Raw genomic sequence first — 57,671 nt, 5'->3', positions numbered from 1 at the left:
CACCAGCACGTTTATCAAGGGGACTTCCAGATTGTAGTACAGGTGGTGCATCTGCAGGCCGTCCAGTTCCGGCGCCAGAATACCGCGCAGGCGGTAAGTATAGTCGGCATCCTCGGCGGCATAGTAGGCAGCTTGATCGACCGGAACGGTGTCAAAGGTGGTTTGTTTTTTCCCGCTACCGATCAGTTCACTGATCGGTTGCATGTTGTGGTCACAGTGCTTCAGGGCCAGAAAGTTCAGCGAATGCTCGCGTCCAGACGGATTCAACAGATACGATGCCAACATACTGTCGAACGAAACCGGATCGACTGAGACGTCATAACGATTCAAAACTTCGATATCGTACTTGAGGTTTTGGCCGAATTTTTGGACCTTGGGGTTCTCAAGCAGCTTTTTCAGAATAGCCAATCCCTCATCGAACGGCAGATTGTGCTCAGCATCGGCCGTATGCCCCAGGGGTACGTAGTATGCTGTGCCCGCCCTGGCACAAAGCGACACACCCACCAGTTCGGCCTCCAGGGCATTAAGCGAGGTCGTTTCGGTATCTACCGCGACCTCTTTCTGACCCGACAGGTCCTCCACGAGAGCCTCAAGCTCAGAGACAGACTTAATGGTCTGATAGTCGATGCTCACCTTCGGACCGGGTGCGTCGGGAGTTTCCTCGGCCATACCGTTCGGCATTATCTGTTTCAACAGGCCGGTGAATTCCATTTCGAGAAATAGCTCTCTGGCTGCGTCATGATTGACCGGCGCCCGCTTGATACGGCTGAGTTCAAACTCCACCGGAACATCGGTGTCAATGGTAACCAGCTTGCGAGAGAGCAAGGCAGACTCGGTGCCGGCGGCGATTTTCTCTCGCACCCCCTTGGCTTTGATTTCGGCGTGACCTTTGAGAGCGGCATCGAGCGAACCGAATTGTTCAAGCAGTTTGTCGGCCGTCTTGGGACCGATGCCGGGGACACCGGGGACGTTGTCGGAAGAATCACCCATTAGAGCCAGTTTGTCGATGACCATTTCCGGGTACACTCCGAACTTCGCCTTCACTTCCTCGCGACCAAGCCTGTCCGGCGGCTCCGATGCCTTGCGAGGGTAGTAGATTCGGATGCGTTCGTCGACAAGTTGAAAATAATCCTTGTCTCCGGTTACACACCATACGTCGTGCCCGGCCTTGGCTGCTTTGTGGGCAAAGGTTCCGATCAAGTCGTCGGCCTCATACCCGGCCAGTTCGAACGATGGGATATTGAGCGCCTCGACCGCCTGTCGAATGCGCGGGATCTGTTCGGCCAGTTCGTCGGGCATCTTGGCGCGGGTTGACTTGTAATCGTCATACATGCGATGTCGGAAGGTCGGTTCGGCAGTGTCGAAAACAATAGCCAGGTAGTCGGGGTCTTCATCCCTGATCAGTTTCAATATAGAGTTGACAAATCCGTAGGTGGCCGAAGTGTCTTCACCTTTGGAGTTTATCAGAGGATTGCGGATGAAGGCAAAGTAGGCTCGATAAAAAACCGCCGAGCCATCGATGAGGTAGACTGAGCCTTTGGACCCTTTCATTGGTACAGTCCATGTTCGACAATGTGCTCGATCACCGCCCCCGGCATCAACGTGACAAGTGATTTATCCGATGCGTCGGCGGCCAAACGGGCGCGAATATCGGTTGAGGAGACATCCACCATGTTGATCGAGACCATCTCGATCCGGTCAGACGGAAACTGTCCGATAAGATCGCAGGCAACATGGGGTGGTCGCTCACCAACCAGTATGCGGACCTGGCTCAGAATCAGATCGGGGCTTCGCCAGTGTTGCAAGTCGGCAACGTTGTCCTCGCCGATGATGAACGACCAGTCGGCTTGGGGGTATCTTAGCTTGATGGCTTGGATACTATCCACAGTAAAGCCCGAAAGGTCCATCTCTTTTTCCATATCACTCACCATGAGACCAGCATGTCCCACCGTCGCCAGTTGTAGCATTTTGATCCTGTGCTCGAATGTTGCGCAGCAGTCATCCTTAAAAGGGTGACGATATGACGGTATTAATAATACGCCGTTGAGCGCCCGGTTGCGGGCGACTTGCTCGGCCAGATTGAGATGTCCGTTGTGTACGGGATCAAAGGTCCCGCCCAGTATTCCCCAGCGTCCGCCGTCGTCAGGACTCATCACCGTCGACCTTGGGGCCGGCCGCCATGCGCTCTGCGATCTTTCGGAGATACTTGTCGGCTTTCCCGGTCAGTTTGTGATTGGGGTAGGCAACTTTGAACGCTTCCAACTTCTCTCGGGCGGTGGTGAATTCACCTTTCTTGAAAGCGGCCTGGCCGGGTTTGAAGGCCGCCTCGATTTCATGCTGGTGGGCGCGTTCCGCTTTCTCATGATCGGCAAACACCGTTTGAAAATCTTTGAACCCGGATTGAGCCTCGGTGAATTTATCCTGTTTGAGATCCATGACTGCGAACTCATACGTAGCCAGGGGAGCGTATTCGGTGTCGGTGAAATCGTCGATCACTTTCTGAAAGTAAATCTGAGCTGCCTGATAGGCTGCAATTCGGCTGTAGACAATACCGGCATCGTAGTATTTCCGAGCCAGTCGCGAGCGTGCCACCAGCAGATACGCTCTGGCATCGTTCACCGACTCAGACTCCGGGAAATCTATAATGAAATCCTCAAACTGTCGGATGGCCGTCTCCAATTCGGACTGGTCGAGGCCATGATGTCGTGGGGTGGCCTCAAAAAAACAAGCCGCCCGCATGAAAACCGATTGCTCAAGATAGACGCTGGAGGGGTAGTTCAGAACCAGACGGTTGAACTCCACTTGCGCCACCTCGTGCTCATCGTTCTCGAAATAGGAAAGGGCAAGGTAATACTGGGCCGAGTCGACAATTTCGTCTCCCGGGAAATTGTAGACACAGGCCTGAAATATCTCAATGGCGCGAAGGTATTTTCTCTTCTGGAATTTCTTGCTACCCTCTTCAAACAATTCGCGGGCTGTCATTTTCGACAACGGACGAGGTCCGCCGCAACCGGGGCCGATTATAGTTGCGATGGAAAGCAAGGCAAGTAGTATGGCAAGTGTTGTGCGTGGTTTCAAACCGCGTAAGTCTCCTTGAGCATTTTGTATTTTTCCATTACCTTCTTCAGATACCGCTTCGGCATTTCATGGTTCTGCCGAATCAAACCGCGCAGCCGCGTCTCCCCCACGTTGTATGCCGTGATCCCCTGCTCCACGTCACCGAACTTCAGAATCTGCTCGAACAGGTGCAGCGTGCCAAGTTTGATATTGGTCTCCGGCTCGAACAGTGAATGCATACCATCGTAGTTGACACCTGAACGTTTGGCCACATCGGCGCCGACAAAGGGAATCATCTGCATCAAACCGCGCGCCCCCACAGACGACACCTGTCCCCTGCGAAAGGATGACTCGGTTAGAATGATGGCCAGGACAAACATCGGATCGTAGTGATAACGTTCGCTCTCTGAAATCACGACATCGGTGAGGCGGCCAACCTCCTCTTTGTCGAATCCGATCTGGAAATCCTCGATGGCCTTAAAAATCTGCAAACGTTCTTCCAGCTCTGAGATTCTCTTTTGTTGGAAGGCCAACTGTCGCTCCAGATCGAACTTATCCTTGATAAGAAAGATCAACAGGCCGGACTGGATCAGGTAGATTAGAACAGCAAGAAAACTGACCCATTTCGACAGAAAGATTCCGACTTTTTCAACCTGAATCATGTCTCAGTCCTCAATCACGGTTCCACACAGATCGTAGCCGTCGGCTGTCTCCACCAGCACCTTGCGGATATCGCCGATGGCCAGTTCGGCGCCGGTGACAAATATCTTCTGGTCCACTTCGGGGCAATCGCCTCTAGTGCGCGCCTCGGCCGGACCGCCGTCAATGACGGCATCTATGATAACCTCTTTGACACCTCCGATCAAAGCAGTATTTTTCGCAAAGGCAATTCCCTGCTGGAGAGTCATTAGCTCATCCAGCCGCCTATTTTTCTCCTCTTCAGCAACTTGGTCGGCCAGCGAGGCAGCCCCGGAGCCTTCCTCAGGCGAGTAAACAAATCCAGCTACTCGGTCGAGGCACTGGTGATCGATCCATGTCAGTAATTCGTCAAACTGCGCTTCGGTCTCACCAGGGAATCCGACAATGAAAGTAGCGCGTATCACCGCATGGTTGGAGGCCGACCGGATAGTGTCCAGCAGCCGTTCGATTTGCCCGCGATCGGTTTGACGTCGCATGGCCTTAAGGAGCTCGCTGTTTATGTGTTGCAGCGGCAGATCGAAATACTCAAGCGTCTTGTTCTCTGATGTCATGTACTTGATCAACTCGCCTGAAACCTGGGCCGGATGCAAGTACATGGGCCTGATCCAACGGACGTCTTCAATAGCCTCCAGTTTGCGCAGGAGACCGATCAGGTCCTGAGGCGGTTTCAGGTCGGCCCCGTACAGAGTAGCTTCCTGCGAAACAAGAATCAATTCACGCTTGCCTTGCAAGGCCAGCTGGTCGGCCTCAGCCACCAGATCATCCGTACTGCGGCTCCGGAATGAACCCCTAATCTGCGGGATAACGCAGTAAGTACAACCACGATTGCAGCCATCGGAAATCTTTAGATATGCATACGGAAACTGGTCGGTGACCATGCGTTCACCACCGGCCAAATAGCTGAGATGGCGTGATTCGGTCTTTATGGTGTGATTCAGTTTGGTGGCACTGCCGACCGCCTCCGATATGGCATCCAACTCGCCCAGGCCGAAAGCGCCGTCAATCTCAGGCATCCCGGTGAGCATCTCGTCCCCGTGGTGTTGGGCCATACACCCGGCCAGGTACAGACGTTTCAAACAGCCGTTCTGTTTCAGCGTGGAGAGCGAGAGCACTTCTTCAATCGACTCCTCCCGAGCGGGCAGGATGAAACAGCAGGTGTTGACTACAATCGTCTCAGCCTCTTCGGGATTCGAAGTCAACGTATGACCGTCGCGGTTTAGCCTGGCCGCGATATAGTCGGCATCTACGTCGTTTTTGGGGCAACCAAGCTTGTGAATGTAAACCTTCATCTCAGGGCATTTTCACAGTCTCGACCGAGTCCGGGAAGTTGGGAATGAAATCGACTTCGGTACAAACGGAATCAAGCTGTTGATGAAGTAACTCGATAGTGTTGAACTCATCATTTATATCAAAAAACTCCAGCCGATCTATCTGTAGTTTTTCCGAATGGATTATCACTGTCATGGAATCTGGCAGGTCTCCCACCGAGTCCCTACGCCGCAGCAATCGATAGGAATTCGCCGATGATTGTGGTTGGGTCTCAAAAAACTCTTCCAGGTGAGTCAAAAACCTGACTTCACTGAAGGCCTCGGAGTCGGCGTTGACCGCCTCGATAACTACCTGGTTGTTCTCTCTGGAGTAGCTATGAAGATCAGTTCCGTCGTACAGGTAAGTATCATCTCCCAGCCTGACTCTATAGCGCCCGTCCGAAGCCAGACAGGCAGACCCAAAGGTCGAGTCGACAACATCAAAAATATCCGAGTGAATGACGTTGACGAAGTCCAGACGCACACACTCGGCCGAGGCCAAGCGGGTTTTGACGGCTTCGAACCGATCGGCCTCCGAAGTCGCTGCATGTCCTATAGCAACGAAGCCCAAGGCAGGCCAAAGCAGTCGTAGAGTCTTCATGGTTGTTATACGTCCCGCCCCTGGCTCAGTTCTGTCCTGAACCTATAGTTGAGCTGGGTTCGGCACGGGCGAAGAGGGCGTCCAGAAAAGCCTTGTCGACAAGTACATCGCGCGCCTTGCTGCCATCGAAAGGCGAAACGATGCCACCCTGCTCCAGCTTGTCGATCAACCTGGCCGCCCGCTGGTAGCCGATACCGAGTCGGCGCTGAAGCAGCGAGACCGATCCCTGTTTGTGCCGCACGACCACTTCGCAAGCCTCGCGAAAGAGCGGATCGCCGAAATCGACCTCGGCCTGGGTCGGCTCACCGGACGCTTGCGACATGCTCTCCAGGGTGAAAGTCTCAAGCCCCTGGTCCTTGATAAACTTGACAATGGCGTCGGATTCTTCACTTGACAGATAGGCGCCGTGGATACGAATGGGTTCCGGCTGGCCTGTCTGCAAAAACAGCATGTCACCCCGACCCAGCAGTTTCTCGGCGCCGTTGGCGTCGATGATTGTCCGGGAGTCGACTTTGGATGATACCTGAAAGGCGATCCGGGCCGGGAAATTGGCCTTAATCAATCCGGTGATGACATCGACCGACGGTCGCTGGGTGGCCAGAATCAAATGGATTCCGACCGCCCGCGACATCTGGGCCAGTCGAGTGATCAGCAGTTCGGTTTTGGATGAGGTGGCAGACATCATCATGTCGGCCAGCTCGTCGACAAAAATGACGATATACGGCAGTCGTTGTTCCTCATCCTTTTGCTTTCTATTGAACTCCTGAATGTTTCGCACCGAGGCTTCGGCCAGCTTTCGATACCGTTTCTCCATCTCGGTTACGGCGTCGGTCAGTACTTTCTCAGCCCGCTTCGGCTTTGTCACCACCGGTCGACCAAGGTGGGGGATGCCTGAATAAACCGACAGTTCCAACATCTTAGGATCGATCAGGACAAAGCGAACCTGATGTGGATGCAACCGATAGAGCAAGGACGTTATCAGAACATTCATACAGACCGACTTTCCCGCTCCGGTCGCACCGGCGATCAATAGGTGCGGCATCTTGGTCAGATCAGCCACATACGGTTTACCGGAAGTGCTTTTGCCCAGAGCGACGGGCAGAATGTTGTCGGCATCGCTGAAGTTAGGCGAGGCAAGAACCTCTCGCAAGTACACCATCTGGGGTGAACGATTGGGAATCTCCACACCAACGGCCGCCTTGCCCGGAATGGGTGCAATGATTCGAATACGCTGCGCTTTCAGGGCCAGGGCCAGATCGTCGGACAGATTCACGATTTGGTTGACCTTGACGCCGGCGGCCGGCTTGAATTCGTAGCGCGTGATGACCGGCCCGGGGAAACGTTCGATTGTGCCCTCGATCCCGACACCAAACGTCTCAAGGGTGTCTTTGAGCATTCGCGCCGTCATCTGAAGTTCATCGTCGTTGACTGCAGCCGATGTCTGCGGGTTCACATTCAGCAAGTCAACGGAGGGATAGTTGTACTCGACCGATTTCAGCTGAACTTGTTCGGGTGGCTTGGTGGCGCCGGTTCCTCGGCTGGCTTTGGCCGGTTTCTCGTTTGCCTCGACGGGTGACTCAACCGGCAGTTGATCGGACGATTGCTCATGATCAACATGTACAGCATCGCGGGACCGACTCTCTTCATGGTGAGCTTCAGGTTTATCGTACTCGTCGGGCTGATCTGCTCCGTGCGGCAGAAGCTTCGTCAACCATCCAAAGCTCAACACCGTTGCTACCGGACCTCTGATTGCACCGTACACGCGCTTGAGTAACGTACTACCCGGCAAAGATAAATGGACAGCAAGTAAAGGAGTGATTGAAGTGTAGAGGACCAACAAAATCAGTCCGAACCCACCTAACATCACATACGATCCCATGGGACCAACCAGTCGCACAAATAGTTGGGTGAGCCTCTCGGCCATATAGCCACCAATCGTGTCGTCAGGTATCATCAGGCTGCGTTCGATCACCAGATGGATATTGTAGATCATCGAGCCCAGCAGTGAGATCACGAATAGTAAAAAGCTGTTTAGCTCATATCGTTCGGCTATTCTGGTGGTCAGCAAGCGTAGCGACAAGAAAACCAGGCCCAGGGGCAGGAAAAAGGCGAGCCAACCGACCAGCGTAGTGGTGATATAAGCCAAATACGCCCCCATCATGCCGCCCTGATTGCGGAACTCAAGCTCAAAGGGGCTGAGATGCCGATCAACTTGGCCGGTGATACGAAGATCGTCCAAACGCTCGTGCGTTACCAGTGAAATGGTCAGTAGGGCGGCCAAAAGCAGCAACAAGACACCCAGCGCTGTCTTCCTGCGGTCAGTCGATTTTTTCTTTTTTCTTCGTGCCATAGTCGTTGTGCAAGGTCGTCAGTGCGGCGATTTCGGGCAATAATAAAAACGGCAGAGAAATGCATCCCTGCCGTTTGCGATCCACGAACGTATCTTTACTTTTTGACGGCCAGTTTCAGATGTTTCCCCGCTCTGAACACGGGAACCTTGGTGGCCGGAATGTTGATCGCGGCGCCGGTTTGCGGATTACGACCAGTGCGAGCCTTGCGTTTGGAGATCGTGAAGGTTCCAAAACCAGCAAAGCTGACCTTCTGGCCCTTCTTGAGTTGGCCGGTAACACCCGACATGAACGCCTGCAGGGCCTGCCCGGCCTGGCGTTTGTTGATCCCTGATTCGGTCGCCATTAAGGCGATCATTTCATCTTTCGTCATCTCTCTACCCCTCCATGGGTCGGTAAAGGGTTTATCGGTTACTAATTGTTGCTTCATCAGAAAACACCGCTCCATATAGCCTGTCAACATAAAACAACGCTGAAAACCCCCTTTTTCCGGGTTTTTTTGCGTTTTTGGGGTCTACCGGAAAGACTGAAGGCCGGAGGTGAAGCTGTCGTGACCGTTGTCGATCTTGATCTCGGGCATCTCGGTGACAAACAGCTTGAAGCCAAAACCGCGATTTGGGCCGACCGGCACCCAGTACAATGACCCACTCCAGCAGTGCAACTTCTTCACGATATTGACCCGGTTGCTGATTGTCTTGCTCCTGAGAAAGTCGTATCGTTGAGTGTAAGTAACACGTGTTGTTGGGGTTAAGTTGAAATTAATGGTCGTTTGGACAAAGAACGAACTCGTTTTGCTCCACCCTGCACCGCGCCCGGACTCTGAATAGCTGTAGTCCAGCTTGCAGGCCCAACTACCCTTGCCGCCGCCGCCGGCTGAACCGACCGACTGATCGCCCAACTGCGAAGCTGAATCCGCCCCTTGCGGAACAGTGCTTACATCGTCAAAGAACGGGAAAACGCCCTTCAGGTTCAGACTGGTTCTGACATTGAAGCTTTGGCGAAAAGGGGACCAAAACTCCAGTTCATCAGTGTCCGGGTCATAAAAAGAGTGCGTTATTCCGCCACTCACAGATAAATTGGGCACAGCGGTCGACTGGAAACTGGTGATCAGATTACTCAGCGGTTTCTCATCGGCCTCGAAATTGTAGCCAAAGCCGGTTTTCAGATTTAGTAGATTCAGGCTGCGCTCGGCGTCGCCGGATTTGACCTTGGCCTGAAAGTCCTGACTGAGAGATACGGCCAGCGACGAACTCTTGGTACTTGAAACACCGGCTGCGTACCTGCGGATTTCCGGATGGCGGTCCACTTCCGGCCGGTAGCCATAAGTGATGCTGGGGGTTATTACATGGCGCAGTCCGAGAAGGCCGCCGATGTTGGGATGGATAGTCCCGTATAGCTTGGTCGAAGCAGAGACGCCGGCGTTCCAGGTGTAGGTTCGGTAGGTCCCCGGCTCCACCCCGGCTGAGTCTGACTGATCGGTACGAATGATCCTGACCCAGGTCTCACTATATCCAAAGCCGGGCACGATGTTCACATACGGCCCCAGCTTGATGCGCGGAAGTGTAAGCGACGGCTTGTGCGTCACGCTGACATACTTTTTGCGGCTGCGAAAGGCACGCTTGGTCTCGGTGGTGACGACGGTGTCGTTATCCAGATAGTAGCTCTCATAGACGGTGGTATCGGTCTTGCGGCTGGAGAAATTCAGCAAACTGGGCGAATACCGGAAGGCAAAACTGTGATACCACTTTTGCTGAAGCTGGCCGTCGGCATCGCGACTACCGTTTCCGAACACAAATATAGTCGGCAAAGAAACCGACGCCGCCGGAAGCTGGTCGCGACGGGTGGCAAAGTCCAGATTTTCAGTGTGCGAAACAGTGGCGGTGGCCGAGACTCCATTGTCGAATTTCTTGGACAGTGTGGCCTGAGACTTCAGCGACCGGTTCAGTTGTTCATCGAGGTTGGGCGAATAGTCGGTGAAGTATGTATTGTCGGACTGATACTCGCCGAAAGCCTTAAGAGCCAGAGATGGCAGAATGTTGTGATTGTAGGCACCCTTGATCGCCCATCGATCCCGCCTGCCCTCAGTCGTTGTGAGGCTGTTATACTGGTTCTCGCGAGTGAACGAGCCGGTGATGTGAGTGTTCTCGATGACGTACCGCTTGGCAAACCGCAGGCGTGAGTTTATTGTCCAGGTGTCGCGATTGTCGTAATAGTCCACCGAGCCGCGCCAGTCCCAGTACTCCGAGGCCGCACAGTAGTATCCGATATCCCTCACATAGCGCACGCCGCGCTCGAAGTTACCGAAAGTAAACGGCAGGAAGCCGGAGTGTCGACCCCGTTCAAGGGGAAAAACATAGTACGGTATGGCCAGCAAGGGCACCTGCCCCAGATAGAATACCACCGGCCGGGCGATCAGTTTATCCCCTTCGATCAGTTTGAGATCGCTGGACCGAAAATGAAAATGCGGGTCCTCCAGGTCACAAGTTGTGTAGATGCCCTCTTCGATGTAGAAGATATCCTCCTGTTCTCGAAAGAGCTTGTCGCCGTAATAGAAACCCTTGTCGTAGGCTGATTTTGATTTTACGATTCGTCCCTTCTTGGTTTGAAGAGAATACTCAAGATAGTTGCCGTGCATCACCTGGTCACCATCTTTTAATTCGACCGGGAGCTCGTTGGGCTGTAACCGCGGTTTATCTTCGGAACTTTCACTGCTGTCCTCGACTTCAGGCTCAAGGGCGGCTGAGAACGCTTCGATAATACTGCCCCGCGTGTCGAACAGAATTCGCTGAGCGGCCAGCGCGACCGGGCCGGAAGTTACATGGCTGCCATCATGGAGGCTGATGGTCGAGTCCACCAGATTGTACTCAATGTATCGGGCATCATAGTCGACCGTGTCGGCTGAGGTGATGACCACCGTGTCGCCCGGCACCAGGCGACCGTTCACAAAGGTTCCGATAGCGCCACCCTTGACGTCGACAGCCAACAGACGCTCGTTGTCGACCCGAAAGCGGATAGTGTCGCCCGACACCGAATTCTCGTTGAACTCGGTGCCGCCGCGCGATGATGGGTAATACCAGGAGTAAGCCTGTTCGGTGCAGGTGATCCGGCTGAGCATGCCTTTTGCAAAGTCCATTTCTATCCGTCCACCGGAAAGAACGGAGCGATCCGTGAACAGACCGCCCGAATCGACCGCTTCGGTAAAGTCACCATGGGCCGAGTCCACGACGACAATCTTGCGGATCAGATCGTCTTCATAGCCAACGGTGATCAGGCCGCCCGATAGTTTCGATCCTCCCCGTTCGGCTGTGGGAAATTCGCGCAAGGTGAGGCTGTCGCCCTCGCCGTGCATGCGGGCAAATCCAGAGGTGGAAGAGAACTCCGAAGAGGAAATAACAACGTCCCCCACCGCCGTGGCCAAAGAAGAGTCGCCCAGGTAGACAACGGAGTCGGCCAGCACTTCCACCATGGTTGAACTGTCCGGATACTTGAGATACAAAAGGGGTCGCTGGTTCATAAAGAAATCGTCGGACCGCCGATCAACCACGGCATACGGACCGACCGCATAGACCGAATCATCAAACGACCAAAGTTCCACCCTCTCCCCCCATGCAAAGGCCAGCGAGTCCACCAGATCATAAAGGACCGAGTCGGCGATCAGACTGTAACCTGAGTCGACCACACGGACGTTGCCGTTAAGCCTGACAAACTCCTCCTGCGACCAAACTGCTGAATCACAATAGATCTTTCCCGTCTGAGTTTCAAAAACGACGTTGCCGGTGATGTATGAAAGATACTTGCCGTCCCTGAGCAGGACCTCCAACTCGTCCATATCTGTCAGCGTGATATCGGAAGGTGCATCGTCGGTCGCAATGGCAACCGCTGCAATCATGAACACCAGTCCGAGCACACGCAAGAACATCAGTTACTCCTCAATAAGTCCTTTGACAAACATCTCATATTCCCGAAGCATTGTAGATTCAGCACCACCCACCTGGGCCAGAAGACGATTACCGCCTCCTTTGACACCGAATCTCTCACTAAGCTGGGCCGCCAGTTTCCGGGCATCAAAGGGACTCTCCTCGGCCACGGCCAGTACCAGGCGGTTCTCGCGGCTCAGCAGCGCCACCCCGTGGATTCTCTCGGCGATCAACTGGGCCAACTGAGACATCAGACGGGCACCGGGCAGATCAGATTCGGCGCCCAGTAAACGGCCCTCTTTGGCGATTACCGGTGCGGCAAGTTTGTCGGCTCGGATGGGCAGTATCTCTTTGTAGAGACCGACCAGTTCCTGCTTGAGTTCCTTTTGTTGGCCGGTGAGAGATTCAATCTTCTCCGGCAGGTCTTTGTAATGGCAGGTGAACTTCCGGGCCAACTCCGAAGTAACCTCGAAGCGTGCGCAATAGTCATCGAATGCTTGCACACCAACCAGAAACTTTATGAGAACATGTCCACGAATCTTTTCCACGCCGATTATCTTCACGACGCCTATCTCAGACGAGTTGGCGCAGTGCGTCCCACCGCAGGCGGAGTATTCGAAGTCACCGATGTTGATGACTCGTATCCTGCCGCTACGCTTGGGCGGTTTCCTTAACGGCAGCGCGGCCAGCTCGTCCCCCTCGGCAAAAATGATCTCTACCGGGTGCGCCCGACCAACGATTTCATTGGCCCGCAGCTCCAGCCTGATGATATCCTCAGGCGACAGACTGCCGCCGTCCAGCTCAACGGCACCATACTCGTCGCCGAGGTGCACCGAAACGGTCTTCAATTCATACAACTGCATAGAGACATGGCTGAGTATATGTTGACCGGTGTGCAGACAGCAATGCCGGCGGCGGCGATCACGATCAACCAGGCCTGCCACTTCATCTCCAACCTCACCGACTCTTTGCACCGAGTAATGTCGTACCTGGCCGTCTTCGGTTTCGCTTACGTCGATTATGTCACAGTCGTTCAAACGACCGGTGTCGAACTGTTGACCGCCCGAGGTTGGATAAAAAGCGGACCGGTCCAGAACGGTAACACTCCGGCCGTCCTCGTCCCGGCTACCGACGATTGTTGCCTGGAACGTAAGCAAGCCGCTGTCGTGATAGTAGAGTCTTTCGGTCATACCTTCCTTATTACCCGCTCAGAGAATCCATCCCGCGACATATCGAGCCGCTCCACCTGTCATACACCTGTTGGCAGACGAGGTTCATTATCAGACTGCTCCCGGGGCCGCTATCGGATTGGTCAGCGAGCCTACGTTTTCGATCCGCACCTCGATCTCATCGCCGGGTTTCATCGGTGCTATCCCGGCCGGTGTTCCGGTGGAGATCAGGTCACCGGGATAAAGAGTCATGATTGACGAAACGTAGCTGATCAGGTACGGTATGTCGAAAATCATCAACGAGGTGCGACCCGATTGCATCACCTCTCCGTTCAGAATCCCTTCGACCAGGACATCACTGTAGTCAACGCCGGTGATGATCCAGGGACCCACTGGACAAAAAGTGTCAAAACCTTTGGCTCGACTCCATTGACCGTCTTTCTTCTGCAGATCGCGAGCGGTAACATCGTTGACACAGGTCAGGCCGAGAATGAACTTGTCAGCATCCCGGCGTGACACATTTTTGGCTGTGCGACCGACGACCACGCCAAGTTCCGCCTCATAGTCGACTCGTTCCGATTGTGCCGTGTGCACGATTGCATCCCCCGGTCCGATAACCGACGATGGCGGTTTTAGAAAAATCAACGGCTGTTTGGGTGCGTTGTCAGCCGACTGCGAGGCCGCCACGTGAGCGTGGTAGTTTAGACCGATGCAAACGATCTTCGACGGTTCAACCGGCGCCAGTAGTTTGACATCGGTCAGCGCAAAGCCTTGATCGGCATCTCCGGCAGGTTCTCCGGAAGCAGGATCGAGAGCAAATACACGGTCGTTTTCGATCTTTCCGTACTCAGCCGATTTGCTCTCAGGGTTGTCAAAACGCACAAATCTTTTTGGCATGTTCATCCTTGTGTTAAACCGCTACTTGGTGTTAGTATAGGCTGGCTGCCCTGGCAGAATCAACAAGTTGTTCGGAGTCCATGTGTCTCATACCTCTTTCAGTTTCCACTTCCCGCGTTTGAACCAGAGCGATAGCAGCAAAGCCTTAAAGCCGGAAGTAATCGTCAACGTCCACCAGACACCGTTGATTCCCCAGTCAAGATTGAAACATAGGTAGTAGGCCAAGGGTACTCGGATGGCCGATCCGGGGATCATCACAACCATCGGCGGCACCGTGTCGCCCGCGCCGCCGAAAGCGCCTTCAAGGACAATTTCCAAGGCCATGGTCATCTGCGAAAGACCGAGGATTATCAGGTAGTCGATGGCGATTTCCAGCACTACCGGATCGTCGGTGAATATCGACGCTATCCCTTTCGGTAGGAAGATAAACAATAGCGAAATGATAAAAGTGATCCCGACCGCCGTGCCGGTGGCGCCCCAGGCACAGCGCGCCGCACGATCCGGTTGTTTGGCTCCCAGATTCTGACCAACCATGGTCGAAGCCGCTACCGAAAAACCGTAACAGGTCAGATAGGAGAACGACTCCATCCGATTACCTATACCCATGGCCGCCGCCGCTGTTTCGCCGAACTGGTGGACGATCTTGATCAAAAACCAATAGACGAAGATAAACACAAACTGTTGCGTGCTGACCGGCAGACCGATCTTGGCAATCTTCAGCAGATGCCCAAACTGAGGCAGCCGTGAAACCAGGCCCGTCACTTTGTACCCCAAGCCACCGCGCAACATTCGCACGATTATGGTAGTACTACCCACACCCAGGGCGATAGCCGAGGCAAGACTGGCCCCGGCCACGCCTAAGGCCGGCACCGGACCCCATCCAAAAATCAAAAGTGGGTCCAGCGCCATATTCAACAGCACGACCATCACGCTGACCTTAGTCGGGGTCCGCGTATCACCGGAGGCGCGAAAGACAGCATAAGCAGTATCGGTCAGGAAGAAAAACACCGATGACAGAAAGAAGATGCGCAGATAGGGCACGGCGTGCAGCATGGTCGCATCACCGGTGTCCATGAATCTGAGCATTGAGGGTGTGAGAAAATAACCAGCGACTGAAAACAGCAAGGCCATACCGATCGCCATGGCCACACCCTGTCGAATGTAGAAGACGACCCGGTCCAGCTCTTTGGCTCCGACATATCGCGCCACCAAAGCCGTGACACCGACACTCACCAGACTGATCGTAGCGAAAATTGTCCAGATGACAACCATCGATGAGGTGATGGCATCCTGCGCCGTAGCGCCCAGTTTGCCGACCCAGAAATAGTCGGTGCTGGCCAGCGCGAATTCCATCAACATGCCCAACACCACCGGCACGGCCAAAGAAAACACCGTGCGCGTGATGGGACCACTGGTAATGTTGTCGGTTTTGTTCATAGTCGGTTCCTTGTCATCGTCCGGTAAAGATCGTCGGCAATCGACAACCGGCACAAACTAAGGCGGCAGATCAAGGGCTACAAGCAATTTCGTGCCGCAACGGTAGTCTAATCTATTGGCCTTGCCTTCCCACCGGCCTGTAATTATCATATAGCAGTGAGTGCATGAATTGAAGTGGAGGTAATAACTTTGAAACATCAACTGACGACTTCCGTTCTCCTTACAGCATTGACGCTCTGCCTCGCAGGCAGCATCAATGCCGAACGTCCGCGGCTCTCCAAACCGGCAGGGAAAGTGTTCAATATCCGTCACACTAGTTACATGTTCGTTCCGAAACTGACAAGTGGAATGCTCGTTGGACCGGTTGCCGATCTCTTGGGTGGCTACAATGACGCCCGAGCTGAACTGATTCTATTTGGTGGTGGAGTCTCGCTTGAAAGATACTTCTCACCTCGTCTGGGAATCGGGCTCAGTTTGGAAGCTGTGTGGCGCGTCGGCAGGGGGACCGGTCTTTCTCCGGCCAGAATCGAGTCGATCGGTGGTTATGGGCTTTATCGATTCGCACCTGACAGTCGTTCATCGCTCTTCACCAAACTTGAAGTCGGTTCGGTATCAGGCCATTACCGTTGGATGAGTGGAAACCGTAGTCTGGGCAGGCACCCGTTCATTCGAGTTGGCATTGGACAGTTCTACTTTACAGGTGCCACCACGAATGCTCGCTTTGAGCTCTTTTACAAGTATGCTTTCACCGAAGGGAATAGTCTACCCAATAGGCGAACCGAGATTGGGTTCAACGCTGCTTGTGTGGGATTTGAAGCGGCCTTCGGACTTGGCTTTTAGATTGCAGTCTGCAACTGCGGTGGTGCTCACAAACCCAAGCGCGCAATGAAATGCTGCGGATTCAGAGGTTCACCGGTACCACGCTCCAGTAATTCCTCCCATGGATAGCGACTACCGAAGCGCATGTAATTCTGGACGAGAAACGAGTAGGCTTCATTGCTTCCCGTCAGAGAACCATATTGCTTTTCAATGTAAGCACTGGTTTGAGCCGCGATCAAGTCACCGTACAATGCCGCCTGAAGCTTGACCGGATGGTGGGTGAACACCTCGACCAGCGGCCAGATGACCAGCTCTTCGTGCCGTGGAATCATCAAAAACTGTTCGATGGTACTCCAATAAAGTTGATTCAGGTCGCGGTCGGAATCGGTGTACATCTCATGCTCGAATTTCAGATGAGCAAGCAGTATTCGCAACCAGACAATTCGCGCCTTTTGTTCTGAGGACCGAAACCGCTCTGCCACCGACGGAGGGACGTTGGCGTATCGCTCCAGCCAGGGAGACTCCGAGATCAGCGATGCAAACAGACGGCTGATTCCGTCGCGCCAGTGTGGATGGCTCTCATTGACGAATAGGGCGCGATCCTGCGAAATGCTCAGAGCATGCAGAGCCTGTCCTATCTGACCCAGCAACGCCCCCGAAGAACCGACGCCCCCGGAGACCTGACCCCATATACGTACATCGTGCGGTGACTTGATCGGCAGACACTGCACTTGCCCGCCACCGGTCGACTGAGTGTGTACGTACAGCGGCAACTGCTTCAGTGAGAAACCCAAAGAGTCAAATGTGCGATGGACGAATGTGAATTGTGAGTCCTGAGGAAAGTATCTCTCCAACTCACGTTCCGCTTCATGCTGAAGCAAGAGTCCAATATCCCATATTTCAACCGGGCGGCCGTCCGGGCCGGAATCCAGTCCTTCCAGCATATCGCTATATGTTTCGCGGCTGGCCTGTTCGAGTTGATCCAACAATTGCAAGTAGGCCGGCACCTCTATCCTGAGTCCGGCCGCCGACAGAGCAAAGAAGTTGTTGTATCCTTCCCGCCGAGCCAGTTGATTACGCAATCTTACCAACCGCCCCATTGTCTTTTCTCGTTGCGGGTCCGAACTGAGGCCGACAATGAAAGATGACTGGCGGCGAGCCGGGTCCTTCAATGCCCCATAATCTTCCGATGCGAACAGGTGGTCAAGAGGATTCCTCCGAAACGGTTTTGCCTGAAGCCTTTGTTCGTTCGAGGATTCTCGAAGCGCGATCAGTTCCGGGTGAGCTTCGATCCTGGCCAACTGGAGACGTGAGAGTACAAGCTGGGCTCGCCGTGCATCGACTTCATCATTCAGCAAACTGCTGCCTCGTCGCAGGAGATCGTAGGCAGGGTCGGTAAGGACGAGCCTGTCATACAAGTGCCCGAAGAACTGTAGTGAATCAGAAAAGCCGTTGGTGTTATACGCCCACTGCTCTTCGGATATACGATAGTCGACCCACTGGAGTTTATGCTCAATTGAGTCCAGGACCTCAATCACGCTCTCGCGGCTCAACTGCTGTTGCGTGCACGATGGCAAAACCGAGGCCATGCCCAGCCCAAACAGGATCAATATGACCGGGCGGCGCATCAAGTGTCCTTCCCGGATTGGGCAAAGTGAGCCAGCGCCATGAAATAGCCCTCGGCGCCGAAGCCGACAATGTGACCTCGACAGACCGGTGCGATAACCGATTTATGGCGGAACTCTTCCCTGCTGTAGATATTCGAAAGATGAACTTCTATCGTAGTAATACCCACGGCGGAGATTGCATCTCGGATGGCGTAGCTGTAGTGTGTGAAGGCGCCGGCGTTGATTACCAACCCGTCGGCCTCGAATCCCTCTGTGTGCAAAAAGTCGATTATGGCACCTTCTGAGTTCGACTGGAAAAACTCGACCTGCAACTTAAGTTCGTCGGCACAGGCGCGCAGTTTCTCGTTGATGTCCTCAAGCGAATCGGCACCGTAAATTTCCGGTTCACGTCGTCCGAGCAAATTGAGATTGGGTCCGTTGACGATCAGGATTCTACGCATCCCTGCCTCCAAGGCGATCATACATCGTTAGGCTCCGCTCTATCACAGCGCGGATAGTTCTTCCAGGAACGTTATCGGCAATAAAGGGCTTTCCAGGACGGTCCAGCAAGACAAATCTGATGTCATCACCCCGCCGTTTCTTGTCGAGACTCATGGCCTCAGCAATTTTCTTTGACTGTAATTTGACCTTTGGCAGACGGCGCACCAGACACTCAATGTTCCGTCGGTAGCCATCCAAATAGCGCCTTCGTGACTGCTTCAGGCTGCAACTCAGCTCAATCGCCGCCCAGAGGCCCAGAATCACCGCCTCGCCGTGCAAAAGCCGTCCGTAACCGGCTGCCTTTTCGATGGCATGTCCCACGGTGTGACCGAGATTCAGAAACATTCGAACATTGCGTTCACGTTCGTCCCTGGTCACTATGTCCGCCTTGCAGGCGACCGAGTACTTGACCAATTTAGTAAGCACGGGCTGACTCAGGCGGCTGGAACTCTGCACCCAACCCTCTGTCAACTTAAGCATCGGTTGGCCGGTCAGCCCGGCGTATTTTACAACTTCTCCCATGCCGGCCATCATCTGACGGGCCGCCAAAGTATTTGTCCACCAGGTGTCGACATACACAAAACGCGGATGCCAGAAAGCACCGATAAGATTCTTGCCTTGCCTATGATTGATGCCGGTCTTGCCGCCGATCGCGGCGTCCACCATACCCAGCAGTGTGGTCGGCACCACACCCCATCGGATTCCGCGCAGTGTCGTGGCGGCGGCGTAGCCGATCAGATCGGAAGTAACCCCACCGCCGACGGCCAGAACAAAGTCGTCGCGGCTGATCTTCTCCGCAAGCAGGAATGAATACACTTTCTCCAGAGTCGCGCTGGACTTGGTCTTTTCCCCCGACGGTAAGACCAATTCAATCAGACGCCGACCGGGCGCTGTGAGCGACTTACGCAGCGACGCGGCGTGCAGCGCATAGAATTGGGCGTCGTAAAAAACAAATAACCTGTCGCTTGTGCATGCTTTAGCCAGCAACGTGCGCAGCCGGTCCGGTTTTTTCGATACCACCGCGATCGGATATTGACCACTGGATACTCTAACGCGAAGATCGGGCATTTAGCTCTCTCACCTTTCGGTACACTTCCTGAACGCAATCGGTCAGGCTCTTGTTGGCGGTTGACACCCTGACGTGCGCCTTCGAGTAGCTGCTATTTCTTTGATTGAGCAACGTGCTCATTCTCCTCAGTTTCGCCTGCTTGTCCGTCTCGCCAACCCGAGGTCGACCTTCCAGTAATGGACGATCACTGGCCAGGCGCAACCTTCGATACAGTTCGCGGACAGGACAACTCAGATAAACCACGATTCCCTTCGTGTCAATCAGTTCGCGAACGCCTCGCCGGACAAAAGCGCCACCACCGAGGGCGACAACCTTGCTAGACTCGGACCGGAGTAATCGTCGAATCGTCTTGTGCTCCAAGGTTCTGAAAAAGGTCTCACCCTTTTGCATGATCAAATCCGAAATCGTGCGGCCGGTTTGCTTTTCAATCATAGCATCGGTGTCGAAAAACTCAGCCTTTAGCTTTCGGGCCAACGGCGGTCCAATGGTAGATTTGCCGGAACCTGAGAATCCGATAAGAAAAACAGTTCTTGGCGGCATAGTCACCAAAAGGATGGGCTCCTCATCAGTACGTGCTTACGTTCAGTCACCGAAGACTTTTGAGTATATCGGCTCGAACGGCACTTTAAGGCCGGTCCAGATATAAAACGACTGCAACGCCTGGCCCACCAGCATGGCCGAGCCATCCAGATACGGAATCTCTGCCCGCTCGGCCTCCCGGGTCAGGCTGTTGTCGACGTTGTAATTCAGATCATAATAGAGTCGCACCGCTGTCCAGTCCAGCCATTCCGGGAGTGGTGAATCAGTCGGATGGTTCCAACCTCCCAGTGGCGTGCAATTGACCACGATATCCCAGGTGTCTCGTTCAGACTTCTTGTTGTTGGCAAACTGGCGCGTGCTGATACGAATGTTCGGCAGTTGTTTGACCAATTCCTGCTTGAACGATTTCAGCCGGGTGCTGTCGCGGGCCATCACTGTGCAGCAACCGATTTCATAGTCGGTGTGCAGCGCATAGACCACGGCCCTGGCTCCGCCGCCGGCCCCGAGGATCAGCGCAGACCCGTTCTTGAGCCGTTCGGCATGTGGGTGCAAGGGCAAGGAGAAACCATAGCAATCGGTATTGAATCCACAGCATGCTCCCCCATTGAAGTGGATCGAGTTGACAGCCTGGAGGGCACGAGCAACCGGGTCCAGATCGTCCAGGAAGGTGATTACTTTGCTCTTGTATGGTATGGTGACGGACAGTCCCTGCACGCCGGATTCAATCAACTTATGAAACTGCTCGGCGAAATGTTCGGTGGCGATGTTAAACACTTCAAACGACCCATCCGCGGCCAGATGTTTGAAAATCGCCTCAAAAATCTCAGACGATTTCGAGTAGCCGACGTTGTGACCAACCAGTCCGAAGCGATAGGGTGCTGTCATTGCGTGACCTGACCTAACAAATCATAAAAGTCGGGACAACTGACCGCCACCGAAGCATCGTCGTCTATCGATGAGGAACCGTGCAGAAACAGACCGGCGATTGAAAAGGCCATGGCGATTCGATGGTCGCCGAAACTTTTGAAGTCGGCTCCATTTAGATCTTTGCCGCCTTCGATGGCCAGACCGTCCTCCAACAAACCGACCTTGATGCCGATGCTCTTGAGGTTTTCGGTCACAGCCATAAGGCGGTCGGATTCCTTGACCCGTAACTCCCCGGCGTCGCGTATGATCGTAGTGCCCGAAGCGAAAGCGGCCATTACCGCCACCATCGGTATTTCATCGATCAGTCCGACCGTGGTGTCGCCGGATATCTTGCGGGCTTTCAGCGGCGCTCCGGTCACTGTGACGTCGCCGCGAACTTCTCCCGAAACAACGGCGCGATTATTCACCTGCACACTGCAACCCACCGCCTTGAGATGATCAAGCATGACGGTGCGAGTGGGATTCAAGCCGACATTGGCAACGGTCAGCGAATAGCCCGAAATAGCCGCCGCTCCCATAAAAAAGACAGCCGTCGAAAAGTCACCGGGAATATCGATTAGTCCGCCGTTGAGTACGGCTCCCGGTTGAAGCTGTATTTCTCTCTTGTACGGTTCCGGTCGCTGCATGCGACGTTTGCGGGGATCGTCCGGATCGGCCACCGCCACTGCTTTGATATCTTTGACGCTCAATCCATTGCCGAGTTCCTGCATCATGATCTCGGTGTGGTCTCGCGTTATGATGTCCTCACGGACGACGACCGAACATGACGAGGCCATCCCGGCCAGCAAGAGGGCCGACTTGACCTGCGCCGAGGCCACCGGCATACGGTACTCCAGCGCGCCAAGCCGACGTCCACGTATTCTCATTGGTAGCGTGCCGTTTTCGGCAAACAATTCGGCGCCCATGGCCGTGAGCGGATCGATGATGCGTTTCATCGGTCGTTGACTCAAAGACTCATCGCCGACCAGCGTTGCTTCTACCTGCGAACCGGCCAGGATACCGGCTAACAGACGCACGGTCGTGCCCGAGTTGCCGCAATCAATGTTGGTTCCCTCGTCAACAGCTCGTGCTTCAGGTGGCGTCAGGATGAGCTCATTGTCGCCGCGGTCGACCTTGACCCCCAGCGTTTGCGCCGCGGCCAGCGACCTTTGGCAATCAGCGCCGTTGGGGAAATTGCGGATCGTGATCGGTCCCTGGGAAAGTATTGAGAACAGCGCAGCTCGATGGGCGATAGACTTGTCACCCGGCAGACTGATGGTTCCCCCGACTTTCCGAACTGACTTGACGATCCTTCTCATTCGCAGGTCCTGCCCAGTACGGCTCCGATCGCTCGCACCTCCTTCATCAGCGCGTCAAATTTGTCGGGCGTCAATGACTGCGGACCGTCGGAGAGAGCGTTGGCTGGATCATGATGCACCTCGATCATCAAACCGTCGGCCCCGGTGGCGATAGCCGCTCGTGACAACGGTAGAACTTTGTGTGCTTTGCCGGTTCCGTGACTGGGATCGACAATGATCGGCAGATGGCTGGTTCGTTTAACATACGGCACGGCCGACAGGTCGAGCGTATTGCGCGTGTGGTCGGCGAAAGTGCGCACGCCGCGTTCGCACAGAATAACATTGCGGTTGCCTTCGCTCATAATGTATTCGGCGGCCATCAGAAACTCCTCAAGCGTTGCCGACATACCACGTTTGAGCATCACCGGCTTGGGCTGGCGACCGGCTTTTTTGAGCAACGAGAAATTCTGCATGTTGCGCGCGCCTATCTGAACGATATCGGCGTACTCCGACACCAATGCCAATACCTCGGTGTCAATAGCCTCGGTGATGATGGCCATACCGAATTTCTCGCGTACTTCGGCTAGTATCTTCAAACCGGCTTCTTCCAGACCCTGAAAACTATATGGCGAGGTGCGAGGCTTATAGGCTCCGCCCCGAAAAATCTGAGCGCCGGAAGCAGCCACTTTCTCAGCAATAATCATGCACTGATCACGAGTCTCCACCGCACAAGGACCCACCATAGTGACCAGGTTCTTCCCGCCGATCAAAATCCCGTTGACGTCGATCACGCTGTTTTCGGGATAGAACTCCCGACTCACCAGCTTGAACGGTTTGGTGACGTGGATGATTTCCTTCACGCCCACCTGAGCCTCAAGGTGATCGGCATCAACTTGTGCTTTGTTTCCGGTTATGCCGATGGCGGTGCGTATGGCGCCGGGCATAGGGTGCGCCTTAAGACCGGCCTTTTCGATCTCACGGCATACATTGTCCACCATTTCGGTGGTGGCGCCTAATTCCATTACAATTAACATCTATGACTCCTGATGCGGTAATGCGTCTCAGAATTGAAACCAGCGATCATTAATATAGTACAAAACTTTCCTGGGCAACCAGCCGACCCTCCGATCATCACATCTCCTCCGGGGCGTCGATACCCAACAGATAGAGGCCCTCGCCGAGCACAGTTTTCACCGCTTTGACCAGGGCCATGCGGGCTGCTGAAAGTCTTCGATCTTCAGAAATTATCTTGTCGATCCGTCCATCTTCGGACTTGCGTTGATAGACCTTGTTAAAGGCGGCGGACGCCTTCAACAGATAGGCAGCGATCAGGTGCGGATCGTAGGTGCGCGCGGTATCTTCAACTATCGACGGAAAATCGGCCAGGATTTCAACAACGCGCTGTTCCTCCGCCCCACCGAGCAGCGATACGTCGATATCTTCGGTGACCTCCGAACCGTACTTGCGCAACAACGAACTCAGGCGAGCGTGCGTGTATTGCAGATACGGACCGGTCTCACCCTCGAAACTGAGAACTTCCTTCCAGACGAAATTGACATCCTTCTGACGGCGCACCGAAAACTGAGAGAAGATCACCGCGCCAACTCCAATTTGATGAGCGGTGTGGTCGATAGATTCCAGGGTCGGGTTTTTTTCAAGTATCTTTTCACGGGCCAGTGCAACTGCCCGGTCGGTGACATCTTCGAGGAAAATAATATTCCCGGACCGCGTGGCCATGGCCCCGCCTTCGAACTTTACCCAGCCGAAGTCAATGTGTTTGACCCGTCCGGTCATGCGTTCGGATGCATCCATACCCTCGGCCTCTTCGAGCATCGAGATCACTTTGAACGCCTGTTTGAAATGGTCGGCCTGGGCCGAACCCACCACGTACAGCGACTCGTGAAAACGATATGTTTCCCAGCGATAGACCAGCCCGGCCAGATCACGGGTGGCGTACAGGGTGGCGCCGTCCCCTTTCTTGAGCAAACAAGGAGGCAGGTTGGGATCATCTATTTGCACAACCAGGGCGCCTTGCGACAACTCGGTCAGCCCGGCTTTTTGCAATCGCTCGATAACCGCTTCCATCTTGTCGTTCAAAAACGACTCGCCGGTGATTATATCGAACTCCACACCAAGCATGGTATGGATACGATCAAACTCGGCCAGCGAGATTTCCTTGAACCTCTCCCACAATTGTACTGCTTCTGGCTCGGCATCCTCAAGTTGCCGGAATGCCAAACGCGCTTCATCATCCAGCGAAGGGTCCGATTTCGCTTCATCGTGAAAACGTACATACAGGTCAAGGAGTTGCTTGACGGCATCTTCGCCCAGATCGAGACCCTGACCCCAGCGACGATAAGCCACGATCATTTTGCCGAACTGTGTCCCCCAGTCGCCCAGGTAGTTTATGCCGATTGCATCGTAACCGAGTTTCTTGTGGACCCGCCTGAGTGAGTTGCCGATTATCGTCGAGCGCAGATGACCGACACCATAAGGCTTGGCAATATTGGCCGAGCAGTATTCAATGAGATACTTGCGGCCTTGACCGACATCCGAATCGCCATAGTGCGATCCCTGATCGAGGATCTGACCAATTGTCTCGCGCGCTTGAATTGAAGGCTCCACCTTTGCATTGATGAAGCCACCGATGCTAAGGGTCGTCAGCGCCGATGATTCTGCCAGATTCGCGTTCAACTCGGTGGAGACAGTTCCGGAAATCGCGGGTGGTTTGTCGCCCAGAAGTTTGCCGTAACGGAAAACAGGAAAAGCAAATCGACCCATGGTTGGGTCTTTCGGTTTCTCGATGTTCTCCAGGACAAAGTCGGTGTTGAACACCTGCGTATCACCGGATGATGCGTACACCTCTGGATAGACCGTGCGAAATGCCTGGACTGTTGCTGCTGCGAATTCTTGTTTGAACCGATCCGAACTCAAATCCAACCCTTTCTCAGGCCATGTCTGAAAGCACAATAGAGTCAAGGCCCGGGTAAGCGGCCAAGATATCCGATTGAAAAGGGAAAGTCAAAACGTATTATTGACCGATCGCCCGCACCTTGTGATGGCCGAGTCTTCAGGGATTGTGGTCTTGAGAAATCCCCGTGGCGTTGTATCGGGTCTGGATTCCATGCCAACGGAAGAATGACCCGACACGCAACTAACTGTTACACGGCGGCGGCGGGTCACACCGATTCGCTGGCGTCCGCCGCGGCGGACAAGACCCACCGCAACAATACCATGTCATGCTGAGCGCAGTCGAAGCCTGCGCGCGGCGGCGTGGACCCGCCGAACCTTGAGAAACACGGCTTGACCGTGTCAGGACCACAAAGGGTCCTGACCTACGAAGACTCAGAGGGCACGTCTGATATCGCCCAGGAACCGGCTGACCTGACGAACGCAACCCTTTCGGTTTGACGCCTCGCGGATAATCTTGACCAGCGCCGACCCGATCACGACGCCGTCGGCATACCTGGTCAGACGGCGGGCCGACTCAGCCGATGACACGCCGAACCCGGCCACGAACCGCTTGCTCAAACTCTTTTTCAGGGAGCGCAGGTATCGGTCGGTATCGGCTGAAAAACTACGCCCAACGCCGGTGACTCCTGTGACGGTGACAGCATAGACCAGGTCGGTCGAGTTTTTGTCTATCATACGAATTCGTTGAGGCGACGAAGTCGGCGCCACCAGGAATAGAGACGACATGCCGCCAGACTCGACCTTGGTTTTGAACCCGGCCCCTTCTTCCACCGGCAGATCGGGAATTATAAATCCGTCCACGCCGGCGGTGGCGGCAGCCTTGAGGAATCTATCTTCGCCGTAGGCCAACAGAGGATTGTAGTAACCCATCAGCACCAGCGGCACACTGACATGTCGCCTGAGTTTCCGCACGCTGTCCAGAACGGAGCGCAAACCAATCCCGTTGTCCAGGGCAGCCTGTGACGAATGTTGAATCTGGGGTCCATCGGCCAGAGGATCGGAAAACGGCATACCCAGTTCTATAATGTCAGCCCCGGCATCCGCGGCTGACCGAGCCAGCGCGATGGTCGTCTTCAGGTCGGGATAGCCGACTGTAAAGAACGGCACCAACAGTTTTTCCGGGCGAGTCCCGGCAGCGACTTCAGCGACCCGATTCATGGTGCGATCCTCCCCCAATCGGAGATGATGCCCATGTCTTTATCGCCCCGGCCTGACAGACAGATCAGAACAGTCTGGCTCTTTCTGAAACTACCGGCATGTTTCACCAGCCAGGCAATGGCGTGCGATGATTCCAGCGCCGGGATGATTCCTTCCAGCCGCGATGTAAGCTTGAACGCGGCGACAGCTTGTTTGTCGGTAGCCGACTCATAGGTCACACGACCGCTTTGCTTCAGGTGCGAATGCTGTGGACCCACGCCGGGATAATCCAGACCGGCCGACACCGAATGCGGCAGGACGATCTGACCGTCATGGTCGTAAATCAAAAAACTGTACGAGCCATGCAGCACCCCCGGTCGGCCCTTCATGAGAGTGGCGGCATGACGGCCTGAGTTCACGCCATACCCGGCCGCTTCAACACCGATCAGCTTGACTTTCGTCTCATGGAGAAACGGCTCCCAGATACCAATGGCGTTGGAGCCGCCACCGACACAGGCAATGATCGCATGCGGCAGTCGTTTCAGTTGCTTCAGACATTGATTTTTCGCCTCACGCCCGATGACCGCCTGAAAGTCGCGAACAATCATCGGATACGGGTGCGGACCGACCACTGACCCGATAATATAAAACGTACTGCGCACGTTGGTCACCCAATCGCGCAGGGCTTCGCTGGTAGCATCCTTGAGCGTCTGCGATCCGGATTCCACCGGGATCACCCGCGCACCCAACAGCCGCATTTTGTCGACATTGGGCGCCTGCCGTTCGATATCCTCGGCGCCCATATAGATCACACACTCCAGGCCAAACCTGGCGCAAACTGTGGCCGTGGCCAAACCGTGCTGACCGGCGCCTGTCTCGGCAATGATTCGCTTCTTCCCCATGTAACGGGCCAGCAGTATCTGACCGATGGTGTTGTTGATCTTATGCGCACCGGTGTGATTCAGGTCTTCCCGCTTGAAATACACGCGAGGTCCTCCCCCCAGGTGCTCGGTAAGTCGCGCGGCAAAGTAAAGTGGCGAAGGGCGTCCCACGTAGGTGCTCAACAATTCCTTCAAATCTTTTTTGAAAGCCGCTTGCCGCTTTATCTTTCGGTAACACTGCGTCAATTCATCCAGTGCATACATGACCGTCTCCGGCACATAGCGACCACCGAACTCGCCGAACCGGCCTCTTGAATCTGGAACTGCCTGTTTCTTATTTCGCATTTCTGATTCTATCACACTTTCCCATAAACTCGATCAACATGGCCTTCGACTTGACACCGGGCGACGATTCCACCCCGGAATTCACATCTACGATGGCCGGATCGAAGCGAGCGACACCATCTTCTATATTATCGACCGTCAACCCGCCGGATAAAACCAAGTTCGTCACCGGTCGCGGCGGCTCGATAGACCAATCAAAAGTCCGTCCGGTCCCCCCTTTTAGTTCGGCCGTGGCATTGTCGACCATCACCAGATCGGCGCTACTTGAGTAGAGACTCTCCCAGTCGGCCAAACCAAGGATACGGAATGCCTTGATAACCTCAAACCCTTCTCGACGAACCTGATCAATCTGGTCGTCGCTTTCATTACCGTGCAACTGGACATAATCCAAGTCAAGACGAACGGCCAATTCCAGCAGCGACTGAACCGGCTCGTCGACAAACACACCGACCCGCGCCACGGCTCGAGGAAGCTCACTAATAATCGCCTCGGCCTCATGTGGCTGAACGAACCTGGGCGAGCGACGATAGAAGATCATCCCGATCAGTTCTGCACCCACCTCGGTCGCCATGAGGCCATCCCCGGGGCGAGTGATACCGCATACCTTGACTCGAAATGAGGTCATGCCGACCTCAAAGTTTGCAGAAGCCGGACCGGATCGGCGGCGCGCACCAGTGCTTCTCCGATCAGGAATCGTGTGTAATCGGCCTGTCTGAGCCGCACGATGTCAGCGGCTTCGAAGATACCCGACTCGGACACTTTGATGACTTCGTCCGGTATGAGTGGGGCCAGCCATTCGGACACGGCCAGGTCGACCGTAAAATCTGAGAGATTGCGATTATTGACCCCGATGATCGTCGCCCCGGCCTCCAGCGCCACCGCAACTTCTTCCTCGTTGTGCGTCTCAACCAAACAGTCCAGCCCCAAATGCTCGGCCAGACCTATCAGTTCTCTCAGCGACTCGATCGAGTGCAAACGAACTATGAGCAGCACTGCAGCGGCGCCAATATACGCGGCATGATAAAGTTGATAGGGATCGACTACGAAATCTTTGCACAGTACGGGCAACGCGGTCAAGTCGGCCGCCAGCGCAATGTGCTCGTACCGTCCATAGAAGTATTTGTTCTCGGTCAACACAGACAGGGCTGCGGCTCCCCCCTGGTGATATTTGTCGGCCAGCGCTGCCGGATCAAAGTCGGGCGCTATCAGGCCGCGCGAGGGCGAACCCTTTTTCATTTCAGCGATAATGTGAATTGCTGAGGGCTCTGCAAGTGCGTTGCGGAAGGCGTTTGTCCCTCTGGCACCTATCTCTTGTTCCAGAGTTGTGATCGGTAACTGGCTTTTAAGTACTTCAACTTCCAGCCTTTTGTTGGCAGCTATCTCCTCCAGTATGTCTCTCATGCCGACACCTCGCGAACAAACTGCCATCCGCGACCGTTGCCGTTTTTGACTTCGGCCCGGCGGAACATCCAGAAAAAGATGCCCGTCGAAAGCAAATATACAGCGATGGTCAGGTTCATGGTGAGAGTGTATCCATAATGCTCGATCAACCATCCTCCAACAGCTGTGGACACCATCCACGATGAGGTCCATCCAACCATCAGAAGGGCTCCTGTGAGGCCTTGTTCTTCTTTCTCCGCCAGTTCCATGCCAAGGTTGGTCACCAGCGGCACACCCAGGTTCATCAGACCGCCGCGCAGCACGAAGGCCACAAAAGCCAGCGGTAACCAGAATGTATACGACAATACCGCCATAAACGGTATCGATAAAACCTGAGTTATCACCACCGTGCGCACCAGGCCCAGGCGTTTCACCAGCACCGGCCCGGCCAGCGACCCGATCAGCATCGAACCGTGCACTATAGAGTAGTACAGTCCGATGGTGTCCGGCGCAAGGTTGAATCGATCACGAAAATACAAATTCAAAAACGGGATGATCAGACCCGCCCCCATTCCGATCATGAAATTGGTGGCGAACACTTTCCCGTAGAAACGTCCTCGTTTGCGAAACTGCGCCCGCGTAAGGGTTATTCGATTTTCCTCTTTGGATGGTGGAGCCGATCTGATCAACATGAACGGTATCAAAGCCAGCAGACTTACACCAATACCGATATACAGCGTGCATTGGTAACCCCAGATCATATCGCCGGATCGTTCGCCAATCATGGCCGCCAGACGCCCGGCGCCGGCTGCTCCCATTATCCCGGCCAGCAGATTGGTGCCGAAAGAAAATGAGAAAAGATGGGTGCGCTCGGTGGGTGTCGAGTTGCGCATGTAGAACGGTCCGGCCGCCACCCGGTAGAACGAAAAGGCCATCCCACTCAGAGTCGAAAAGCAAAGGAGCAAAGCCAGTTGTTGTACGGAGGCCATGAAATAGGAGAAAAACGCAAACAGCACACAACTGGCCATCAGGATCGGTTTCAACCGTACTCGACTCAACAGTATCCCGGCCGGTATGGCTATCACCGACATGCCGACGGCACGCGAAGATGCAACCAGCCCGATGTCACCTTCCACGTAGCCGATTTCTTTCAATAGTAGATTTAACAGTAGCATGAACACCTGGAAATTGATGCCCATAAGAAAAGAACCGAAAAGGTACAAACGGGCGTTGCGACTGAACAACCCCAGATGATGGGAGTAATCTGCCACGCCACGGCGAACACGAGCTGCAACCGAAAGAGAGCTACCGGACGGATCGCTTGGCGGTGGGACCGTTGTCATCAGGTGTTGGAAGCCCGGAGCCAGGCGTCGAAAGCACTGCGCGCACTACCGTTGTCTATTACAGATTGCGCTCGGGCGACACCTTCAGCGATAGAAACAGATTTCCCACCAACGTAAATCATCGCCCCGGCGTTTAGGACCACCGCGTCACGACAAGCTGACGGTTCACCCGTGAGCAACCGACTCAGCATAGATGCGTTTTGGGCGGCGTCGCCACCTCGCAGCGAATCGGGTTCATGGTTCACAAGTCCAACCTGCTCCGGTTCGAGGACGTTTCGCGAGCGTTCACCACCACGCAGCTCAATATAGTCGGTCGGTGCGACCACCGAAAACTCGTCCAACCCGTCGCGGGCATGGGCGATGATGACGTGCTCGGAACCGGTCATTTCAAGAACATCGGCAAACAGCGGCATCAGTGTCTGGTCGTAAACGCCTATGACCTGCCGTTTGACACCGGCCGGATTCGACATCGGTCCCAGGATATTGAAAACCGTGCGAATGCCCAACTCCTTGCGGGGACCGGCGGCATGCTTCATAGCCGGGTGAAACTTGGGCGCAAACATGAATCCAAACGCGACTTGATTGATATTGCTCTGAACGGTCTCAGGACCGGGGTCGATGTTTCCACCGGCCGCTTCCAGCAAATCGGCCGAGCCACACTTGGAACTAATCGAACGATTACCGTGCTTGGCCACCGTTACGCCCGCAGCCGCCGTCACTATGGCTGCGGCTGTCGAGATGTTGAAAGTGTGGGCGCCATCACCACCGGTACCGCAACCATCGACCGCCGCCGGGTCGTTAAGCGTTATTCGAACGGCATGTTGACGCATAGACGTCACAAACCCGGCCACTTCATCGGCCGTCTCACCTTTCTGCTTGAGCGCGATGAGCAAACCGGCAATCTGAGCCGGCGTAGCTTGACCATCCATGATAGTATCCAGGGCTTGGGAAGCTTCGTGCATCGAAAGGTGGGCACCGGTGAGCACCTTCTGCAAATGTGGTTTCAACATTTACAGACTCTCCAGGAAGTTCTTAAGCAGGTCCATGCCGCAGCGAGTCAGAATCGATTCGGGATGAAACTGCACACCGTAGAGAGGTATCTTTTCGTGCTCAATGCCCATCACCACGCCCGAGTCCGTCCACGCCGTCAATTTCAATTCATCCGGCAAACTGTCAACGTCGATCATCAACGAATGGTAGCGCGTGGCCACGAAGGGCGACGGCAGACCCTTAAACAGAGTGGCCTGATTATGATGAATCTCCGATGTCTTGCCGTGCATCAAGCGCGGCGCGTAGGTGATTTTGCTACCGTAAACCTGTGCGATAGACTGATGCCCCAGACAGACCCCCAGTATCGGTGTCGTTCCGGCCATGCTGGCCACCAGGTCGTTCATGATACCGGAGTTCTCGGGACGACCCGGTCCCGGCGACAGAACGATGCCCTCGGGCTTCATGCGCTGCACTTTTTTGACGGTGATTGCATCGTTGCGAAACACTTGCACCTGGGCGCCAAGTTCGGCCAGATACTGCAACAGATTATAGGTGAAAGAGTCATAATTGTCCAGGAGCAGAATCACGCCGAGTCACCTCCAACAATGGCTTCTATGAGCGCTCGCGCCTTGGCTTCGGTTTCACGAAACTCACGGGCGGGTTTGGAATCGGCCACGATACCCGCACCGGCCTGTACGTAGAACCGTTTGTTCTTTTTGACAATGGTGCGAATGGCAATACAGGAATCGAGATTGCCCCAAAAATCAAGATAGGCTATCGATCCTGCGTAGATACCTCGCCGCTCTTTCTCCAGTTCGTCGATGATCTCCATAGCCCGAATCTTGGGCGCACCGGAAACCGTCCCGGCCGGGAAGCAGGCCGAATGACCATCCACCGGGCTCACCCCTTTCTTCAAAGCACCAACGACCGAACTGACCAGATGGATTACATGGGAATATTTTTCGATCACCATCTGTTCCCGCACGGTTACCGATCCGGCGCGACTCACCCGACCCAGATCGTTGCGACCGAGGTCCAGAAGCATGGTATGCTCGGCCACCTCCTTTGGGTCGGCCAGCAAATCCGCAATCATCTTTTCGTCAGCTCGTTCATCTTTGCCGCGCGGGCGGGTACCGGCTATCGGTCGCGTTTCTATCCCGCCTCTTTCCACACGTACCAGCATCTCCGGTGAAGCACCGATCACGGCGTTTCTGCCGAAATTCAAAAGGAACATGTACGGCGAAGGGTTGATTCGCCGCAGCCGCCGGTAGACGTCCAGCGACGAACACGGCGAATCAACGTGCCAGCGCTGAGATAACACCACTTGGAAGATATCTCCCTCTCGTATGTGCATCTTAGCGCGTCGCACCATTTTCTCGAACTCGGGTTGCTCGTAATGCGGCACCACGGTACCGCCGGCGACTTTTGCCTGTCGGGTTCGGCTGGTGCTGGTTTGCAGCTTCTGCGTCAGACGTTCAATCGTGTCGATGGCCGCATCGTACTTCTTCTTCAGACCGGGCTCACCGGTGTTGTGCAGGACGTTGACTATTATCAATATCTCCTGCCTCAAATGATCGAAGGCTATGATCTTGTCGTATAGCGCGAATCGCATCATCGGCAAATCTATCTCAGCCGGATTGTCGTCGGGAAGCTTCTCCAGCCAGCGAACGGTGTCGTAGGAAAGATACCCGACCGCACCCCCGGTGAAGCGAGGAAGTTCCTCAACCTTGACCGGCTTATATACTGAGAAAAGCTGTTTGACAAAATCGAGCGGATCGGCCTCAACCCGCTGGACTTTCTGTCCCTGTCGAAGTGTTACCTTCTCACCGTCACCTTCCACCACCAGAAAAGGCTCGAATCCGACAAATGAATATCGAGCCAGTTTCTCGGCTCCCTCGATTGATTCCAACAGGAACGAATCTTTCTTGCCCCCGGCCAGTTTGATAAAGGCTGATACCGGCGTATCCATGTCGGCCGGGATGCGGCTGTACACGGGGATCACGTTTCCCTTCTTGCCAAACTTACGTACTTCGGCCAAAGTTATCATGGCGACACGAACTCTCCTTTGGCAATGTAATCGACCGGACCGGTCAATTCGATAAGGTCGGATTCACGGCGCCAATGAACTTTCAGATTGCCGGTGTCGAAATAAACGGCACACTCTCGCTCGACCGCTCCCAACATGACCATCGCGCACACCGCGGCCGCCGCCCCGGTCCCGGAAGAACCGGTGGCCCCGGCGCCTCTTTCCCAGTCAGCCAGGTCGATCCTCCTGCGAGAAACTACCCGCACGAATTCCACATTGGTTCCGCGCGGAAAGGACGGGTGAGTTTCGATCTCCGCCCCCAGGGTCTGCCAATCAAAGTCGAAATCATCGACCGGCAGAACCGCATGCGGGTTACCGACGGCCAAACAAGTTACCGGGAACTGGACTCCGCCTACCTTCAAAGGTGCATTGATCATCACCCGCCGTTTGCCTTTCATCGGAATCCGCTTGGTTTCGAAAGTCGGCGAACCGAGTTGCGTGGTAATCAACGCACCGTTGTCGAAACCCTCCAGAACCTGGGCCTGATGCATCTGATCGTTCATTATGATTTCGAACCGTCGCCGCCGCCTATTTTTCAAGTATTCGTGCATGGCGGCAATTCTCAGTCCGTTGCCGGATTTCTCCGCCCAGGAACCATCGGCATTGTACACATCGACCCGGCGATTTCCGCGATACGTAGACAGAAACAGAATACCGTCGGCGCCTACCCCGCTACGTCGGTTACAGATTGTACGAGCCAAACGGCCCAACCGTGCTTTGGGCACACGGACTTGTGCGGCTTCAATTACGAGAAAGTCGTTGGCCAGGGCGTGGTACTTGACGAACGGAATTTTCATGCACCATAAATAAGGCCGGTTACGTGCGGATCAAAGGAAAAAGTGGCATGCAGGCTATAAACGGAACGGTGTCGCCCTGAGCGCGGACAAAGGGTGACTTGCAGTGGAGCGACACAGGGCCGCCCCCTACGCGATGATGGAAATCGACAAACGATTCTTGTGGGTCAGGTCCTTTACGGACCTGACGCAATTGTCAGGACCGCAAGGGTCCTGACACCTACTGGGAGCTTACAACTCCCAGCTACAAGTTCTCGGTGAACAGCTGTCCCAGCCTTTTTATACCCTCAACAATGTTTTCGTGGCTGGCGTTGGAGAAATTCAGGCGCAAAGTGTGGTCGCCGCTGCCGTCCGGGAAGAACGGTTCGCCATACACATAGGCCACTTTTCTCTCGATAGCTTGCGGCAGGAGGCTCTTGGCCGACAGGTGCCGGGGTAACTCGACCCACAGGAACAAGCCGCCTTCAGGGTTAGTCCAGGTGCAACCTTCGGGGAAGAACTCGTTCAGCGAACGCATCATGAGGTCGCGCTTGACAACGTAATCAGACTTGATCAGTTCGATGTGTGGCTCCAGTTTACCGGCAGCCACATACTCGTGAATGATATACTGGTTGAGCGTGTTGGTGTGCAGATCAATCGCCTGTTTGGCTCTTTCGAAGTACGGTATAATATCCTTAGGTCCATTGAGCCAGCCTACCCGGAAGCCCGGCGCCATTGTTTTGGAGAAAGTGCGCACGGCAATCACAGCGTCACCACCTATGGACTTAAGAGTCGGAATGGGGTCACCGGCAAATCGGATGTCGCCATACGGATTGTCGTCGACAATCGGAATCTCATAGCGCGTCGCCAATTCGATCAAGGCGTGGCGCCGTTCGAGCGACAACGTGATACCGGTCGGGTTTTGGAAATTGGATACTGTGTAAATGACGGTGGGACGATATTTCTTAATCTTCTCTTCGACCTCATCGATAATCATACCGTCGTGGTCCATGGCCACCGGCGCATACTTGGCCTGGTAGGCGTTGAACACCTGAAGGGCGCCGACGTATGTCGGATACTCACAGAGCACGTACTGACCCGGCGTGACAAAAGTGCGTCCGACCAACTCCAAGGCCTGCTGTCCCCCCGCTGTGACGATTATGTTCTCAACCGCAGTCTCGGTGTGACGCGCGCTGGCCCGTTGTGCCAGCAATTCGCGCAACATGGGGATACCCAGCGTCAACGAGTACTGGGTGGTATCGCCGCCATATTTGGTCATGGCCTGGTCCATGGCCAGCTTGATATCGTCAAGCGGAAACAGTTCCGGCGCAGGCAGACCACCCGCGAAGGAGATTACGCCCGGCTGCGAAGAGGTCTTGAGGATCTCTCTCAGAATCGATGACTTTAGACCCTTGATCTGTGGCGATATCGGCCAGCGATCGGTATTGACATTATTTTTTTGTGCAACCACCATTGGGGTTCCCTTTCCCTAACGCCCCGCTTCCGCGGGGTTATAACGCTGGATGATGTTCTGTTTCATCATTCCAGCCTTTAGATTCTCTATCTTTCTTACGCTGGATTATACCCAACGGCGCGTCACAATTCAATTAAAACCGACAAGATTTCATGAAAAAAGGTGCGTGGCTGAAATCCTGCAAAACAAATCGAGTTATGAACACCCCGATAGTCCTGATTACCACAGCCATCTAAAAAGTAACCACTGACCACCTGGCGCCGAACCAGGCGGTCAAGCTATTCGATACTACTTCCCCCCGCCGGACGCTTTAGTCTTCTGCCGGTCGGACATCTCTTGCAGGGCGTTGATACCCATCGCCTCGATGAGAGTGTTGCCACCTCCGGAGCCTTCGCTGAAAATTATCTCCGGCAGAATATTCTTACCGGCCGCCAGGGCATCGGCGATAGCTTTGTGCTTCACCATCACTGCTTGCATTTTTATATCGAGGTTCTTATCGGCCGCTTGCAGCAGACGTTTGGAAGTTGCCATCCCGCGCCCGCGTTCTTTTTCCGCCTTGCCATTCCACTCCTGGGCCCGCTTGTTCACCTCGGCTGCTTCGGCGCGCATCTGCGACAAGATGGTCTGAACCGACTTGTCTTGCTCGGCTTCAAGTTCCTCTCGCATGTTGATCACAAGCTGGGTGTACCGTTCGATTTCAACATCACGCTCACCCTGAGCTTTCATGGTGATCTGCTCCTGGGTCCTCAGGCTGGCCTCGGATCTGGCCACGATCACCTGCATTTTGGAGTTGAGTCGCTGCGCGATCTGGCTCTGGATATCTTCCTCGTAGATGGGGTCGTAGATTGTAACATTTGTGATCGACACACCGTACTTGGCCAGAGGATTGGCTTTGCGCATCATCTCGCCGTTTTCATCGCGGCGAATGATATTCCTCGGGAGAATCTTTAATTCACCTCCGGGGCGAATGGTCGTATCGGTCACCTGTGCTACTTCGTACACGCCGTTCATAATCTGATCACGAACATAGTTGGCATAGGTGGATTTGTGAGTCGTGTACGATTCCTCAGATGTGAAAAACCCGGCGCTCTGCTGGATAGTCTCAAACAGCAGACGCTGGATCGCACGGTCTACAAAGTTATCCTGATTTCGATACGCCTTGTGCAGTCCGACCATTAAGTCCTGCGCATTGGATTGGTCGTATGGAAGCACGTATCTGATACTGCCGCTGATGTACGCATTTCCACCATCTCGATAGCGCACCTGGATAGACTGATCACGGGTCAGACCTTCGTGCAGTTCTCTTGAAAACCAAATAATCTCCGATTTGCTATACTTGGTGATGTCACCGAAACCCTGCCAAAAGATACCCGGCTCGGTGCGAACGGTAAGGGTACCATCGAGCGCCTGTTTGATTTTGATGAACGGAGCATCGTTATTTTCGACCAGCTTGTCCCCGAGTATGAGGATCAAAACGAGCAGCACAGCACCGCCAATCGCTGCAATCTTGAACATCGTCGACTTTTTCTGCACCGGTATCTCAGTAGGTTCGAAGCTGTCAGCGTTTTCTTGGTTTATATCAGTCATGATCTAATTCCTTTTTGCTTTCTGACAACGATTAGAACGTCAAATCAAGATTGAGATCTTTGCGAACTACTTCTGCAATCTTCAGATAAGACTCCAGCGCCGACGGCAGACCGTTCTCGCCGTAGGCTGCACCCGAAGTTGCGATTCGGGGCGACCAGGATATCTTGGTGAAAGCGTTCTTATAGTATCCCATCACCACCTCGAAGGCTTCCGTGCGCATCACCAGGGCGTTATCTGCTTCCTTGATCTTCTTGCGTTTGTCAGCTTCACCCCTTGCCTGCGCGATGAGGCCGTCGGCTTTGCTCTTCTCAGCCAGGAAATCTTGCTCGGCCACGATCAGTCCCTTAGTGGCAACGGTCAGGGCTACCGTCTTGTCCTTACGCGCCTCCTCGATTGCCTTTTGCATGACTTTACGGGCACTGTATTCAGCCTCCGTCACCCGTTTCTTACCATCCTGAATGACTGTCAGCTTCTCCTGCGAGGCCTTCTCAGCGTCAGCTTCGGCAATGGTGATAGCCACCTCAAAGCTGCGTTTTTCGCGAATCAGGCCGAGGATGTTCTTGTCGTATTCGGGTTCGCGGATGGTCGCCTGCGAGATCGTGATCCCATAATGGTTCAGAACCGGCTCGTTGCGAATAGGATTCCCGTGTTCATCACGATGTATCCGCACCGCCTTGCGCGTCTCGATTTCCTTGGTGATTTCGTCGACCATGTCGACTAAGTACTCTTCTGTTTTGTATACTCCCGCCTGCAATTGGTCTAACGTCCACTGTGGGAAGAGCGACTTGTTCGTGTAGGATTCCTCAGAAGACATCAGTAATGATGTATTGTACACCGACTGCTTCACCCCCTGGATGTACAACTCGTTCATCAACTCGCGTCCGGTTCCAAATTCCTGATGCAGTCTGAGCATATCCTCGTCATTGGCCGGCAGTCGAAACCGGAAGTCGCCGGAGATGCGTCCGATACCGCCGTCATTGAACCGAACCTCGATCGCTTCACCGATCACGTTTTCATCAGATCGATCATTGCTGAACGTGTAGCTCGATTCGATCTGGTAGGTGGTTACTTTCTTGAGGCCGTTGTAGTAAATACCGAAGTCGCGTTTTACCGATAGCTCACCGGTAATGATATCCTGCCTGACCTGGTAGTACCCGGCATCGTTCTTTCCAAACAAGGTGTAAACAATCCAGATCGCGAGAATCACGCCTGCGCCGATAGCGACGAATCGGATGATCCTGGCAATTGGTAGATTGCTCAGGTTGGGGATGTTTACTTCCTGCATAGTGCAATTCCTCCATTCAAAGGACGATTTCTTCGGAGCGTTTTATGAACACTGATTTCTTCCATGATTTGCGTCCGACTTGATTATAGTTTGGCTTATGCACTAAGCTATGCTTCCGGCCGGCTCAAGGCAAGCGACTTCCACGATTTCCGAATTCATGGCCTCGAACAGTTGTCCGGCCATTGCTATCGCAGCCTTTTGTATACGCTGACAGGGGAGGTTTATTCAACTTGGACAATGGGGTATGTTGAACGAGGTTTTATTCGGGGGTGGCGTTGAGCGACCCGCCCGATACCCCGTGCCACGTGGGGTCTCTCGCATCCGGGTGGCACCATCAAACCCGGTTTGGGGATGATAAGTCACTTACTCGCGCCACGTTTTGTCAGGAGCGCGCGGGCTTCTGACCTACCAAGAGCCGTCACGCTGGATCGCATGACGGCACAAGGACAGTCTGGCAAATCGCATGACGGCACCCACAAAAAAGAGCCACCGAGCAGAGTCGAACTGCTGACCTACTGATTACGAATCAGTTGCTCTACCAACTGAGCTACGGTGGCTTATACATCGAATATGTCGGCTGCCATGATAGTCGGGCCAGCCCATTCTGTCAAGAAAAAGGCGATAAATCGCCTTCTCGCGCTGCGCGCGTCTATAACCTCATGCTGAGCGGAGTCGAAGCATGAGCGCGGTCGAAGCATCGGCGCAATTGATCGGAGAACCGCAACAGCCCGGGCTCCGTCATTCCGGGCTTTGACCCGGAATCCAGTCTTCGATTTCGGGTGACCGCCTCAAACCTTGTTTGGGGCGGGATTGAAACCAGAGAAGAATCATGCCCAAAGCAGCTTCGAGGGTGCCACCCAGAAGTTCACCCTTCGACTCCGCTCAGGGTGAGGTTGGTGGGTAGCTCAAGGTGAGGTTACAAAGGCGCGAAGCACCATGAAGTGATTTATCGCCGCGAAGCGCGAAAAACGTGGCTTGCCACTTTATGGGTTGCCAACTAAAGACAATTCGCTATCATAAACGCATGATCGACGATACCGTCAACACATTCTGGACCCGCCACCGCGCCTGGTTGGCGCCGCTGTTGATCTTTGCCCTCGCGCTCACGGTCCGTGTAGTCTACCTCTCGCAGATCTACTCCTCCCCTACTTCGCGGCAACCGATTATGGATGAGAAGTATCACTTGCACCTGGCGCAGCAAATCAATTCCCCCGAAGGCCTTCCGCACGAGCCATTCTATCGAGCGCCACTTTATCCGCACGTATTGGCTCTGCTTCTCGGTATCACTAACGACTCCCACTATGCGGTTCGGTTGCTGCAAATCATCCTCGGCTCGCTCTTGCCTTTGTTCGTCTACCTATTCGGTCTTCGCTTGTTCAACCGCCGGATTGCTTACTGGGCTGCCGCCGTGACTGCGCTTTGGCCTACTTTCATTTATTACGACAGTGCACTGCTGATCACCTCAATGATGACACTCTTGACCTGTTTGTTAGTCCTGCAATTGTACAGGTGCGATGAACGACCTCAGAAACTGCTTGGCTTCGTGCTGGCCGGTATCTTTCTGGGCGTGACCGGTCTGGCCCGACCCAACATTCTGTTGCTCGGTCCGCTGCTCGCGATTTGGATATGGTGGATACTCAAACCACAACTGGGGACGAAACCGGCTCTGGTGCGCTTTTTTCTGATCGGAGCCTGCGCCTTCCTGGTCGTACTGCCGGTGACTGTGCGCAACTATATCGTGGCCGATGACCCGGTCTTAATTGCCTGGCAGGGTGGTTTCAATTTCTTCATCGGCAACAACCAGCAAGCATCCGGCTGGTCGGCGACGATACCGGGGATCGATCCCACCTGGGAAGGCGGCTACAAGGAGGCAATTGTGATGGCCGAGCAAACCGAAGGCCGCACGTTGAAACGATCCGAAGTGTCCGATTTTTGGTACTCAGCCGCCTGGCAGGAGATCAAAAACCATCCTTCGACATTCGCAGGCTTGTTGTTGCGAAAACTGCGCCTGTTCCTAAACGGCTATGAGATACCTAATAATCAAAACATCTACCTCGCTCGCCAGCTTTCTCCGGTGATGCAACCTCTGCTCTTCACGAAGTCAGTCTACTTCCCCTACGGCCTATTGGCGCCGTTGGCTGCCGTCGGACTCGTACTGTCCCTGGCCCATTGGCGGCGATTTCTGTTGGTCTACCTCGTAATCTCAGCCTATCTGGCGACCTTGCTGCTCTTTTTTGTCTGCGCCCGGTTCAGACAACCGATGTTGCCGTTCATGATTCTATTCGCTGTCTACGGGGTGTCACGAATCATCGAGTTTATCAGAAAGCGTCAAGGCAAGAATCTGGCTCTTGCCTTTTTCATGCTGGCGCTCTTGCTGATCGAATCAAACCATGACGCCCTCGGACTTGACGTCAACCGTATCGCTGCCGAAGATCACTACGTTATAGGCAACGCTTACCTCGCCGAGAACAATTTGGCTGCCGCCGAACTCAAGTATAAGCAGGCGCTGGCAGCAGATTCCACCCTGGCCGCGGCGCACAACAACCTCGGTTTGATCAGCACCCGGCGCAACAAGATTCGTGAGGCAAATATGCACTTCTACCGAGGTGTCAAAGCCGACCCGACCTACCTGGACAACTATCTGAATATGGCCACCGGATACCTCGAAACCGGTCAACCTCTCGAAGCTGTGAACACACTCAAGTATGCGGCGATGCGACATCCCCTAAACGATATGGTGCATTTCAAATTAGGCGGCGCGTTAGCCGAAGCGGGACTCATCGACGAGGCGGTTCAGTCGCTTCGACAGAGTCTTGAACTAAACCCCGGCAATGTCGATGCCAGAGAGGCACTGAAGCAAATGCAAGACCACGCACCGACACCGTAAGGCACGTCGCCACACTTGCCCAAGTATTAGATTGAACCGGTGGTTTTAGTTCGCCTGGGAAGAAGTGTCACATAGAGTCCAATCACAAAGACGAAGACTCCACACACCAGCTTGACAAAGACATCCCAGGTCGGCACCGTCGAAAGGGTGGACTCCGATGGTTGTTCCGGATTATAAAAGACAATGACCGAGTCGCCCGGCTGAAATTGTTCGATCAAACTGCTGGCCGCATCATATCTCTTGCGCTTACCGCCAAAGCCGGGAGCGTTCAGGCTCGATTCACCTGTATACACCTGGTTGTTGACGGTGTATCGATATCTTACTTCCGGACGGTAGGCTCGCCCGCCTCCGATGACCGCCTCGATTATATGACCCGTTTGGGTAGGCCAGTTTGCCGTCTGGTTGATCTGTATGATCTCGCCAGTCATCCATATTACCAGCAACACGCCAACGTGCATCACCAAAAGACTGACCACTTTCCACTTCCGTGCGATGGAAGGAAGACGACCGGACTGTTTCTGTTTCATTCTCCCGGCCGCAACTATGGCCGATAGAAAGGCCAGAACAACCATGCCCCAGTAGTGCATGTATGCCTCCATTCAGTTGAACGAATATTGACATGATGAATGGCGAACGCAAGCGATATTGTGAGCCGGACCACACCATCGACCCCCTTCATAGCTGGACAGTCAAAAGAAATCCGCTGCCCGAGTAACGGACAGCGGATTGTAGTTTTTGATCGACCCGGGAATGCGCCCGGCAGCGAACCTACTTCAGCAGCACCATCTTTTTGGTATCGGTGAAGTCATCGGTGTCGAGCTTGTAGAAGTAAACACCCGACGCCTGTGCCGAAGCATCCCAGTCAATCGAGACCGTACCCGGCTCAGCTGATCCCGAGAAAGAAGCAACCGTTTGCCCCGATACGTTGTAAATGGAGATGCTGTAGTCACCACCATACGGAAGCCCAAAAGACATCGTCGTGTTAGGGTTGAACGGGTTGGGGTAGTTCTGATGCAACTGGTAGCTGGTCGGCACGATCTTGGCGGCAACCGGAGCGCCGTCATAGGTGGCCCCATCGAAGCTGACTATTCGAGCGTCAAAGGCCAGGAAGTCACCCTCGAAACCGGCGCCGCGTTCGACTTTGGAAACCAGCACACGGGTGTTCAGACCATCGAAAGCGTAGTTCATTTCCATATTCTCAGCCAGCAAGCGAGGATGAACCTCACCCTCCAGCACGATGAAGGCAGCGCCCATCATCAGGTCGATGGACATCACGCCGTTCTCGTAGGCGTAGACGGCGAGTTCCGAACCAACCTTCGGATACGGCGGAGCGTCGCCGGTAATGATACGAATCTGATAGACTAAGTCGGCCACCGACAGCGTGATGCCGTCGGCGTTGACATCGGAGGCTGCAATCTGTCCGTCGACATTGACGTTGAAGACGGAGATACCTTGCACAAAGTAGTTGCTGTACAGCACGGCATCGGCTACTTCATTGACAACGCCGTTGAGGTTGATGTCTCCACGGTCATCTATCGAGTCGGCGCAAACTATGTCGACACCGCCGTTAATGAAATCGATAAAATTGACCACAGTGGGTTTATCCGGGTCAGGATTGAGACATTCAGACTGCACGCCGAAGTAGGTTGGGAATCCGAAATATGGATCGGTGATATCGGTGCCCTCGAATTCGTAAATGTGATCGGAAACATACAGCACCTCACCGTCCACCGACGATACGGAGTTGTCGCCGCAATCCGTCCAGAAGAACTGTATCGGCGCGTATTGACATTCCAGAGTCCGGTCGTTGCTGACAAGGAAGTCCAGTGTGAACAAAGTGGCCGGCAGCGAATCCGGCATGAAACATGCAGGATGGTTGGGACCGTTGTTGGTTTCGGCCATGCCAAAGACACGCACCATACCGCTGGGACAGGCGTTGCCGCAATTGCCGAACGGTCCGAATCGGAAACTGAAATACTCCCAACCGCAACCGTCCGGAGCCGGATCATAGAAGGCCGGGCCGGGAATAGCCGATTGTAGACCCAGGGCCGAGGCGTCGTATGCCATCAGAAAATCGAATCCGCCCATGTCAACAGGGATCTCTTCCAAAGTGATGTCGACAACCTCATGCTGACCCTGGTAGGAGTTGTGAGTCTTTTCGATCTTAACTTCCATGCCACCGCAGCAGAGTATGTCAAACACAACCTCACAGCAGCTTGCATCCAAGCCATCAGTGACGCAAACTTCGACCGTAAAGCTCGTCCCAGCCAAGGCGTCATCCGGATCGGTTTCAAATACGACTTCATTGCCGTCGATGTAGATGTTGCCGAGAGGTGTCGGGGTGATGCTACCGATATAGACGGTGGAGGGGTCGCAGTCGACATCGTCAATCGTGAAACCGGCTCTTCCAGTACGGCCGGCGCCGATCGGAACCGCGCCCGGGTCACAGACGATGGTTGGCGCCTCGTTGGTGAAGTTCATGGTCAATACGACGGTGTTGGGGCCGCCATAGGCGGGTACGGAATTGACACCGATTGTAGCCAGGATATTCGCTCCCACGTCGGCCAGGGTAGGTGTGTAGGTATACACACCGCTGTTAGGGTCAATTGAACCAACACCGGCTTCCACCGAGAAGACGATTTGATCACCTTCGTAATCCACAGCGGAGTATTGCAGTACAATGGGATCGCAGTGGTCCCCTCCGGCAAGGAGGATCGGATTGATGAATTCCGGCGGATGATGGTGGACCTCAAAGAGGTTCCAGCAGTGAGGACCGCCCCAGGAGGGCGGGAAACTGCCAACGGTCGAACCATAAGCCCACATCCAAGTGCCGCTGGGAGGATAATAACATGAGTCGATGCAGAAAGTCTCGCCGTCTATTCCGCCGCCGGTGCTGAAGTCGACAGACATGTAAACTGCAGGCCCGGAGAAGCCAGGCGGCAGGCCCGGACCGAGCATGACCGATCCACCGAAACCGATAGTATCGCAGCCCTGGCCGTCCCAACTGAATTCGTTCATCGACCAGACAAGGTCGAAAACATTGCCGGCCGGACCCCAGGGGAATTCGTCGCCATAGGGGCCGGGGGTCCAGGTGGCGCCGCCGCTGGCGCACAATTCGAAACCGTTGGTGATGCCCTTGGCCTTATTGGCGCCGTCACCATTAGTATATCCAAAATGGAAGACAACCCATCCCGGGATATTGATCGGGATATTGCCGTCATATAAACCGTCGACAGCGTCTAAAGTAACCGCACTACCGTTACCCTGGGCAATAGCGGTTGTCGAAAACGTAAAGCACAGCCCCAACAGAATTATAAGGATGCGTCGCATAGGTGAATACCTCATATCGTCTTTTGTTTTCGCGCAATCAGAATAAAAATGTGCAATCAAGAATAATATACCGATTGGCCCAGGATAGGCAAGGCATTTCTGGGAGTTACCGCGCCGGACTTCCTGACAAATAGAGGCCCGGTCCTGAACACACAAGAACCGGGCATCGTATATCGTAAGTTCGTTGTCCCAACCTGGCTTACTTCATCAGCACCATCTTCCGGGTGGCGGTATAATCGCCGGTTTCGAGCTTGTAAAAGTATACTCCGGAAGCCATGTCGGAGGCGTCCCACTCGAATGACACCGTTCCGGGTATTGAACTCCCGGCGAACGAGGCTACTTTTCGCCCTGCCACGTTGTAGATTGAAAGGTTGTAGTCTCCGGCACGTGGCAGATCAAAGGACAAGGTTGTCTTGGGATTGAACGGGTTGGGATAGTTCTGATACAAACTATAGCTTCCCAGCATCTGCCGCTTGGCCACCGGGGCGCCCTCGTAGGTCGCAAATTCAACGCTTACGAGGTCGGCCTCATAGGCCAGAAAGTCTCCCTCGAAACCGGCGCCACGCTCAATCTTGGAGATCAGCACACGGGTGTTACGGCCGTCGAAGGCGTAGTCCATCTCCATGTTCTCGGCCAACAGCACAGGCTTGACGTTGCCTTTTAGCACCACGAAAGCCGCCGCCATCTCGGCCTCGACCGATAGTACACCATCGTGCCAGGCGTACAGCACCGACACCGGCGCGATCTTCGGGTACGGCGGGGCATCGCCGGTGATTATTCGAATGAGGTAAACAAGGTCGGCCACGCTGAGAGTCAGACCGTCGGCATTAACATCGGTTGCGGCAACTTGACCCGGATAGTTGACATTGAAAACGCCTATCCCCTGCACGAAATAATTGCTGAACAACACGGCATCGGCAATCTCATTGGAAGTACCGTTGAGATTGACATCGCCACGGTCATCGATAGAGTCGGCGCAAACGATGTCGATACCACCGTTGACGAAATCCACATATTGTATCGGCTTTGGCTTATCGGGGTCGGCACCGTCAAGGCACTCTTCCTGAAAGCCGGTGTAGGTTGGATACCCGGTGTACATGTCCTCGATACGACCGATCAAGTCGAAGTCGTAGACACGTCTGGAGACCCCCTGCACCGCTGCCATCGGATCATCAGCCGGATGATAAGCTATGCTATTGTCGGTGCAATTGGTCCAAAAGAAACGGATTGGCGCGTACTGACACTCAAGGGTGCGGTCGTCACTGACCAGGAAATCGAGCGAGACCAGAACGGCCGGAAGGTCCAGATTCAGACAGAGGGGGTGGTTTGGCCCGTTGTTGGTCTCGGCCAGGGCCAGAACTTCAAGCATCCCGCTCGGACAGGCACTGCCGCAATTGCCGTTGGGACCAAAACGATAATTGAAATACTCCCATCTGCAGATCGTATGGAACTCGCCTGGAATGGCCGCCTGAAAGTTCAGGGCCGAAGCATCATAGGCGATCATCAAGTTGAAACCGGCCATGTCCGATGCACCCCTGGTCAACCGGATATCAACCAGCTCGTGCAAGCCCTGAAGCGTCCCGTGCGTCTTCTCGATCTGAACCTCGAACGCCTCGCATCCGAGCAAGGTAAACTCAACCACACAACAGTTCTCATCGACGCCATCGCTGACACAAACTTCGACTGTAAAGACGCTACCGTTGGCGCCGCCATCTTCCGGCTCAGTTTCGAATACAATTTCGTTGCCGTCGAGGTATATGATGCCAACCGGTGTCGGATCGATCGCACCGAGAGAGACGGTCGAGGGGTCGCAGTCAACGTCGTCGATGGTGAACCCGGTTGATCCGGTGTTACCGGGACCTATCGGAACCTGCCCACCATCACAGATAATCGTCGGCGCCTGGTTGGTGAAGGTCAGGTTTGTAGTCGTGGTTACCATTGGACTCACACCGTCGCTCACGCCGATCACAGCAACCAGCAACGCACCGACATCGGCCAGCGTCGGTTGGTATGTGAATTGACAGGTATTGTCCCCCGTCTGTGCAACGTTGCCGAAATTCCCCTCGTTGGTGAACGTCAAGACGGGCGATTCCGAACTGGTCGCCTCATAGTCCAGTACGACCGAGTCACAATGATCGCCGGCATAAGAAACAGGCGCAACCACCCACTCCAGCGGTGGCTCAAGAATCAATTCAAAGCAATGCGGACCGTCCCAATAGGCCGGGGGGCCCCCGATGGCCGATCCGTATGCCCACATCCATGTGCCGCCGGGTCTGAAGAAACAGGAATCGATACAGAATTGCTCGCCGACATACGATGAGTCATCGGTGATGTCCACACCTATATAGATTCCCGGACCGTTATAGCCGGGAGGCAAACCGCCACCCTGGTCCCTCGCCCCGATAATACCGAGCGTGTCGGCTCCAGCACCATTCCAGCCGTGTTCTTTGTGAGCCCAACCCAGGTCGAAATTGACTAAGGGATCGAATGTAAACTCATCGCCGTGTAGGGCGGTCCAGGTAACGCCGCCGGATGCACTTAACTCAAAGCCGTTGGCCATGCCCTTGACATTGTTGATCTGGTCATAATTCTCATATCCGAAGTGGAAAGTAGACGGTCCGCCGAGAATAGGCATCGCACCGCCAACCAGTCCATCGGTTCCGGACAGATGAATCTCCCCGAGAGGGTATTGAACGGTGTATGAGCCTCCCGTACATGTCGGGTAGCTGGTTTCCAGGCCGCCCGCTCCGTCGGAGACAGCCAGATTAGTACGACGACAGTCGGCACAAAACGCCTCCATCAGAGCAGAGTCCGTCACAATGTACTCGTTAACCTGGTAACAATTGAATTCCGCCACGGCGCCGAACGGCATAGCCGGGTCGATATCGAAAAGCAGCCTGAAGATTGTGCCGTGGTTGCCCGGTGGCAGAGGCGGTGCATCTCCTGTGGCCAGATTATAGGAAACCAGGATGGCCCCGTTATCAGCAGGATTGGGCGATATCTGGACAACGAAGTCATCGTCCGCAGATTCAAATTGCCCAAGTAGCCTATAAAACAGATATGCGCTGTCATCCGGATCGACCCGCGGCTGCATATACGTGTCATCCCAGTCAATCAGCATCTGAAAAGCATGCACGGTGTCCGATACGCTGAGACTCACAAAAAAGCGGAAACTGCTGGCCGCGTTGCCCAGAAAACTGGAGAACCATACCGAGTCCGTTTCCGATTCCACCACGTCGGCACAGTCGAGGTACGAATTGGTGCAGGTATAACCGTCAACCTGTGCAGTGACCGATCCGGCTACAAGAAGGATCACACAAAATGTCAGGACCTTAATCTGATTCACGTCACCTCTCCCTATTCCTGCCGCGACATCTGAACGCGGCGATTCCAGTTGCTCGGCCGCAAGGCGGCCGGGGACTAGTGCTGTTTAAGTACGGGGAAGTACTTGTTAGTACTGTTCAGGTCGACGGAAAAGAACTGTGTTACTCTCACAAGTCGGGCGAATCACGTCCTCTGATCCGCCTCAGCGGCGACCTCTGTATCCAATATATCCCAAAAGCACTATTTTGCAAGTTCGAATTCCAACTCATCAGACTATCACTGGCCTCCTGAGCGGATATAAGAAATCCGCTGCCCAGATAATGGACAGCGGATCGATGTTTTGATAAACGCCGGTCAGGCGCTTGTGAAAACCAGCCTATTTCAAGAGCACCATCTTCTTTGTGTCGGTGAAATCGTCGGTGTCGAGCTTGTAGAAGTAGACGCCCGAAGCCATGTCGGAAGCATCCCAGTCCAAGGACACAGTCCCGGGCTCCGAACTGCCTTCAAAGCTGGCTACTTTTTGTCCGGCAACATTGTAGACAGTCAATCTGTAGTCACCACCGAACGGCAGTCCAAAAGACACTGTCGTTTGTGGGTTGAACGGGTTGGGATAGTTCTGATGCAGGCTATAGCTTCTCGGCACCAGCTGCTTAGCTACCGGGGCGCCGTCGTAGGTTGCGAATTCAAGGCTCTTGATATTTCCTTCGAAACTCAGGAAGCCACCCTCGAAACCGGCGCCGCGCTCGATCTTGGAGACCAGGACGCGAGTGTTCCAGCCGTCGAAGGCATAGTTCATCTCCATGTTTTCGGCCAACAGGGTCGGACTCACATTGCCCTCAAGGATGACAAACGCAGCCGCCATTCTGCTATCCACTGAGAGCACCCCGTCCTCCACGCCAAAGGATGCAGACTCAGCGCTAAGCTTGGCGTAGGGATTGGCATCGCCGGTGATGATCCGAATGAGATAGACCAAATCAGCTACGCTGAGAGTGAGACCATCGGAGTTGATATCGGTAGAGGCTATCTGCCCCTGCAAGTTGACATTGAAAACGCTGAGACCTTTGACGAAATAGTTACTGAACAAAACGGCATCGGCTATTTCGTTGGCCGTACCGTTGAGGTTTACGTCGCCGCGGGCATCGATCGAGTCGGCGCAAACGATGTCGATGCCACCGTTGTAGAAATCGACAAACTGTATCGGCGCCGGCTTACCGGGACCGCCACCTTCCAGACACTCGGACTGAACACCGGTATATGTTGGGAATCCGGTGTTGGGATCTTCAATATGACCGATCAGGTCGAAGTCGACGACATACCGGGAAACGCCCTGGACAGCCGACAACGGATCATCAGCCGGATGGTAGGCGATACTGTTGTCGGTGCAATTGGTCCAGTAGAAGCGGATTGGTACGTACTGACACTCAAGAGTACGATCGTCGCTGACCAAAAAGTCCAGCGAGAACAGGACCACCGGCGGACTGAGCAAAAAACAAAGCGGATGGTTTGGGCCGTTGTTTGTCTCGGCAATAGCCACCACTTCCAAAAGGCCGCTGGGGCAGGCGTTGCCGCAGTTGCCGTTGGGGCCGAAACGATAGTTGAAATACTCCCATCCACAAATAGTATGAAGATCTCCCGGCAAGGCAGCCTGGAAAACCAGGGCTGAGGCGTCGTAGGCAATCATGAAGTCGTAACCACCCATCATTTCGCCACCTTTGGTCAGAACAACATCAACGATCTCATGCATACCCTGGAATGTATTGTGGGTCTTTTCAATCTTCACTTCATACGGCACTACCGGTATGACATCAAAATACACCGGGCCGGTAGAATGAGGCCTTCCCGGACCGGCGTCAGAGACTTCAACAATGACCTCATACAGTATGCCGCCGTCGTTCACGGTAGTGGCAAAACAAAGATCGTAGGCGCCATTCCCATTGTCAGTGATACTAACGGTGCCGTCCGGGGTCGGGGTAACGCTTAGTATACTCACAGTGGAGGGATCACAGTCTCTATCATCGGTAACCAGAGGCGGAGCACAGCCGGAGTTGCCCATGCCGATAACTGTCGTAGTGTTAAGGCCGTTGGTGAATACCGGGTTCTGATTAGTGAAGTTCAAGTTAGTAGTGGTGAGTACCGGATTGCCAAGGTTGGCGATACTTTCTACACCCAGGACAGCCTGTAATGATGCACCAACATCGGCCAACACCGGAGCATAGGTATATTGGCATGTGGAACTGCTGGTCCCATTCACCGCGCCGGGGCCGGACACAAGCGAAAAAGCTAACGGGTTTTGAAACATATCCTCAGCGGCGTAATCCAAAACGACCAGGACACAATGGTCGCCGGTGTAGGATGGATGTTCGACTGTCCAATACGGGGGTGGTTCCACGTACTCGAAAAGTTCATAGCAGTGAGGTCCGTCCCAGTCGGGCGGGTAGGAACCAACCGTAGACCCATAAGCCCACATCCAGGTACCCGAGGGTGGGTAGAAAGCCGAGTCGATACAAAAGGTCTCGCCATCGGATGCAGGGTTCTGGAAATTGACTGTAATGGCAATTGCGGGACCCGTAAAACCGCCCGGCAAACCCGGACCGAGCATAACTGAACCACCAAAGCCCACTGTGTCGGCGCCAACGCCGTCCCAACTGTAGGTGTTGATTGCCCAGATCAGATCGAACATAGTAGAAGGATCGAATGGGAACTCCTCGACATAGCTACCAGTCCAGGTAGCACCACCGGTTGCGCTCAGTTCAAAACCGTTGGTAATTCCTTTGGCCTTATTCACGGGATCGCCGTTGTGATACTCGAAGTGGAAAGTGACATCCTGCCATGAGACGATAGGTATCTTTCCGTCGATAAGTCCATCCACCGAACTCAAGTTCACATAGCTACCGTTCCCCTGAGCAACAATAGTAGCAGACAGCAAAAAAAACGACCCCAAAAGGGCGCATAAACAGCGTTTCATCAAACAAACCTCTTTTTATATGCTGTAAACGAGCACTCGTAGTACAGTTGTAGTATCAATCCAATATAGCCTTCGAACCCTAAGCGGTCAAGGTAAATCGGCTGTTTTCCAGCTCGATTCAGGACCGCCAAAGCTCTGTTTCTCTACGATATACGTTGGTTAAGAGTGCCCCGGCAGTTTTTTCTTCAGATAGTCGATCAAGCCCGATGACTCAACTGTCTCCTGAATATCTTCAGCTTTCAACCACTCTTCCCGGTCGGTGGTGGACTCAGCCTTCAGCCGCCCGGCGGCCAGGTTTTTTACCGTGACAGTACCGGCTTCGAATTCATCGGATCCGGCTATCACGGCAAACGGAATACCCACCTTATCGCCGTACTTGATCTGCTTGGTCAGGTTCTTGGTGTCGCCGGAGAATACCTCGGCCGGAATCCCAGCCTCGCGAAGTTGACGCAGGATCGACAGGTAATCCGGCAGCCGATCTCTGTCCATGACGGTTACCAGCACCTGGGCCGTGGCCGATTGCAGGTCCAGCGCTTTCAACTCTATAAGGGCGGCCAGCAACCGGTCGATGCCTATCGATGTCCCCACCGCCGGGATAGAACGATTGAGAAAACGATCCACCAGGTTGTCATAACGTCCACCTGAGAAGACCGAGCCATAGTCAGGCAGGTCTGTAAGCGTGGTTTCAAACACCGGGCCGGTGTAGTAGCCCAGCCCGCGTACAATGGTCAAGTCGATACCGGATTTGGATTGGTCAACACCCATGGTGGCGAGATGCTGCTGGATCGTCTGCAATTCGTAAATTCCCGCCTGGGAAGATTCTATTCCACCAAGAATGGATGCAGCTCTCTCCAGCGGGTCGCCCTCGGTTTCACCGGCGATATCCAAAAACTTTTCGATCTGTGCTATCTGCGATGGATCGATATCGAGTCCTGCAATCTTGTCGCCCGACTGATCGATCCGTCCCGGCCCCAGTTCCAGTACCACCGCCTCTCTCCCCTGCTTTTCGAGTTTGTCGACCACCCGCATAACATCGGGACCGCGCTCAGTCGGAATACCTGAGTACTCGATCAAACCGTTCAGAATCTTGCGATTGGAAAAACGGACCTTGAAATTGGCCACGCCCAGATGTTCCAGGGTGGCTACCATGGTGGCGATAATCTCGGCGTCGGCCAGCAGGTTCTCGGTACCCACTATATCTATGTCGCACTGGGCGAATTCGCGATAGCGCCCCGGTCCCGGTTTGTCGACCCGCCAGACATTGCCGATCTGATAGCCCCGAAAGGGCAGCGGCAGGGTCGGATTACCGGCTACGAAACGAGCCAACGACAGCGTGAACTCATACCTGAGGGCCATATCGACTTCGTCGGGTCCGGTGAAACCGAACAGTTCAGCCAGCGAGTCTTCGTTGTAATGCGGACCCAACAGTGTCCCGGCAAACTCAAGCGAAGCTGTCTGATATGGCAGGAACCCGCGCAGTTCGTAAACTTCGCGCACTTTGGCCAGCATTTTCTGGCGTGCGATCTGCTCATCAGGCGGATAATCGCGAAAGCCTTTGAGCAGTTGCGGTTTTACTTTGTCGCTTTTCTTTTTCTTGTCCTTGCTCATTGTACACACATCGTCGTTGTGTCTTGCTTGTCACCCCCGCGAAGGCGGGGGTCCATCTTCATTTCCGTGGCCGGCAGATGTCCACATCGGCTGCCTTTCATGCTTCGACTCCGCTCAGCATGAGGTTGTGGTGCCGTCGTGCGACCCCGCGTGACGGCTCTTGTAGGTCGAAACCCCTGTGGGTCCGACAACGCGCGAAGCGCAAGAACAGGCTTGCCTGTGCTTCGACTCCGCTCAGCATGAGGTTGTGGTGCCGTCGTGCGAACCCGCGCGACGGCTCCTGTGGGTCGAAACCCCTGTGGGTCCGACAACGCGCGAAGCCCAAGAACAGGCTTGCCTGTGCTTCGACTCCTCGCAGGCCCGAATTCGGCAACAACGCTACCTTTTTCCCCCTCTCGAGAGGGGACCCATAAATGGGTTTTTCGCGCTTCGCGCACTGTTGACCTCTTTCATAGCGAGGCTCACCTTGTGTGCCTCGCAATCACATTCCATGTGTCACCCTGAGCGCAGTCGAAGGGTGCTCAACGCCGCCCAATATATGGATTCACCAAAAGATGGAAAGGTTTTTTCCGACAACCGGGATAGTTGACAATTCAATCCTGGTTCGCTATAGTGCTACTACGGTGGCTGGGACCATCGGCTGAATACAGTAGCGACAGAATCGGAGGTGATCAGTATGGCTAAGAAGACCTTAGTAGCGGTTTTGGCTAGTCATGATAGCGTGTCCAAGAACAACGAACTGATCGAGGTTTTTGAGAAACTCCATGAACTAGATCAGCCTGAAATCCTAAAGAGCTTTCATTTTGTATTTACGGGTGGCACCTATCGGAGGTTGTTCGCCCCTCGCAGGCTGCCGGATGAGATCAAGACGCTGAAGACATTGGGGCCAGCGTCGCTGAAGAACGTGATTAGGGCATTGGAAGAAGTGAAGGAGTTCGAAGGAATAGGACCGATGAACAAAGACGTTAAGGACTTCATAATCAAGCAATGTGGAGTCACGGTCTTGCCTGACCGAAAGCTCGGCGGTGTCACCATCCTGTCCAATCTCATCGTACACAGTCAATGCAGTATAATCTGGCCGTTTCTATCTTCTCTTACTTCTCACTGGCTGAATCCGGAGAACCTGGCACTAATGCGCCTATGTGATTTCTGGAATGTCAAACGCTTGATGAACCGTGCATCTGTCGAAGAGTGGTTCAAGCACGAGGCCGAACGTGACGCAAAACGCCTGCCTCAGAAGGTCAACCCTTTGGATGTTCGATTAGTAACGACTCCCGTGAAGAAAACAGGAGCAAAGAAAAAGGGAACAAAGGCAGTGGAGGGGCTAAAGGTCAAAAAGAATACCAAGACCGGCTGTTATGAAGTGAATGTGGCACAGCCCCCAAAAAGGCGCGTGATGCTTCCGCTGGAGAAACAGAGAATCGCTCTGATCGCCCACGACGATGTGAAACCGCGTATGATACGCTTCGCTGCCCAGTATGAAGAAGTTCTGATGAAGTTTGAGAGAATCCTTACTACCGGAACAACCGGCTCGGAAGTTGAAAAGGCCTGCAGTCGGCTGTGTTCCTTGGGGAAAGTTGTGAAGTGCCAATCCGGGCCCAAAGGTGGGGACATTGAGATCGCTACCGAAATCCTAGCCAACAGATGCCACGTCGTGATCTTCTTTGTTGACCCATTGAATCCTCACCCCCACATAGACGATATCAGAGTAGTTTTCGGCGCCTGTATGCGTGAACAGCCAAACAGTACAGTTCACATGTTCACCAATGAGTTCCATGCACGCGAATGGATGGAGGAAGTGATACGGCGTTGAGAAAGTGTGCTGTACCTTACGCCAATAGCCATCTTCCGGATTAACTCTTATCTGCGTTTGCTTGTACGCGTCGGGCCGCTGCCGTGATTCTCCCCGCTCATCCCCCCCTCAACAAAACCGCTTACCAACACTCCCGTTTTTTGTTACATTAGTCGCCATGAATCAGAGACCGGCCTCGACAAAGGAGACATCCGTGAAAACATCCATCAATGTGGCAACAATCGCTATTCTCATTATATGCATAACCGCGCTATCGGCATTCGGCGGCTCAAGAGAAGATGGCGCCGTTGGTTTTGACCAGCTCGACAAGTATCAAAAGGCCGTCGACAACGATCCCATGACCGGCCTGCAAATTAATGCCATCACCAACAACAAGATTAAAGACCTCTCACTAAATCGCCAAAGCTTAACTGGTCACGACAAAATCTTCAACCACTCCTTGAAGTCGGCCGGTATCACCAACCAAAAATCGTCGGGGCGCTGCTGGATGTACGCCGGGTTCAACGTCTTCTCCCCCGACGTGGCCACTAAAATCAAACTATCCAAGTTTGAACTGTCGCAATCCTGGCTGGCTTTCTGGGACAAGGTCGAAAAATCCAACTTGTTCCTGGAGGACATCATCCGATTGGCCGACCGTCCGATCAACGACCGCGAATTACAGGGGCTACTCGAAAGTCCGATCGGTGACGGCGGCTGGTGGCATTATTTCACCGGGCTGGTCAACAAGTATGGCGTCGTGCCCAAATCGGCCATGCCGGAGACCAAACAATCGTCGAGCACCGGCATGCTCAACAAGCTGGCCACATCCAGATTGCGTGGGTTCGCCTCGGAACTAAGGCAGATGCACTCAGACGGCAAAAGCATCAAGGACATGCGCAAACGCAAGGACGTGATGCTGGGTGATGTCTACAAAATCCTGGTCTACACCTACGGTCCACCGCCTTCGGAGTTCACCCTTCGCTGGGAGCCGACCGAAGACGACAAAAAGGCTGACTCGACCGAAGTCGAGGAAGCCGCCGATGACCTGGTGATCGACGCTGATAAAGAAGATGAAAAGGACGATGCCAAGGTCGACAAGAAGTCCGAGAAGGAGATTATCGAACGTCAGTTTACACCGCGCTCGTTCTATGACGAATTCTTCGGCGGCACCTTGCCCGATTACGTCGCGCTGGCCGATGTCCCTACTCGTGAATACGGCAAACTCTACCAAATCGAGACCAGCCGAAATATCTACGAAGATGACGACTACGTAATCCTCAATCTGCCCATCGAGCGGTTGAAACATTACACTCAGAAATCACTACTGGATTCGCAAGTGGTCTGGTTCGCCTGCGATGTCGGTAAGCAGAACTACGGCGATTCAGGTATCTTCATGGACGGCGTTTACGATTACAACACAACCTTCGGGATGGACTTCCGGCTCTCCAAAGCAGACCGGATCAACTTCAAGGACATCTCCCCCAACCATGCCATGGTCTTCATGGGTGTCGACACCGCCACCGACGGCAGCCCCCGCAAATGGCTGGTCGAAAACAGTTGGGGCACAAAACCGGGCGACGACGGCAACTGGTACATGTACAACAACTGGTTCGATGAGTACGTCCTGGTGACCATCATCGACCGTCGTCAGATGGAAGAAGCCGAGCTCGAAATGCTGAAGCAGAAACCGACCATGGTCGAGGCCTGGGACCCGTTCTTCCTTGCCCTCAGGAGACTCCAGTAGGACTTCACAATGTCAACGATGGAAACCCAGATACAGGACTGGAACGGCGAATCTGTAATCGTCCGAAAGGATGCTCCGACCGGTAGCTGGATTTTCATCGCTGTTCATTCGTCAACGCTCGGGGCCGCCACCGGCGGAACAAGGATGAGGCAGTACTCCGACCACACCACAGCTCTCCACGATGCTCTCAGGCTGGCCGAGGGAATGACTCGCAAGTTCGCCGTGGCCGGTTTTCCCAGAGGCGGCGGTAAGGCGGTCATATCAATCCCGGAAGAACTCTCCCCCGATGCACGAACGGATTTGCTGCTGCGTTACGGCGGGATTATCGGTCAACTTGGCGGTTATTTCTATACCGGCCCGGATGTCGGTACGACGTCCGAGGACATGGACCTGATCGCTCGGCACGGCGCACCCTACGTTCACAGTTGTACGCCCGCCTGTGGTGGCGCCGGCTCGTCGGGAGCAGCCACAGCGCTCGGTGTGTTCACCGGGATTCAGGTGATGTGTAAGCATTTGTTCGGTGATGATTCACTCAGGCAGCGGCGGGTCCTGGTTCAGGGAGCAGGTAGTGTCGGCACCGCTTTGATCGAACACCTGCGCCAAGCCGGAGCCGATGTGATAGTCAGCGAGATCGACCAACAGGTTGTCAGACAATTAAAGACTCAACCGGAACTTCGATTCGTTCCCACGGAAAAAGCGCTGGAGACTGAGTGCGACATCCTCGCCCCCTGCGCGATGGGCGGACTGTTTAGTGCCCAGACGATTCCCAACCTGCGCTGCCGGGCAATTGTCGGCGGCGCCAACAACCAGTTGGCCACGACTGAAGATGCCATACGACTCAAACAGCGCGGGATTGCCTACGCACCCGACTATGTCGTCAATTTTGGCGGCGCAATGGCCATCACCGGCATTGAAGCGCTTGGATGGACAAATGATGAAGCTAACAGGCAGGTCGTCCGGACGGTTCGGACTGCCCTTTCTCAAGTGCTGAGTATAGCAGAGGAGTCGGGGGTCAGCACCGAGGCGGCGGCCGCTCAGTTGGCAAAACAGCGGCTTAACAAACATGACAAGGAGCAGGCCGGAGTTGTAACTTCCTGACCGGCTACTTTCGAGCGAATGGATATACTCACCCGCCTCCGCCACTTCGTTGACCCCGATCGGATATCAACACAGGCCGACCAGTTGGCCGTGGTTTCCAGGGATGAATCCACCCTTGATCCGGTGACACCATTGGCCGTAGTCTGGCCTCTGGATGCCGCGGAAATCAGCCGCATCATTGTCGAGTGCCGCGAAACACAAACACCGGTTACCACTCGAGGGGCGGGCAGCGCTCTGGAAGGGTCGACTATCCCCTCCCTTGGCGGCCTGGTGCTCGATCTGAGCCGATTGACCGAGATTGTACAGCTCTACCAAGACGACCTGCAAGTTACTGTACAGCCGGGTATTATCTATGACGACCTAAACAATAAGTTGAAATCCGAAGGACTCTTCTTCCCCCCCGCCCCCGGTGGTTCCGGCGATGTTGCCACGATCGGCGGCATGGTCTCGACCAATGCCTCAGGTATTTACTCAATCAAATACGGCGGCACCCGCGA

General features: G+C 54.3%; 43 protein-coding genes and 1 tRNA gene (2 of these 44 cut by a window edge). 6 read left to right on the top strand and 38 right to left on the bottom strand.

Translation table 11 applies throughout. The features are described from left to right. From polA to OEV49_10905, 12 genes are all read right to left on the bottom strand, one after another. On the bottom strand, positions 1-1,551 hold the 5' portion of the coding sequence (gene polA / locus OEV49_10960) for a DNA polymerase I (GenBank protein ID MDH3891592.1). It extends 1,173 nt beyond the left edge of the window; 1,551 of the gene's 2,724 nt are visible here — the first part of the coding sequence; it begins with the start codon at positions 1,549-1,551; its stop codon lies off the left edge, out of view. Further along, positions 1,548-2,153, bottom strand: a complete 606-nt coding sequence (nadD, locus tag OEV49_10955) for a nicotinate (nicotinamide) nucleotide adenylyltransferase (protein ID MDH3891591.1) — start codon at positions 2,151-2,153, stop codon at positions 1,548-1,550. The genes polA and nadD overlap by 4 nt, the downstream gene beginning before the upstream one ends. Beyond that, entirely contained in the window at positions 2,143-3,078 is a 936-nt protein-coding gene (gene bamD / locus OEV49_10950) for an outer membrane protein assembly factor BamD (GenBank protein ID MDH3891590.1), read from the bottom strand. Before bamD ends, nadD begins: the two co-directional genes overlap by 11 nt. Further along, positions 3,075-3,719, bottom strand: a complete 645-nt coding sequence (locus OEV49_10945) for a transglycosylase SLT domain-containing protein (GenBank protein ID MDH3891589.1) — start codon at positions 3,717-3,719, stop codon at positions 3,075-3,077. Before OEV49_10945 ends, bamD begins: the two co-directional genes overlap by 4 nt. 3 nt (positions 3,720-3,722) lie before the next feature. Continuing rightward, complete coding sequence (rimO, locus tag OEV49_10940) at positions 3,723-5,045, bottom strand: 30S ribosomal protein S12 methylthiotransferase RimO (protein ID MDH3891588.1); 1,323 nt, start codon at positions 5,043-5,045, stop codon at positions 3,723-3,725. Between the two features lies 1 nt (position 5,046). Next, positions 5,047-5,664 carry an outer membrane lipoprotein carrier protein LolA gene (locus OEV49_10935; protein ID MDH3891587.1) on the bottom strand — a complete coding sequence of 206 codons (618 nt, stop codon included), beginning with the start codon at positions 5,662-5,664 and terminating at the stop codon, positions 5,047-5,049. 25 nt (positions 5,665-5,689) lie between these two features. Continuing rightward, positions 5,690-8,014: a DNA translocase FtsK gene (locus OEV49_10930; protein MDH3891586.1), complete on the bottom strand. Its 2,325-nt coding sequence runs from the start codon at positions 8,012-8,014 to the stop codon at positions 5,690-5,692. 95 nt (positions 8,015-8,109) lie between these two features. Beyond that, positions 8,110-8,385, bottom strand: coding sequence for an HU family DNA-binding protein (locus tag OEV49_10925; GenBank protein MDH3891585.1), 276 nt, complete (start codon positions 8,383-8,385; stop codon positions 8,110-8,112). Positions 8,386-8,526: 141 nt separating this feature from the next. After that, positions 8,527-11,931 (bottom strand): putative LPS assembly protein LptD, encoded by a 3,405-nt coding sequence (locus OEV49_10920; protein ID MDH3891584.1) that lies wholly within the window; start codon positions 11,929-11,931, stop codon positions 8,527-8,529. A gap of 3 nt (positions 11,932-11,934) precedes the next feature. Further along, entirely contained in the window at positions 11,935-13,119 is a 1,185-nt protein-coding gene (locus OEV49_10915) for an alanyl-tRNA editing protein (GenBank protein ID MDH3891583.1), read from the bottom strand. 90 nt (positions 13,120-13,209) lie between these two features. Then, the gene (locus OEV49_10910) at positions 13,210-13,995 is read right to left on the bottom strand and encodes a fumarylacetoacetate hydrolase family protein (GenBank protein ID MDH3891582.1); all 786 of its coding nucleotides are present in this window, start codon (positions 13,993-13,995) and stop codon (positions 13,210-13,212) included. Positions 13,996-14,082: 87 nt separating this feature from the next. Continuing rightward, a complete protein-coding gene (locus tag OEV49_10905) occupies positions 14,083-15,432 on the bottom strand; it encodes an MATE family efflux transporter (GenBank protein MDH3891581.1) in 1,350 nt (449 codons plus the stop codon). Positions 15,433-15,621: 189 nt separating this feature from the next. Between OEV49_10905 and OEV49_10900 the strand changes: the two genes are divergently transcribed. After that, positions 15,622-16,272, top strand: coding sequence for a hypothetical protein (locus tag OEV49_10900; protein MDH3891580.1), 651 nt, complete (start codon positions 15,622-15,624; stop codon positions 16,270-16,272). Between the two features lie 26 nt (positions 16,273-16,298). Here OEV49_10900 and OEV49_10895 read toward each other — a convergent pair whose 3' ends face one another. The 21 genes from OEV49_10895 to OEV49_10795 form a co-directional block, all read right to left on the bottom strand. Then, positions 16,299-17,879, bottom strand: a complete 1,581-nt coding sequence (locus tag OEV49_10895; GenBank protein ID MDH3891579.1) for a hypothetical protein — start codon at positions 17,877-17,879, stop codon at positions 16,299-16,301. Further along, on the bottom strand, positions 17,879-18,319 hold the full coding sequence (gene aroQ, locus OEV49_10890) for a type II 3-dehydroquinate dehydratase (protein ID MDH3891578.1): 441 nt from the start codon (positions 18,317-18,319) through the stop codon (positions 17,879-17,881). The genes OEV49_10895 and aroQ overlap by 1 nt, the downstream gene beginning before the upstream one ends. Then, positions 18,312-19,427, bottom strand: coding sequence for a 3-dehydroquinate synthase (gene aroB / locus OEV49_10885; protein ID MDH3891577.1), 1,116 nt, complete (start codon positions 19,425-19,427; stop codon positions 18,312-18,314). Before aroB ends, aroQ begins: the two co-directional genes overlap by 8 nt. Then, positions 19,408-19,968, bottom strand: a complete 561-nt coding sequence (locus OEV49_10880) for a shikimate kinase (GenBank protein ID MDH3891576.1) — start codon at positions 19,966-19,968, stop codon at positions 19,408-19,410. The genes aroB and OEV49_10880 overlap by 20 nt, the downstream gene beginning before the upstream one ends. A 42-nt stretch (positions 19,969-20,010) precedes the next feature. After that, the gene (locus OEV49_10875; protein ID MDH3891575.1) at positions 20,011-20,853 is read right to left on the bottom strand and encodes a shikimate dehydrogenase; all 843 of its coding nucleotides are present in this window, start codon (positions 20,851-20,853) and stop codon (positions 20,011-20,013) included. Further along, positions 20,850-22,193 (bottom strand): 3-phosphoshikimate 1-carboxyvinyltransferase, encoded by a 1,344-nt coding sequence (aroA, locus tag OEV49_10870; GenBank protein MDH3891574.1) that lies wholly within the window; start codon positions 22,191-22,193, stop codon positions 20,850-20,852. Before aroA ends, OEV49_10875 begins: the two co-directional genes overlap by 4 nt. Then, the gene (aroF, locus tag OEV49_10865; GenBank protein MDH3891573.1) at positions 22,190-23,206 is read right to left on the bottom strand and encodes a 3-deoxy-7-phosphoheptulonate synthase; all 1,017 of its coding nucleotides are present in this window, start codon (positions 23,204-23,206) and stop codon (positions 22,190-22,192) included. The genes aroA and aroF overlap by 4 nt, the downstream gene beginning before the upstream one ends. Before the next feature lie 97 nt (positions 23,207-23,303). After that, positions 23,304-25,112 (bottom strand): arginine--tRNA ligase, encoded by a 1,809-nt coding sequence (argS, locus tag OEV49_10860; protein ID MDH3891572.1) that lies wholly within the window; start codon positions 25,110-25,112, stop codon positions 23,304-23,306. A 405-nt stretch (positions 25,113-25,517) separates the two neighbouring features. After that, positions 25,518-26,303: a tryptophan synthase subunit alpha gene (gene trpA, locus OEV49_10855; protein ID MDH3891571.1), complete on the bottom strand. Its 786-nt coding sequence runs from the start codon at positions 26,301-26,303 to the stop codon at positions 25,518-25,520. Continuing rightward, the gene (trpB, locus tag OEV49_10850) at positions 26,300-27,508 is read right to left on the bottom strand and encodes a tryptophan synthase subunit beta (protein MDH3891570.1); all 1,209 of its coding nucleotides are present in this window, start codon (positions 27,506-27,508) and stop codon (positions 26,300-26,302) included. Before trpB ends, trpA begins: the two co-directional genes overlap by 4 nt. Beyond that, on the bottom strand, positions 27,498-28,133 hold the full coding sequence (locus OEV49_10845) for a phosphoribosylanthranilate isomerase (protein MDH3891569.1): 636 nt from the start codon (positions 28,131-28,133) through the stop codon (positions 27,498-27,500). Before OEV49_10845 ends, trpB begins: the two co-directional genes overlap by 11 nt. Continuing rightward, positions 28,130-28,909, bottom strand: a complete 780-nt coding sequence (gene trpC / locus OEV49_10840) for an indole-3-glycerol phosphate synthase TrpC (GenBank protein ID MDH3891568.1) — start codon at positions 28,907-28,909, stop codon at positions 28,130-28,132. Before trpC ends, OEV49_10845 begins: the two co-directional genes overlap by 4 nt. Then, positions 28,906-30,231, bottom strand: coding sequence for an MFS transporter (locus tag OEV49_10835; GenBank protein ID MDH3891567.1), 1,326 nt, complete (start codon positions 30,229-30,231; stop codon positions 28,906-28,908). The genes trpC and OEV49_10835 overlap by 4 nt, the downstream gene beginning before the upstream one ends. Continuing rightward, positions 30,231-31,241 carry an anthranilate phosphoribosyltransferase gene (trpD, locus tag OEV49_10830; GenBank protein ID MDH3891566.1) on the bottom strand — a complete coding sequence of 337 codons (1,011 nt, stop codon included), beginning with the start codon at positions 31,239-31,241 and terminating at the stop codon, positions 30,231-30,233. The genes OEV49_10835 and trpD overlap by 1 nt, the downstream gene beginning before the upstream one ends. After that, positions 31,242-31,808 carry an aminodeoxychorismate/anthranilate synthase component II gene (locus OEV49_10825; protein MDH3891565.1) on the bottom strand — a complete coding sequence of 189 codons (567 nt, stop codon included), beginning with the start codon at positions 31,806-31,808 and terminating at the stop codon, positions 31,242-31,244. After that, positions 31,805-33,268, bottom strand: a complete 1,464-nt coding sequence (trpE, locus tag OEV49_10820; GenBank protein ID MDH3891564.1) for an anthranilate synthase component I — start codon at positions 33,266-33,268, stop codon at positions 31,805-31,807. The genes OEV49_10825 and trpE overlap by 4 nt, the downstream gene beginning before the upstream one ends. Continuing rightward, a complete protein-coding gene (dapF, locus tag OEV49_10815) occupies positions 33,265-34,104 on the bottom strand; it encodes a diaminopimelate epimerase (protein ID MDH3891563.1) in 840 nt (279 codons plus the stop codon). Before dapF ends, trpE begins: the two co-directional genes overlap by 4 nt. 241 nt (positions 34,105-34,345) lie before the next feature. Further along, complete coding sequence (locus OEV49_10810; protein ID MDH3891562.1) at positions 34,346-35,554, bottom strand: PLP-dependent aminotransferase family protein; 1,209 nt, start codon at positions 35,552-35,554, stop codon at positions 34,346-34,348. A gap of 288 nt (positions 35,555-35,842) precedes the next feature. Then, a complete protein-coding gene (locus tag OEV49_10805; protein ID MDH3891561.1) occupies positions 35,843-37,141 on the bottom strand; it encodes an SPFH domain-containing protein in 1,299 nt (432 codons plus the stop codon). A gap of 31 nt (positions 37,142-37,172) precedes the next feature. Further along, positions 37,173-38,426, bottom strand: coding sequence for an SPFH domain-containing protein (locus OEV49_10800; GenBank protein MDH3891560.1), 1,254 nt, complete (start codon positions 38,424-38,426; stop codon positions 37,173-37,175). A gap of 484 nt (positions 38,427-38,910) precedes the next feature. After that, positions 38,911-38,983, bottom strand: a tRNA-Thr gene (locus tag OEV49_10795). A gap of 428 nt (positions 38,984-39,411) precedes the next feature. On the opposite strand from OEV49_10795, the gene OEV49_10790 reads away from it, so the two are divergent. Continuing rightward, entirely contained in the window at positions 39,412-41,313 is a 1,902-nt protein-coding gene (locus OEV49_10790) for a glycosyltransferase family 39 protein (GenBank protein ID MDH3891559.1), read from the top strand. Between the two features lie 26 nt (positions 41,314-41,339). Here the strand turns inward: OEV49_10790 and OEV49_10785 are convergent, their stop codons facing one another. From OEV49_10785 to hisS, 5 genes are all read right to left on the bottom strand, one after another. Then, the gene (locus tag OEV49_10785; GenBank protein ID MDH3891558.1) at positions 41,340-41,900 is read right to left on the bottom strand and encodes a DUF3592 domain-containing protein; all 561 of its coding nucleotides are present in this window, start codon (positions 41,898-41,900) and stop codon (positions 41,340-41,342) included. Positions 41,901-42,081: 181 nt separating this feature from the next. Continuing rightward, positions 42,082-44,643 carry a T9SS type A sorting domain-containing protein gene (locus tag OEV49_10780; GenBank protein ID MDH3891557.1) on the bottom strand — a complete coding sequence of 854 codons (2,562 nt, stop codon included), beginning with the start codon at positions 44,641-44,643 and terminating at the stop codon, positions 42,082-42,084. 199 nt (positions 44,644-44,842) lie between these two features. Continuing rightward, on the bottom strand, positions 44,843-47,989 hold the full coding sequence (locus OEV49_10775; GenBank protein ID MDH3891556.1) for a T9SS type A sorting domain-containing protein: 3,147 nt from the start codon (positions 47,987-47,989) through the stop codon (positions 44,843-44,845). A gap of 354 nt (positions 47,990-48,343) precedes the next feature. Then, positions 48,344-50,932 (bottom strand): T9SS type A sorting domain-containing protein, encoded by a 2,589-nt coding sequence (locus OEV49_10770; GenBank protein ID MDH3891555.1) that lies wholly within the window; start codon positions 50,930-50,932, stop codon positions 48,344-48,346. Positions 50,933-51,091: 159 nt separating this feature from the next. Continuing rightward, complete coding sequence (hisS, locus tag OEV49_10765; GenBank protein ID MDH3891554.1) at positions 51,092-52,540, bottom strand: histidine--tRNA ligase; 1,449 nt, start codon at positions 52,538-52,540, stop codon at positions 51,092-51,094. A 676-nt stretch (positions 52,541-53,216) separates the two neighbouring features. Between hisS and OEV49_10760 the strand changes: the two genes are divergently transcribed. The 4 genes from OEV49_10760 to OEV49_10745 all read left to right on the top strand — a co-directional run. Continuing rightward, the gene (locus OEV49_10760; GenBank protein MDH3891553.1) at positions 53,217-54,353 is read left to right on the top strand and encodes a methylglyoxal synthase; all 1,137 of its coding nucleotides are present in this window, start codon (positions 53,217-53,219) and stop codon (positions 54,351-54,353) included. 193 nt (positions 54,354-54,546) lie between these two features. Further along, positions 54,547-56,076: a hypothetical protein gene (locus OEV49_10755; protein ID MDH3891552.1), complete on the top strand. Its 1,530-nt coding sequence runs from the start codon at positions 54,547-54,549 to the stop codon at positions 56,074-56,076. Positions 56,077-56,085: 9 nt separating this feature from the next. Beyond that, the gene (locus tag OEV49_10750; protein MDH3891551.1) at positions 56,086-57,174 is read left to right on the top strand and encodes a hypothetical protein; all 1,089 of its coding nucleotides are present in this window, start codon (positions 56,086-56,088) and stop codon (positions 57,172-57,174) included. Positions 57,175-57,192: 18 nt separating this feature from the next. Beyond that, positions 57,193-57,671, top strand: the 5' portion of a protein-coding gene (locus tag OEV49_10745; protein ID MDH3891550.1) for an FAD-binding oxidoreductase. The gene runs 883 nt beyond the window's last position; the window shows 479 of its 1,362 coding nt (coding positions 1-479); its start codon is at positions 57,193-57,195; its stop codon lies beyond the right edge, outside the window.

The organism is Candidatus Zixiibacteriota bacterium, from assembly GCA_029860345.1.
In the GTDB taxonomy this organism is placed as follows: Bacteria; Zixibacteria; MSB-5A5; order GN15; family FEB-12; genus JAJRTA01.
This window is presented reverse-complemented; position numbering and strand designations above follow the sequence as displayed.

Bases quoted from the DNA above. Each gene is read 5' to 3' on its own strand.
- nadD (MDH3891591.1), bottom strand. From the start codon at position 2,153: ATGAGTCCTGACGACGGCGGACGCTGGGGAATACTGGGCGGGACCTTT.
- OEV49_10945 (MDH3891589.1), bottom strand. From the start codon at position 3,719: ATGATTCAGGTTGAAAAAGTCGGAATCTTTCTGTCGAAATGGGTCAGT.
- rimO (MDH3891588.1), bottom strand. From the start codon at position 5,045: ATGAAGGTTTACATTCACAAGCTTGGTTGCCCCAAAAACGACGTAGAT.
- OEV49_10935 (MDH3891587.1), bottom strand. From the start codon at position 5,664: ATGAAGACTCTACGACTGCTTTGGCCTGCCTTGGGCTTCGTTGCTATA.
- OEV49_10930 (MDH3891586.1), bottom strand. From the start codon at position 8,014: ATGGCACGAAGAAAAAAGAAAAAATCGACTGACCGCAGGAAGACAGCG.
- OEV49_10925 (MDH3891585.1), bottom strand. From the start codon at position 8,385: ATGACGAAAGATGAAATGATCGCCTTAATGGCGACCGAATCAGGGATC.
- OEV49_10920 (MDH3891584.1), bottom strand. From the start codon at position 11,931: ATGTTCTTGCGTGTGCTCGGACTGGTGTTCATGATTGCAGCGGTTGCC.
- OEV49_10915 (MDH3891583.1), bottom strand. From the start codon at position 13,119: ATGACCGAAAGACTCTACTATCACGACAGCGGCTTGCTTACGTTCCAG.
- OEV49_10910 (MDH3891582.1), bottom strand. From the start codon at position 13,995: ATGCCAAAAAGATTTGTGCGTTTTGACAACCCTGAGAGCAAATCGGCT.
- OEV49_10905 (MDH3891581.1), bottom strand. From the start codon at position 15,432: ATGAACAAAACCGACAACATTACCAGTGGTCCCATCACGCGCACGGTG.
- OEV49_10895 (MDH3891579.1), bottom strand. From the start codon at position 17,879: ATGCGCCGCCCGGTCATATTGATCCTGTTTGGGCTGGGCATGGCCTCG.
- aroQ (MDH3891578.1), bottom strand. From the start codon at position 18,319: ATGCGTAGAATCCTGATCGTCAACGGACCCAATCTCAATTTGCTCGGA.
- aroB (MDH3891577.1), bottom strand. From the start codon at position 19,427: ATGCCCGATCTTCGCGTTAGAGTATCCAGTGGTCAATATCCGATCGCG.
- OEV49_10880 (MDH3891576.1), bottom strand. From the start codon at position 19,968: ATGCCGCCAAGAACTGTTTTTCTTATCGGATTCTCAGGTTCCGGCAAA.
- OEV49_10875 (MDH3891575.1), bottom strand. From the start codon at position 20,853: ATGACAGCACCCTATCGCTTCGGACTGGTTGGTCACAACGTCGGCTAC.
- aroA (MDH3891574.1), bottom strand. From the start codon at position 22,193: ATGAGAAGGATCGTCAAGTCAGTTCGGAAAGTCGGGGGAACCATCAGT.
- aroF (MDH3891573.1), bottom strand. From the start codon at position 23,206: ATGTTAATTGTAATGGAATTAGGCGCCACCACCGAAATGGTGGACAAT.
- trpA (MDH3891571.1), bottom strand. From the start codon at position 26,303: ATGAATCGGGTCGCTGAAGTCGCTGCCGGGACTCGCCCGGAAAAACTG.
- trpB (MDH3891570.1), bottom strand. From the start codon at position 27,508: ATGCGAAATAAGAAACAGGCAGTTCCAGATTCAAGAGGCCGGTTCGGC.
- OEV49_10845 (MDH3891569.1), bottom strand. From the start codon at position 28,133: ATGACCTCATTTCGAGTCAAGGTATGCGGTATCACTCGCCCCGGGGAT.
- trpC (MDH3891568.1), bottom strand. From the start codon at position 28,909: ATGAGAGACATACTGGAGGAGATAGCTGCCAACAAAAGGCTGGAAGTT.
- OEV49_10835 (MDH3891567.1), bottom strand. From the start codon at position 30,231: ATGACAACGGTCCCACCGCCAAGCGATCCGTCCGGTAGCTCTCTTTCG.
- trpD (MDH3891566.1), bottom strand. From the start codon at position 31,241: ATGTTGAAACCACATTTGCAGAAGGTGCTCACCGGTGCCCACCTTTCG.
- trpE (MDH3891564.1), bottom strand. From the start codon at position 33,268: ATGATAACTTTGGCCGAAGTACGTAAGTTTGGCAAGAAGGGAAACGTG.
- dapF (MDH3891563.1), bottom strand. From the start codon at position 34,104: ATGAAAATTCCGTTCGTCAAGTACCACGCCCTGGCCAACGACTTTCTC.
- OEV49_10810 (MDH3891562.1), bottom strand. From the start codon at position 35,554: ATGGTGGTTGCACAAAAAAATAATGTCAATACCGATCGCTGGCCGATA.
- OEV49_10805 (MDH3891561.1), bottom strand. From the start codon at position 37,141: ATGACTGATATAAACCAAGAAAACGCTGACAGCTTCGAACCTACTGAG.
- OEV49_10800 (MDH3891560.1), bottom strand. From the start codon at position 38,426: ATGCAGGAAGTAAACATCCCCAACCTGAGCAATCTACCAATTGCCAGG.
- OEV49_10790 (MDH3891559.1), top strand. From the start codon at position 39,412: ATGGGTTGCCAACTAAAGACAATTCGCTATCATAAACGCATGATCGAC.
- OEV49_10785 (MDH3891558.1), bottom strand. From the start codon at position 41,900: ATGCACTACTGGGGCATGGTTGTTCTGGCCTTTCTATCGGCCATAGTT.
- OEV49_10780 (MDH3891557.1), bottom strand. From the start codon at position 44,643: ATGCGACGCATCCTTATAATTCTGTTGGGGCTGTGCTTTACGTTTTCG.
- OEV49_10770 (MDH3891555.1), bottom strand. From the start codon at position 50,932: ATGAAACGCTGTTTATGCGCCCTTTTGGGGTCGTTTTTTTTGCTGTCT.
- hisS (MDH3891554.1), bottom strand. From the start codon at position 52,540: ATGAGCAAGGACAAGAAAAAGAAAAGCGACAAAGTAAAACCGCAACTG.
- OEV49_10760 (MDH3891553.1), top strand. From the start codon at position 53,217: ATGGCTAAGAAGACCTTAGTAGCGGTTTTGGCTAGTCATGATAGCGTG.
- OEV49_10750 (MDH3891551.1), top strand. From the start codon at position 56,086: ATGTCAACGATGGAAACCCAGATACAGGACTGGAACGGCGAATCTGTA.